Source organism: Streptomyces sp. NPDC058470 (assembly GCF_042721055.1).
Classification (GTDB): domain Bacteria; phylum Actinomycetota; class Actinomycetes; order Streptomycetales; family Streptomycetaceae; genus Streptomyces.
Window position 1 is genome coordinate 1 of the sequence record NZ_JBHXMF010000004.1, and the last position, 56,905, is coordinate 56,905.

The 56,905-nt window shown below is 68.9% G+C and carries 54 protein-coding genes, 1 tRNA gene, 1 other RNA gene and 1 pseudogene (1 of these 57 cut by a window edge); 48 read left to right on the forward strand and 9 right to left on the reverse strand.

Annotation, left to right across the window (positions count from 1 at the left end; all coding sequences use genetic code 11):
- The first annotated feature begins 126 nt into the window (after positions 1-126).
- Complete coding sequence (gene prfB, locus ACFWP7_RS03705; RefSeq protein WP_384375442.1) at positions 127-1,233, forward strand: peptide chain release factor 2; 1,107 nt, start codon at positions 127-129, stop codon at positions 1,231-1,233.
- A gap of 305 nt (positions 1,234-1,538) precedes the next feature.
- Positions 1,539-2,177: a hypothetical protein gene (locus tag ACFWP7_RS03710; RefSeq protein WP_384375445.1), complete on the forward strand. Its 639-nt coding sequence runs from the start codon at positions 1,539-1,541 to the stop codon at positions 2,175-2,177.
- Between the two features lie 162 nt (positions 2,178-2,339).
- Here ACFWP7_RS03710 and ACFWP7_RS03715 read toward each other — a convergent pair whose 3' ends face one another.
- Positions 2,340-2,531 carry a hypothetical protein gene (locus ACFWP7_RS03715; RefSeq protein WP_384375448.1) on the reverse strand — a complete coding sequence of 64 codons (192 nt, stop codon included), beginning with the start codon at positions 2,529-2,531 and terminating at the stop codon, positions 2,340-2,342.
- A gap of 376 nt (positions 2,532-2,907) precedes the next feature.
- Here ACFWP7_RS03715 and ftsE point away from each other — a divergent pair, with 376 nt between their 5' ends.
- The 7 genes from ftsE to ACFWP7_RS03750 all read left to right on the forward strand — a co-directional run bounded on the left by ftsE (position 2,908) and on the right by ACFWP7_RS03750 (position 8,065).
- Positions 2,908-3,597 carry a cell division ATP-binding protein FtsE gene (gene ftsE / locus ACFWP7_RS03720; RefSeq protein WP_384375451.1) on the forward strand — a complete coding sequence of 230 codons (690 nt, stop codon included), beginning with the start codon at positions 2,908-2,910 and terminating at the stop codon, positions 3,595-3,597.
- Between the two features lie 46 nt (positions 3,598-3,643).
- Positions 3,644-4,561 (forward strand): permease-like cell division protein FtsX, encoded by a 918-nt coding sequence (ftsX, locus tag ACFWP7_RS03725; RefSeq protein ID WP_384375454.1) that lies wholly within the window; start codon positions 3,644-3,646, stop codon positions 4,559-4,561.
- A gap of 68 nt (positions 4,562-4,629) precedes the next feature.
- Complete coding sequence (locus ACFWP7_RS03730; protein WP_384375457.1) at positions 4,630-5,820, forward strand: S41 family peptidase; 1,191 nt, start codon at positions 4,630-4,632, stop codon at positions 5,818-5,820.
- 99 nt (positions 5,821-5,919) lie between these two features.
- Positions 5,920-6,468 (forward strand): SsrA-binding protein SmpB, encoded by a 549-nt coding sequence (gene smpB, locus ACFWP7_RS03735; RefSeq protein ID WP_384376085.1) that lies wholly within the window; start codon positions 5,920-5,922, stop codon positions 6,466-6,468.
- A 104-nt stretch (positions 6,469-6,572) separates the two neighbouring features.
- Positions 6,573-6,960, forward strand: a transfer-messenger RNA (tmRNA) gene (gene ssrA / locus ACFWP7_RS03740).
- A 110-nt stretch (positions 6,961-7,070) separates the two neighbouring features.
- Positions 7,071-7,547: a hypothetical protein gene (locus tag ACFWP7_RS03745; protein ID WP_384375460.1), complete on the forward strand. Its 477-nt coding sequence runs from the start codon at positions 7,071-7,073 to the stop codon at positions 7,545-7,547.
- A gap of 26 nt (positions 7,548-7,573) precedes the next feature.
- A complete protein-coding gene (locus tag ACFWP7_RS03750) occupies positions 7,574-8,065 on the forward strand; it encodes a hypothetical protein (RefSeq protein ID WP_384375463.1) in 492 nt (163 codons plus the stop codon).
- Between the two features lie 113 nt (positions 8,066-8,178).
- Here ACFWP7_RS03750 and ACFWP7_RS03755 read toward each other — a convergent pair whose 3' ends face one another.
- Complete coding sequence (locus tag ACFWP7_RS03755; RefSeq protein WP_384375466.1) at positions 8,179-9,510, reverse strand: MFS transporter; 1,332 nt, start codon at positions 9,508-9,510, stop codon at positions 8,179-8,181.
- 83 nt (positions 9,511-9,593) lie between these two features.
- Between ACFWP7_RS03755 and ACFWP7_RS03760 the strand changes: the two genes are divergently transcribed.
- From ACFWP7_RS03760 to ACFWP7_RS03805, 10 genes are all read left to right on the forward strand, one after another.
- Positions 9,594-10,574: a LysR family transcriptional regulator gene (locus ACFWP7_RS03760; protein ID WP_384375469.1), complete on the forward strand. Its 981-nt coding sequence runs from the start codon at positions 9,594-9,596 to the stop codon at positions 10,572-10,574.
- 630 nt (positions 10,575-11,204) lie between these two features.
- Positions 11,205-11,915: a hypothetical protein gene (locus tag ACFWP7_RS03765; RefSeq protein WP_384375472.1), complete on the forward strand. Its 711-nt coding sequence runs from the start codon at positions 11,205-11,207 to the stop codon at positions 11,913-11,915.
- Entirely contained in the window at positions 11,915-14,137 is a 2,223-nt protein-coding gene (locus ACFWP7_RS03770; RefSeq protein ID WP_384375475.1) for a glycosyltransferase, read from the forward strand. Before ACFWP7_RS03765 ends, ACFWP7_RS03770 begins: the two co-directional genes overlap by 1 nt.
- Positions 14,134-15,411, forward strand: a complete 1,278-nt coding sequence (locus ACFWP7_RS03775) for an acyltransferase (protein WP_384375478.1) — start codon at positions 14,134-14,136, stop codon at positions 15,409-15,411. Before ACFWP7_RS03770 ends, ACFWP7_RS03775 begins: the two co-directional genes overlap by 4 nt.
- A gap of 367 nt (positions 15,412-15,778) precedes the next feature.
- Positions 15,779-16,435, forward strand: coding sequence for a hypothetical protein (locus tag ACFWP7_RS03780; protein WP_384375481.1), 657 nt, complete (start codon positions 15,779-15,781; stop codon positions 16,433-16,435).
- 47 nt (positions 16,436-16,482) lie between these two features.
- On the forward strand, positions 16,483-17,472 hold the full coding sequence (locus ACFWP7_RS03785; RefSeq protein WP_384376088.1) for a hypothetical protein: 990 nt from the start codon (positions 16,483-16,485) through the stop codon (positions 17,470-17,472).
- A gap of 95 nt (positions 17,473-17,567) precedes the next feature.
- Positions 17,568-17,840, forward strand: a complete 273-nt coding sequence (locus ACFWP7_RS03790) for a hypothetical protein (protein ID WP_384375483.1) — start codon at positions 17,568-17,570, stop codon at positions 17,838-17,840.
- Positions 17,837-19,189: a hypothetical protein gene (locus tag ACFWP7_RS03795; protein WP_384375486.1), complete on the forward strand. Its 1,353-nt coding sequence runs from the start codon at positions 17,837-17,839 to the stop codon at positions 19,187-19,189. Before ACFWP7_RS03790 ends, ACFWP7_RS03795 begins: the two co-directional genes overlap by 4 nt.
- A 99-nt stretch (positions 19,190-19,288) precedes the next feature.
- Positions 19,289-19,876: a hypothetical protein gene (locus ACFWP7_RS03800; protein ID WP_384375489.1), complete on the forward strand. Its 588-nt coding sequence runs from the start codon at positions 19,289-19,291 to the stop codon at positions 19,874-19,876.
- A gap of 24 nt (positions 19,877-19,900) precedes the next feature.
- Positions 19,901-20,593, forward strand: coding sequence for a hypothetical protein (locus ACFWP7_RS03805; protein ID WP_384375492.1), 693 nt, complete (start codon positions 19,901-19,903; stop codon positions 20,591-20,593).
- A gap of 439 nt (positions 20,594-21,032) precedes the next feature.
- On the opposite strand, the gene ACFWP7_RS03810 is transcribed toward ACFWP7_RS03805, so the two are convergent.
- On the reverse strand, positions 21,033-21,227 hold the full coding sequence (locus ACFWP7_RS03810; protein ID WP_384375495.1) for a DUF397 domain-containing protein: 195 nt from the start codon (positions 21,225-21,227) through the stop codon (positions 21,033-21,035).
- A 10-nt stretch (positions 21,228-21,237) separates the two neighbouring features.
- Positions 21,238-22,089: a helix-turn-helix domain-containing protein gene (locus ACFWP7_RS03815; RefSeq protein ID WP_384375498.1), complete on the reverse strand. Its 852-nt coding sequence runs from the start codon at positions 22,087-22,089 to the stop codon at positions 21,238-21,240.
- A gap of 229 nt (positions 22,090-22,318) precedes the next feature.
- On the opposite strand from ACFWP7_RS03815, the gene ACFWP7_RS03820 reads away from it, so the two are divergent.
- The 3 genes and pseudogenes from ACFWP7_RS03820 (at position 22,319) to ACFWP7_RS03830 (ending at position 24,186) form a co-directional block, all read left to right on the forward strand.
- Positions 22,319-22,798 (forward strand): ATP-binding protein, encoded by a 480-nt coding sequence (locus tag ACFWP7_RS03820; RefSeq protein WP_384375501.1) that lies wholly within the window; start codon positions 22,319-22,321, stop codon positions 22,796-22,798.
- Positions 22,799-22,906: 108 nt separating this feature from the next.
- Positions 22,907-23,260: pseudogene (locus ACFWP7_RS03825) on the forward strand (phosphotransferase); the annotation flags it as partial.
- Positions 23,261-23,643: 383 nt separating this feature from the next.
- Positions 23,644-24,186 (forward strand): DUF2231 domain-containing protein, encoded by a 543-nt coding sequence (locus ACFWP7_RS03830; RefSeq protein ID WP_384375504.1) that lies wholly within the window; start codon positions 23,644-23,646, stop codon positions 24,184-24,186.
- A 116-nt stretch (positions 24,187-24,302) separates the two neighbouring features.
- Here the strand turns inward: ACFWP7_RS03830 and ACFWP7_RS03835 are convergent, their stop codons facing one another.
- On the reverse strand, positions 24,303-24,653 hold the full coding sequence (locus tag ACFWP7_RS03835) for a hypothetical protein (RefSeq protein WP_384375507.1): 351 nt from the start codon (positions 24,651-24,653) through the stop codon (positions 24,303-24,305).
- Positions 24,654-24,788: 135 nt separating this feature from the next.
- On the opposite strand from ACFWP7_RS03835, the gene ACFWP7_RS03840 reads away from it, so the two are divergent.
- Both ACFWP7_RS03840 and ACFWP7_RS03845 read left to right on the forward strand, forming a co-directional pair.
- Complete coding sequence (locus tag ACFWP7_RS03840; protein WP_384375510.1) at positions 24,789-26,204, forward strand: nitrate/nitrite transporter; 1,416 nt, start codon at positions 24,789-24,791, stop codon at positions 26,202-26,204.
- Between the two features lie 139 nt (positions 26,205-26,343).
- Entirely contained in the window at positions 26,344-27,540 is a 1,197-nt protein-coding gene (locus ACFWP7_RS03845) for a uroporphyrinogen-III synthase (protein ID WP_384375512.1), read from the forward strand.
- Here the strand turns inward: ACFWP7_RS03845 and ACFWP7_RS03850 are convergent.
- Positions 27,492-28,043, reverse strand: a complete 552-nt coding sequence (locus ACFWP7_RS03850) for a DUF1772 domain-containing protein (RefSeq protein ID WP_384375515.1) — start codon at positions 28,041-28,043, stop codon at positions 27,492-27,494. The genes ACFWP7_RS03845 and ACFWP7_RS03850 overlap by 49 nt on opposite strands.
- Positions 28,044-28,346: 303 nt before the next feature.
- On the opposite strand from ACFWP7_RS03850, the gene ACFWP7_RS03855 reads away from it, so the two are divergent.
- The 6 genes from ACFWP7_RS03855 to ACFWP7_RS03880 all read left to right on the forward strand — a co-directional run bounded on the left by ACFWP7_RS03855 (position 28,347) and on the right by ACFWP7_RS03880 (position 35,743).
- Positions 28,347-28,934, forward strand: coding sequence for a CGNR zinc finger domain-containing protein (locus ACFWP7_RS03855; protein ID WP_384375518.1), 588 nt, complete (start codon positions 28,347-28,349; stop codon positions 28,932-28,934).
- A gap of 246 nt (positions 28,935-29,180) precedes the next feature.
- Positions 29,181-29,756, forward strand: coding sequence for a sigma-70 family RNA polymerase sigma factor (locus tag ACFWP7_RS03860; RefSeq protein ID WP_266460930.1), 576 nt, complete (start codon positions 29,181-29,183; stop codon positions 29,754-29,756).
- Positions 29,753-30,574 carry a zf-HC2 domain-containing protein gene (locus tag ACFWP7_RS03865; protein ID WP_384375521.1) on the forward strand — a complete coding sequence of 274 codons (822 nt, stop codon included), beginning with the start codon at positions 29,753-29,755 and terminating at the stop codon, positions 30,572-30,574. The genes ACFWP7_RS03860 and ACFWP7_RS03865 overlap by 4 nt, the downstream gene beginning before the upstream one ends.
- Before the next feature lie 148 nt (positions 30,575-30,722).
- A complete protein-coding gene (locus tag ACFWP7_RS03870; protein ID WP_384375524.1) occupies positions 30,723-33,209 on the forward strand; it encodes a HelD family protein in 2,487 nt (828 codons plus the stop codon).
- Positions 33,210-33,674: 465 nt separating this feature from the next.
- Positions 33,675-35,108: an NAD-dependent malic enzyme gene (locus ACFWP7_RS03875; protein WP_384375527.1), complete on the forward strand. Its 1,434-nt coding sequence runs from the start codon at positions 33,675-33,677 to the stop codon at positions 35,106-35,108.
- Between the two features lie 353 nt (positions 35,109-35,461).
- Positions 35,462-35,743 (forward strand): HU family DNA-binding protein, encoded by a 282-nt coding sequence (locus tag ACFWP7_RS03880; RefSeq protein WP_007382399.1) that lies wholly within the window; start codon positions 35,462-35,464, stop codon positions 35,741-35,743.
- A 108-nt stretch (positions 35,744-35,851) separates the two neighbouring features.
- On the opposite strand, the gene murA is transcribed toward ACFWP7_RS03880, so the two are convergent.
- Positions 35,852-37,198 carry a UDP-N-acetylglucosamine 1-carboxyvinyltransferase gene (gene murA, locus ACFWP7_RS03885; RefSeq protein ID WP_365430333.1) on the reverse strand — a complete coding sequence of 449 codons (1,347 nt, stop codon included), beginning with the start codon at positions 37,196-37,198 and terminating at the stop codon, positions 35,852-35,854.
- Positions 37,199-37,480: 282 nt separating this feature from the next.
- Here murA and ACFWP7_RS03890 point away from each other — a divergent pair, with 282 nt between their 5' ends.
- The 14 genes from ACFWP7_RS03890 (at position 37,481) to ACFWP7_RS03955 (ending at position 52,576) form a co-directional block, all read left to right on the forward strand.
- A complete protein-coding gene (locus ACFWP7_RS03890; protein WP_384375530.1) occupies positions 37,481-38,053 on the forward strand; it encodes a YqgE/AlgH family protein in 573 nt (190 codons plus the stop codon).
- A 29-nt stretch (positions 38,054-38,082) separates the two neighbouring features.
- On the forward strand, positions 38,083-38,382 hold the full coding sequence (locus ACFWP7_RS03895) for a DUF3039 domain-containing protein (RefSeq protein WP_384375533.1): 300 nt from the start codon (positions 38,083-38,085) through the stop codon (positions 38,380-38,382).
- A gap of 101 nt (positions 38,383-38,483) precedes the next feature.
- Positions 38,484-39,368 (forward strand): tetratricopeptide repeat protein, encoded by an 885-nt coding sequence (locus ACFWP7_RS03900; RefSeq protein ID WP_384375536.1) that lies wholly within the window; start codon positions 38,484-38,486, stop codon positions 39,366-39,368.
- A 143-nt stretch (positions 39,369-39,511) separates the two neighbouring features.
- Positions 39,512-40,807: an extracellular solute-binding protein gene (locus tag ACFWP7_RS03905; RefSeq protein ID WP_384375538.1), complete on the forward strand. Its 1,296-nt coding sequence runs from the start codon at positions 39,512-39,514 to the stop codon at positions 40,805-40,807.
- Positions 40,808-40,811: 4 nt separating this feature from the next.
- A complete protein-coding gene (locus ACFWP7_RS03910; protein WP_384375541.1) occupies positions 40,812-41,774 on the forward strand; it encodes a carbohydrate ABC transporter permease in 963 nt (320 codons plus the stop codon).
- Entirely contained in the window at positions 41,771-42,616 is an 846-nt protein-coding gene (locus ACFWP7_RS03915; RefSeq protein ID WP_384375544.1) for a carbohydrate ABC transporter permease, read from the forward strand. Before ACFWP7_RS03910 ends, ACFWP7_RS03915 begins: the two co-directional genes overlap by 4 nt.
- A 1-nt stretch (position 42,617) precedes the next feature.
- The gene (locus ACFWP7_RS03920) at positions 42,618-44,243 is read left to right on the forward strand and encodes a beta-N-acetylhexosaminidase (RefSeq protein WP_384375547.1); all 1,626 of its coding nucleotides are present in this window, start codon (positions 42,618-42,620) and stop codon (positions 44,241-44,243) included.
- 283 nt (positions 44,244-44,526) lie between these two features.
- Positions 44,527-45,420: an FAD binding domain-containing protein gene (locus ACFWP7_RS03925; protein WP_384375549.1), complete on the forward strand. Its 894-nt coding sequence runs from the start codon at positions 44,527-44,529 to the stop codon at positions 45,418-45,420.
- A complete protein-coding gene (locus ACFWP7_RS03930) occupies positions 45,417-46,952 on the forward strand; it encodes a 2Fe-2S iron-sulfur cluster-binding protein (RefSeq protein WP_384375552.1) in 1,536 nt (511 codons plus the stop codon). The genes ACFWP7_RS03925 and ACFWP7_RS03930 overlap by 4 nt, the downstream gene beginning before the upstream one ends.
- Positions 46,949-49,255: a xanthine dehydrogenase family protein molybdopterin-binding subunit gene (locus ACFWP7_RS03935; RefSeq protein ID WP_384375555.1), complete on the forward strand. Its 2,307-nt coding sequence runs from the start codon at positions 46,949-46,951 to the stop codon at positions 49,253-49,255. Before ACFWP7_RS03930 ends, ACFWP7_RS03935 begins: the two co-directional genes overlap by 4 nt.
- A complete protein-coding gene (locus ACFWP7_RS03940; protein WP_384375558.1) occupies positions 49,252-49,380 on the forward strand; it encodes a hypothetical protein in 129 nt (42 codons plus the stop codon). Before ACFWP7_RS03935 ends, ACFWP7_RS03940 begins: the two co-directional genes overlap by 4 nt.
- 32 nt (positions 49,381-49,412) lie before the next feature.
- On the forward strand, positions 49,413-49,940 hold the full coding sequence (locus ACFWP7_RS03945; RefSeq protein ID WP_384375560.1) for an AAA family ATPase: 528 nt from the start codon (positions 49,413-49,415) through the stop codon (positions 49,938-49,940).
- Positions 49,941-50,194: 254 nt separating this feature from the next.
- A complete protein-coding gene (locus tag ACFWP7_RS03950) occupies positions 50,195-51,373 on the forward strand; it encodes an SUKH-4 family immunity protein (RefSeq protein WP_384375563.1) in 1,179 nt (392 codons plus the stop codon).
- 417 nt (positions 51,374-51,790) lie between these two features.
- Entirely contained in the window at positions 51,791-52,576 is a 786-nt protein-coding gene (locus ACFWP7_RS03955) for an NPP1 family protein (RefSeq protein WP_384376091.1), read from the forward strand.
- 138 nt (positions 52,577-52,714) lie between these two features.
- Here the strand turns inward: ACFWP7_RS03955 and ACFWP7_RS03960 are convergent, their stop codons facing one another.
- Positions 52,715-53,668, reverse strand: a complete 954-nt coding sequence (locus ACFWP7_RS03960; protein WP_384375566.1) for a phosphotransferase family protein — start codon at positions 53,666-53,668, stop codon at positions 52,715-52,717.
- A 159-nt stretch (positions 53,669-53,827) separates the two neighbouring features.
- On the opposite strand from ACFWP7_RS03960, the gene ACFWP7_RS03965 reads away from it, so the two are divergent.
- Genes ACFWP7_RS03965 through ACFWP7_RS03975 form a run of 3 tightly spaced genes read left to right on the forward strand, consistent with a single transcriptional unit; the run spans position 53,828 to position 55,324 of the window.
- Entirely contained in the window at positions 53,828-54,169 is a 342-nt protein-coding gene (locus tag ACFWP7_RS03965; protein ID WP_384375568.1) for an ArsR/SmtB family transcription factor, read from the forward strand.
- Between the two features lie 3 nt (positions 54,170-54,172).
- Positions 54,173-54,682, forward strand: a complete 510-nt coding sequence (locus ACFWP7_RS03970) for an SRPBCC family protein (protein ID WP_384375571.1) — start codon at positions 54,173-54,175, stop codon at positions 54,680-54,682.
- 6 nt (positions 54,683-54,688) lie between these two features.
- Positions 54,689-55,324, forward strand: coding sequence for a dihydrofolate reductase family protein (locus ACFWP7_RS03975; protein WP_384375574.1), 636 nt, complete (start codon positions 54,689-54,691; stop codon positions 55,322-55,324).
- A 122-nt stretch (positions 55,325-55,446) separates the two neighbouring features.
- Here ACFWP7_RS03975 and ACFWP7_RS03980 read toward each other — a convergent pair.
- Positions 55,447-55,518, reverse strand: a tRNA-Cys gene (locus ACFWP7_RS03980).
- A 237-nt stretch (positions 55,519-55,755) separates the two neighbouring features.
- Between ACFWP7_RS03980 and ACFWP7_RS03985 the strand changes: the two genes are divergently transcribed.
- Positions 55,756-56,905 carry the 5' portion of an MFS transporter gene (locus ACFWP7_RS03985; protein ID WP_384375575.1) on the forward strand. It continues 302 nt past the right edge of the window, so the window shows 1,150 of its 1,452 coding nt (coding positions 1-1,150); the start codon lies at positions 55,756-55,758; its stop codon lies off the right edge, out of view.

Sequence of the window (56,905 nt, forward strand, 5' to 3'; positions counted from 1 at the left end):
GAAAATCTTCAGCCCGTCCGGCGTTTGAGGAGCGGGGCCTGGGGCGGAGGGGGCGAAAAATCCCTCCCCAGCCCTACCCCCGACCGAGCGGACGGCCCCGGTTGTCGTTGCCGTTACGCTGGAGGCGTGGCAGTCGTCGATGTATCCGAAGAGCTCAAGTCCCTCTCCTCGACCATGGAGTCGATCGAGGCCGTCCTGGACCTCGACAAGATGAGGGCAGATGTCGCCGTGCTCGAGGAGCAGGCGGCCGCGCCGTCCCTGTGGGACGACCCGGACGAGGCGCAGAAGATCACCAGCAAGCTGAGCCACCTCCAGGCGGAGGTCAGGAAGGCCGAGGCGCTGCGCGGGCGTATCGACGATCTGAGCGTGCTCTTCGAGATGGCCGAGGAGGAGGACGACCCGGACACCCGCGCCGAGGCGGAGTCCGAGCTCACCGCCGTCAAGAAGGCGTTGGACGAGATGGAAGTACGGACCCTGCTCTCCGGTGAGTACGACTCCCGCGAGGCCGTCGTCACCATCCGCGCCGAGGCCGGCGGCGTCGACGCCTCCGACTTCGCCGAGAAGCTGCAGCGCATGTACCTGCGCTGGGCGGAGCGCCACAACTACAAGACGGAGCTCTACGAGACCTCGTACGCGGAAGAGGCCGGCATCAAGTCGACCACCTTCGTCGTGCACGTTCCGTACGCCTACGGAACGCTCTCCGTCGAGCAGGGCACCCACCGGCTCGTCCGGATCTCCCCCTTCGACAACCAGGGGCGCCGCCAGACGTCGTTCGCCGGTGTCGAGATCCTGCCGGTCGTCGAGCAGACCGATCACCTCGAGATCGACGAGTCCGAGTTGCGTGTGGACGTGTACCGCTCGTCCGGACCGGGCGGCCAGGGCGTCAACACGACCGACTCCGCGGTCCGCCTGACCCACCTCCCCACCGGGATCGTGGTGTCCTGCCAGAACGAGCGCTCCCAGATCCAGAACAAGGCCAGCGCCATGAACGTCCTCCAGGCCAAGCTGCTCGAGCGGCGCCGCCAGGAGGAGCAGGCCAGGATGGACGCCCTCAAGGGCGACGGTGGCAACTCCTGGGGAAACCAGATGCGTTCGTACGTCCTGCACCCGTACCAGATGGTCAAGGACCTGCGCACCGAGTTCGAAGTCGGTAACCCCGAGGCCGTGTTCAACGGTGAGATCGACGGTTTCCTCGAAGCCGGAATTCGCTGGCGCAAGCAGCAGGAGAAGTAAGCGGGAGCTTTGAGACCGCTTTGTCGACAAGGCAACTGCCGTCACATCGACGGCAGTTGCCTTTTGTGTGTGGGTTGTCTGGGTTTTACATCACAGTCACATGACTCACGCCAGTCAAATGATGTTGATCCGGACATCGCGTACGCAACGACCTTGACGTTGCTTTGAAAAGTGGGGATGGTAACGCGAGGCATGCGTATCTACTGGGGCGCATGTGAACCGGGGGGCTTGAGTAAGGCCTCCTGTGACGCCATGGCCCCGTTGCGCTGCTCCACTCACGATGAGCTACTGGGGGTAGCAAGCAGATGACCAAGAAGACGCGGATTCGCGTGGCGCGGATAGCCGCAGGTGCCCTGATCGCCGCGGGCGCTTCGCTGACCGCTGCGGGCGCCGCTTCGGCTCTCGACCTCGGCCTGAGCGGGAGTGCCGGAGCGGACGGGACCGACCTCGGCGTGAGCCTCGGTCTCGACGACCCGACTCCACCGCTGCCGACCGACACCGGGCTCCCGACCGACCCGGGCCCGACCGACACCGGGCTTCCGACTGATCCGGGTACGCCGACTGATCCGGGTACGCCGACCGACCCGGGTACGCCGACTGATCCGGGTACGCCGACCGACCCGGGCACGCCGACGACGCCCGAGCCCACAGACGGGCCGACCGAGCCCACGGCGAACCCGACCGACGGGTCCGGCACCGGCACCGGCGGCAACGACGCCGACCCCGACGGCGGCAACCAGCCCGTCGAGCAGGGCGAGGGTTCCTCGTCCCTGACCGACACCGGCTCCGACACCTCGGCCCAGGGCTCGGGCGGCGAGCTCGCCGAGACCGGTGCGGCGGAGACCACCTTCCTGGTGATCGGCGCGGCCACGATGATCGCCGGCGGTATCGGCTTCCGTCTGCTGCCGCGCCTCATGGGCGGCCGCGGCGGCGCAGTCGCCTGACGCACACGCGCATGAAGGAGGGCCCGGAGCGTCATGCTCCGGGCCCTCTCATGTTCAGTCCAGTCTCACGTCAGCTCTCCGGGCTGCGGTGCCGGCGGGCGACTCCGGGCGTCCTTCGGACATGGGGCGCAGTGGCCGCCGTAACGCCGGAATTCGTGGGTCTCACACCGTCTGGTGGGCCACCAGTACCAGTGCCGCGACCAGCACGACCAGCAGTGAAATCAGTGCCATGGGGTTCAGACCGGCGAACGGACTCTCCTGCTGGAGTCGCTCCCGGTTCGCGCGGCAGACGCGGCAGCGACCCTCGCTCACAGGCCCCGCGCAGTTCGCGCACACCAGTCGGTCGTACGTCATGCGCTTGCCCTCCTTGCGCCGGCTCTCCGCTGACATAACGCTGCGGGGAACGCAACCGTTCCCCCTCCACTGTGCCAGGTTCCGTGGATTTCGGCTCGGTTCCCCTTATCCTGCCCCGACACTCCGCTGGTTAGGCCGTCGCTCTCGTCAGGGTGGCTGACGTTTTGTCCCGCGGCTGCGGGTGCGTCGTGGTTGCTCGCGCAGTTCCCCGCGCCCCTATGGGGCGCCCCCGTGACGCGGCGCTTTCATGACGGGGCGCCTTCACGACCCACACAAAAACGCACAACCCACACGCAACCACGACCGCCGACTGCGCTCGCCCACCCGGTTCGCGTATGGTCACGCACATCTACCCCCGGCGACCCGTGGTGCATCCGTGATCCGATTCGACAATGTCTCCAAGGTCTACCCCAAGCAGACCCGTCCCGCTCTCAGGGATGTCTCTCTTGAGGTCGAGCGCGGCGAGTTCGTGTTCCTCGTGGGGTCCTCCGGCTCCGGAAAGTCCACCTTCCTGCGGCTGATCCTCCGCGAGGAGCGGACCAGCCACGGCCAGGTGCACGTCCTGGGCAAAGACCTCGCGCGCCTCTCCAACTGGAAGGTGCCGCAGATGCGCCGCCAGCTGGGAACCGTGTTCCAGGACTTCCGGCTGCTGCCGAACAAGACGGTCGCCGAGAACGTCGCCTTCGCGCAGGAGGTCATCGGCAAGTCACGCGGTGAGATCCGCAAGTCCGTGCCCCAGGTGCTCGACCTCGTCGGCCTCGGCGGCAAGGAGGAGCGGATGCCCGGTGAGCTGTCCGGTGGTGAACAGCAGCGCGTCGCGATCGCGAGGGCGTTCGTGAACCGGCCCAAGCTGCTCATCGCCGACGAGCCGACCGGAAACCTCGACCCGCAGACCTCCGTCGGCATCATGAAGCTGCTCGACCGCATCAACCGGACGGGCACGACCGTGCTGATGGCGACACACGACCAGAACATCGTGGACCAGATGCGCAAGCGCGTCATCGAGCTGGAGGGGGGCCGTCTCGTCCGCGACCAGGCGCGCGGCGTCTACGGCTACCAGCACTGACCGCGACACTCCCGCACCTGTCCATGGAAAGGCCTGAGTAGACGCCATGCGCGCCCAGTTCGTCTTGTCGGAGATCGGAGTCGGTCTCCGCCGAAACCTGACCATGACCTTCGCGGTCGTCGTGTCGGTCGCCCTCTCGCTCGCCCTGTTCGGCGGCTCGCTCCTGATGAGCGACCAGGTGAGCACCATGAAGGGCTACTGGTACGACAAGGTCAACGTCTCGATCTTCCTCTGCAACAAGAGCGACGCGGAGTCCGACCCCAACTGCGCCAAGGGCGCGGTCACGGCCGACCAGAAGAAGGAGATCCTCGGCGACCTGGACAAGTCCACGGTCGTCGACTCGGTCACCTACGAGTCGGCGGACCAGGCCTACAAGCACTACAAGGAGCAGTTCGGCGACTCCCCGCTGGCCGCGTCCCTCACACCGGACCAGATGCAGGAGTCGTACCGGATCAAGCTGAAGGACCCGGAGAAGTACCAGGTCATCGCGACCGCCTTCGACGGGCGTGACGGCGTGCAGTCCGTGCAGGACCAGAAGGGCATCCTGGACAACCTCTTCGGGCTGCTCAACGGCATGAACTGGGCCGCACGCGCGGTCATGGCGATGATGCTCGTCGTCGCGCTGATGCTGATCGTCAACACCGTGCGCGTCTCGGCGTTCAGCCGACGGCGCGAGACCGGGATCATGCGCCTGGTCGGCGCCTCGGGCTTCTACATCCAGGCGCCGTTCATCATGGAGGCGGCCGTCGCCGGACTTATCGGCGGCACGGTCGCGTGCGGCTTCCTGGTAATCGCGCGGTACTTCATCATCGACCACGGTCTGGCGCTGTCCGAGAAGCTGAATCTGATCAACTTCATCGGCTGGGACGCCGTTCTGACGAAGCTTCCGCTGATCCTCGCGACGAGTCTGCTGATGCCGGCGCTGGCCGCGTTCTTCGCGTTGCGCAAGTACCTGAAGGTGTGACGCATGACAAGGGGGCCGTACTGCCAACCGGCGGTGCGGCCCCTTCGCGTTGTCCTAGACTCACCGGCATGTCAGGCCGTGACCTGTTCTGTGAGCCCCGCCGCATCCGCCGCGGGGCCGCCCTGACATTGCTTTTCGCCAGCGTCCTCGTCGCCGGAGCGGCCACCGGGTCCTTCCCCGACCCCGGCCGGAAATCCACTGCCACGCCCTCCGCGGCTTCTTCCGGGGACCGTTCGACGTCCACGAGCGACCAGCAGGACGTCACCGAGGCCGCCGAGGAGGCCATGGCCGCCGGGAAGTCCCCCATGGAGGCCGCCGAGCGTGCCGTCAGCCGCAGCGGCGACCGCTGGGGCGCGGTCTACTCCGAGGGCGAGTACGAGGAGTTCGAGCAAGCCCTCGACGGTCAGTACACCGGCGTCGGGCTGTGGGCCAGGCGCGAGAGCGACGGACGTATCGAAGTGACCCAGGTGCAGGCCGGCTCGCCCGCGGCCGTCGCCGGGATCCGCAAGGGCGACCTGCTGCGCAGCGTCGACGGTGCCAAGGTCGACGGCCGTCCGGTGACAGAGGTCGTCTCCTTGCTGCGCGGCGACGCGGAGGACGCAGCCGCCGGTACGGAGGTCTCGCTCGGTCTGCAGCGGGGCACGCGCGCGTGGAGCGAGACGCTGCGCCGGGCCCGGCTGTCCACGGACTCGGTGACTGTGCGCAAGCTCGCCGACGGCGTCACCGTGATCAAGGTCGACGCGTTCACCAAGGGCTCGGGCGATCTGGTGCGGACCGCCGTCGCCGCCGCGCCCCAGGGTTCCGGGATCGCCCTCGACCTGCGCGGGAACTCCGGCGGCCTGGTGACCGAGGCCGTCGCCGCCGCCTCCGCCTTCCTCGACGGTGGCCTTGTCGCCACGTACGACGTCGACGGTGCTCAGCGCGCCCTGCACGCCGATCCCGGCGGGGACACCCGTAGACCCCTGGTGGTGCTCGTCGACGGCGGCACGATGAGCGCGGCCGAGCTGCTCACCGGCGCTCTCCAGGACCGCGGCCGTGCGGTCGTCGTGGGCTCCCAGACCTTCGGCAAGGGCTCGGTCCAGATGCCCAGCCGACTGCCCGACGGCTCCGTCGCCGAGCTGACCGTGGGCCACTACCGCACCCCCTCCGGACGCGGCGTCGACGGGCAGGGCATCACTCCCGACCTGGACGTGGACGCGCAGGCGCAGGCACTGGAGCGGGCCGAGACCGTGCTCAGCGGGCTCGGGGATCCTTCGTAGGCGACGGGACGACCGGGCGGCCTGTCGAAGCCGACCGGCACGGTGCCCGGTAATCGGCTTTCCCTCCTGCCCCTCTGTAGTGCGAAAATGGCCAGCACTATGAGCAAGGGAATGTACGTACCGAAGGAGTCCCAGCCGAAGCAGGGCGGCCAGGCGGGATCCGGCAAGGTCAAGGACGGCAAGCGCAAGATCGTCGCGCAGAACAAGAAGGCACGGCACGACTACGCGATCGTCGACACCTACGAGGCCGGGCTCGTCCTGACCGGCACCGAGGTGAAGTCGCTGAGGCAGGGCCGCGCCTCGCTGACCGACGGCTTCGTCCAGATCGACGGGAACGAGGCGTGGCTGCACAACGCCCACATCCCCGAGTACAGCCAGGGCACCTGGACGAACCACACCGTGCGCCGCAAGCGCAAGCTGCTCCTGCACCGCGAGGAGATCGACAAGCTGGCGTCGAAGTCGGAGGAGACGGGTCACACGATCGTGCCCCTCGCCCTGTACTTCAAGGACGGCCGGGCGAAGGCCGAGATCGCGCTCGCCAGGGGCAAGAAGGAGTACGACAAGCGGCAGACCCTGCGCGAGAAGCAGGATCGGCGGGAGTCGGACCGCGCGATCGCGGCGGCCAAGCGGAAGCAGCGGAGCGAGTAGGCGCGCGTCGGGCGAGCGGGAATAAGGCTGGCGCCGTCGTGCGTTGTTCACGTACGATGGACCCTGCACCTCATAGCGGGTGCGCGCATTGAAAAAAACAACATGGGGATGATCGGTTTCGACAGCGGCTGTTGAAGCAGGTGAAGCGAGCCGAGGAAGCGGCAATGATCTCGTTAACCATATGTCGCAACCAATAATCGCCAATTCAAAGAGCGATTCCCAGTCCTTCGCTCTCGCTGCCTAATAACAGCGACTGAAGGACCCTAAAAGGGTGTCAGCCCGGGAGTGTTCCCGACCCGGATCCTGGCATAATCTAGGGAACTAAACCGCCGAGCCCGGTCACGGGGTTCGGTGGGAAATCAAACAGTGACTGGGCCCGTCGGAGACTTGTTCGCGAGATCGCCGGGGCCGAGAAAATCACAGCGAACTGCGCTCGGAGAAGCCCTGATTCTGCACCGTTGGACGCGGGTTCGATTCCCGCCATCTCCACTCATCCCATGTTTTGTATGAATACAGCGTTTTGTATGAATACAGTGGCAAGGCCTCGTCGCTTTCGAGCGGCGGGGCCTTTGTCATGCGGCGAGAGGCACTGAACCCGGCTCATGTTCTTCCTCTATCTCCTGCCTCGGCTGCCCCGCGAGATATCCCTCGCCGTCTTCGGGCTGGTCGTCGGCCTGTTCCTGGCCGTCCACGGCGGCATGCAGGCCTACGCCGAATCGACCGGCGTCCCCGGAACCATCCATGTCAGCGACTGCAACCACGCCGAAGGCGGCTGGGACGAGCTGTGGACGGAAGGCTGGGCGTGCGAAGGGCAGTTCGACGCCGACGACCGCACCGTCCACATCGCCGGCGTGGCCGTCGACGGCATCCTCGACTCCCGCCCGGACGCCACGCTCGCCGCCCTCGTCGACGGGCCCGGCGCCCACACCGCTGCCCAGGACGGCGCCGGCGCCTGGAAATGGCCGGCCGTCACCGGCGTGGTCATTCTCGCCTTCACCGCTTGGCGGATCCGCACGCTCACCTTGCTGTTCCGGCTCCGCCGGGCCGTACGGGCGGCCGACGTCGCCGTAGCGGCCTGATGCCCCATTTTCGAGAGGTGATCCGCATGAGCGGCCCTGCGAGACCCTTTCCTCCAGGCGACTCCGGTGGACGACCGGCACTGACGTTCCGACTGGGGGCGCTGCAGGTTGCTGCCCCCATTCTGGGCGGGCTGCTGGCCGGCACCGCGTTGGCGAACGTCCTCCTGGTGGTCACCGCCGGTGAGTACATGACGTCGGGGGAGCTGCGGTCCTGCCTTTCCGCGGTCGTGATCGCGAGCCTGGTCGTTCCGGCCCTGCCTTCTCGCTACGGAGTCGAGCTCACCCACAACTGGCTTGTCGTCCTGGGGAACAGGCGTCGCGAGATCGCGTGGCGGGACATCATCGGCCTGGAGATTCGGAAGACCGCCGGGATCCGGGCGGTCATCGTGGTGGTGGCTGACGGGCGCCGGATACTGCTCCGTGCGCCGATGTCCCTCCTGGACCGCCGCTTCGACCACAAGGCCCAGATCCTCACGGACTGGTGGGTCGCGGGCCGGGGTGGCCCCTACGGCGGGTAGCCGCCGTCCTTCTCCTGCGTGCAGAACATCGCAGCCGACTTGCTCGCCTGCGAGGCTGAATCCGGCGCAGGCACTCGAAGGCGACCTTGGTGAAAGGGCTTCGGCGCGTTCGGTCAAGCCGTGGACGCCGCGGCCGGAAGGGCGATCAGCACCGCCAGTGCCGCCGCCGCAACCGGAACCCCGTACCCCGCCGTCAGCGACACCCGCTCCACCACCCACCCCCCGACCGCCGCGCCGCACGCGATCCCGCCGAGCAGGCCGGTCACCGCGAGGGTCATGCCCTCGTTCAATCGGCCCTCGGGAGTGCGGCGTTGGACGAGGGCCATGCCGGTGACCATGGTCGGGGCGGTCGCCATGCCGGCGAGGAGGAGGGCGGGGGCGAGGACGAGGAGGGAGCCGGTCAGGGAGGCGGCGAGCAGGGGGAGGGTCAGCAGCGCTGCCATGACGGCGACGCACCTCACGTAGCGCCGTTCGGCGGGACCGGTCGGCTTACGGGCCCCGTACAGCAGCCCCGCCATGCACGAGCCCGCGGCCTGGAGAGCGAGAACCGCCCCCGCCGCCGACTGATGGCCCCGCGCGTCCGCGAACGCGAGCGTGACGACTTCCATCGAGCCGAAGACCGCGCCGGTGGCGAGGAATCCGAGGAGGAGCGGGGGCATTCCGGTTGCCCCGACAGGGGACTTGGTGTTCGTACGTCGCTGGGGTGGCGGTTCCGTCGAGCGCTGGGCGGCGAAGAGCAGGACGCCCGTCATCATCAGGACGCCCCCGACCAACGTGCCCGCCTCCGGGAACAAGGTCCCGCAGAGGAAGGCCGCGAGGACCGGACCCAGCATGAAACACAGCTCGTCCGCGGCCTGTTCGAAGGAGTTCGCGGTGTGCAGGGCTTTGTCGTCGCCCTTGTGGAGGTGGGCCCAACGGGCACGTGACATGCCGCCCGTGTTGGGGATCGTGGCCGTGGCGGCGTACGAGACGAACAGGGTCCAGTCGGGCGCCCCACGGTGCACGCACAGCGTCAGTGCGATGGTGCCAAGGAGGGCGAAGGCCGTCGCGGGCACGGCGACGCGCGCCTGACCGTGGCGGTCGACGAGACGCGCGATCCAGGGAGCGACCACCGCCGTCGCGGCCAGACCCGTCCCCGTCACGGCGCCGGCGAGCGCGTACGATCCCCGCGATCCCGCGATCATGACGACCGCGCTCACGCTGAACATGCCCATGGGGAGGCGGGCGAGGAGATTTCCGAGAGTGAAGGCGCGGGTGCCGGGAGTGCTGAAGAGGCGGCGGTACGGGCCCGGTTGGCGCCCTCGCTTGCGGCGCGGGCGGAAGTCGGTGGCGACGAGGGTGTCCGCGGTGACGGTGGGAAGGGTGCCAGCGGTGACGGTGACGTGGGTGTCGCCGGTGACGGTGAGAAGCGGCAAGGGTGCCTGCTCGGAGGGCTGTTGCGGCATGGATCAACCGTCGCGTCGGGCGGTGCCCGGGGTCCAACACCTACTCCGTGGCGATTGACGCACCTGGGTTGTAAGTTCGCGTGATGTCCGCTCAGCAACCGATCCTTGATCCCCGTCTCCTCCGCGCCTTTCTCGCCGTCGCCGAAGAGCTGCATTTCACGCGTGCCGCCTCCCGTCTCTACGTCGCCCAGCAGGCCCTGAGCCGGGACGTCCGGCGCCTGGAAAGGGAGTTGGGCGCCGATCTCTTCGTACGCACGACCCGGCAGGTGGCGCTGACGGCGGACGGTGAGCGGCTGTTGCCGTACGCGCGGCGTGTGTTGGAGGCGCAGGACGAACTGCTGTCCGCGTTCACGCGGGGGCAGGGGGAACGCCCCCTGCTCGTCGACGTCAACTCCCCGGGCCTGGTCTCCGGCCGGGTGCTCGACCGAGCCCGCGAACTCGCCCCCGGCAGCGAACTGATGGCCCGCTTCGAGAGCGGGCTCACCGGCGCGGCGGGGGAGATGCTCGCGGGTCGCCTTGACGCGTCGTTCGGGCGGTTCGCGGGGCTCGATCCGGCGCTGCGGGCCCGGCTGGAGCAGCAGCCCGTACGGTACGAGCCGATGGCCGTCGTGCTGCCCGAGGACCACCGCCTCGCCGCACTGGACGAGGTGCCGCTCGCCGCTCTCGCGGGCGAGACCGTATACGCCGGTGCGGGAAATCCGCGGACTTTGGAGTGGACCGACCTGGCCCGCCAACTGTTCGAGGGACGCGGCATCGCACTCGCGCCACCTGCTCCGGTGGCCGTCGGGGCGGAGGAGTTCCGGCGGGTCATGGCGAGGACGCGGACTCCGGTCCTCGCCGTGGTGGATTTTCCGGCCATGGCGGAAACCGTCCTTAAGCCCCTCGTGGAGCCCGTCCCCCTGTCACCGGTGTCTCTGGTGTGGTGCAAGGGGCTAGTTCATCCAGGAATTGACGCACTCCGGCGTGCGATCGTCGAACTTGCGGGCGAGGAAGGATGGCTACGGCACCCCTTGGACGTATGGATTCCGGCCACAGATGCACTCATCATGATGAGTCGCAGCTGATACCCAGCAACGTGTGTCACTGGCGTGCGCTACATTCAGTGCCCGGGCGCAGTGTGGTAATGGGGGGCGCTGGATCGGGTGGGGGCCTGATCCGGACGACAAACGAGCAAGGCCCGGAGTCGTGTGCGCACCCAGTAACTGTCCCGTGGGGGGATGCGCGTGCACGTAGAAAACTGGCGGAAAGACGCCCAACCGGTCGGACGAGATGTCGATCAGCCGAATGGTCGTGGAGCGGATCCGTCACAGCCGCAGGAGCGTGGAGTGGATCCGGCGCAGCCCCAACCGCAGTCCCAGCCGTATGGAAACGGTCCGTTGCAGTCGCGTGACGCCGACAAGTCCTCCATACCGGAGCCCGGCGGGCCGGTGGTCTGGCCGGCGGCCGGTGGCAGAACCTCGTCCTGGCCGCTGATCCAACGACAGGGGTCGAGCGGCGCGGAGCGCGGGTCGGAACCGGAACCGGAACCGGGACATGGTGGATCGGGACCGGCATCTGAGTCGGGACCGGTTTCGGAGCCGGAGTCGGCGGCGGAGCCCCGGTCGTCGGGTGCTGAGCGCGGCCCCGCTCCGGAGTACCCGCACCCCTCCTGGGAGCAGCCCGACGAACCGGGCCACACCCATGATCCCCACGAGGTGACGATCCAACTCGACGGCGCCGGACGTCAGTTGGAGGACTGGCTGGTCCAGCAGGCCAAGGGCGCCCCGGCGGCCCAGGAAGGCTCGGACGGTCCGGTCTTCGTCGACGAGTCGGGCCGGCGCAGCCGCAGATACCGCCGCCTCGGCATGCTCGTGGGCCTGGCCTGCGCCATCTACGCCGTCGTCATCGTCGTCACCCTCCTGTCGGGCAACTCGAACGCGCCCTGGATCCCGATGCCGGGCCAGCAGGAGGACCAGCCGGCGGGCCAGGTCGACGCGTCACCGTTGCCCGCCGAGACGGCCGGCCCGACCGGCACGGCCGACGTCTCGCCGGGTGCGACCGCGACGACCAGTGACGGTACGACGCCGGAGCCGGGCGTCAGCCCGACGCCGGACGCCTCGGCAAGCGCCGCGAACCCGGGCACGTCCACGGACCCGAAGCCCTCGGTGTCCGCCACGGACAAGCCGGACCCGGGCACCAGCACCACGCCGGACCCCGGTCCGACCGCAACCGCGACCGCCTCTCCCGACCCCAGTCCTCCGGTCAGCCCCACGTTCCCCACGCCGTCGGACAGCCCGGTCGTCGGCGGCGGTTCGGGAGGCGGCCCGGGAAGCGTCGCCGGCGGCTCCGTCGATCAGAACCCCGTAGCGACCATTGAGCCCGAGCCGAGCACCACCAGCTCCTCGTCCCCGGAGAGCATCCTCTGATGGCATCCCGCACCAGCCGTCATGCCTCCGCGCCCCGCGCGAGGCGACCCGAACCCAGCGCCGGGCGCCGACGCCTGCCCATGCGCTATCTGCTGCCGTCGCTCATCCTCGTCGCCCTGCTGGCGATGCTGATGCTGCGCGGTTACACACACAGCGAGATCCTCGCCGATCACCGAGTCCGCCCCCCGGTGTCCTACGACCAGGTGCCCGACAAGATCCTCAGGGGCGGCCCGGTCGTCGACACCCGAAGCGGCCGTACGGAGACTCTGAGAGTCCCGGACCACCGTCTCGTCCTCACCTTCGACGACGGCCCGGACCCGAAGTGGACGCCGAAGGTCCTCGACGCGTTGAAGAGACACCACGCGCACGCCGTCTTCTTCGTCACGGGCACCATGGCCTCGCGCTATCCCGAGCTGGTGCAGCGCATGGTGGACGAGGGGCACGAGGTCGGCCTGCACACCTTCAACCACCCCGACCTCTCCTACCAGTCCAAGAAGCGCATCGACTGGGAGCTCTCCCAGAACCAGCTGGCGCTGGCGGGCGCGGCGGGCATCCGTACGTCGCTCTTCCGGCCCCCGTACTCCTCCTTCTCTGACGCCATGGACAACAAGTCCTGGCCGGTGACGAAGTACATAGGGACCCGCGGCTACATCACCGTCCTCAACAACACCGACAGCGAGGACTGGAAGAAGCCCGGCGTCCGCAGGATCATCGAGAACGCCACGCCCAAGCGCGGCCGGGGCGCGATCGTCCTGATGCACGACTCCGGCGGCGACCGCCACCAGACCGTCCAGGCACTCGACAGGTTCCTGCCCCAACTCCAGCACCGTGGCTACGAGTTCGAGAACCTCACCGAGGCGCTCGACGCCCCCAGCGCGAGCACCAAGGTCACCGGACTCGACCTGTGGAAGGGCAAGACCTGGGTCAACCTGGTCCAGGCCTCCGAGAAGACCACCGACGCCCTCGTCGTCGGCATCGCCGTCATCGGCGTGCTGGTCTTCACCCGCTTCGGCCTGATGCTCCTGCTCTCCGTCCTGCACGCCCGCCGGGTGCGGCGCACCGGCTTCCGCTGGGGTCCGGTACCGATCACCGAGCCGGTGTCGGTGCTGGTCCCGGCGTACAACGAGGCCAAGTGCATTGAAAACACGGTGCATTCGCTGATGGCGAGCGAGCACCCCATCGAGATCATCGTCATCGACGACGGCTCAAGTGACGGTACGGCCCGCATCGTCGAGGACCTGCGCCTGCCGAACGTACGCGTCGTACGGCAGCTCAACGCGGGCAAGCCCGCCGCCCTCAACCGGGGCATCGCGAACGCCCGTTGCGAACTCATCGTGATGATGGACGGCGACACGGTCTTCGAACCGGCGACGGTACGCGAGCTGGTCCAGCCCTTCGCCGACCCGACCGTCGGCGCCGTCGCCGGAAACGCGAAGGTCGGCAACCGCGACTCCCTCATCGGCGCCTGGCAGCACATCGAGTACGTGATGGGCTTCAACCTCGACCGCCGTATGTACGACATGCTGCGCTGCATGCCGACGATCCCCGGCGCCGTCGGGGCCTTCCGCCGCTCCGCCCTGGAACGCGTCGGCGGCATGAGCGACGACACCCTCGCCGAGGACACCGACATCACCATGGCGATACACCGCGACGGCTGGCGGGTCGTCTACGCGGAGAAGGCGCGCGCGTGGACGGAGGCACCGGAGTCCGTCCAGCAGCTCTGGTCCCAGCGCTACCGCTGGTCGTACGGCACGATGCAGGCGATCTGGAAGCACCGCAGGGCGGTCATCGAACGAGGCCCGTCGGGTCGCTTCGGCCGGGTGGGCCTCCCCCTGGTGTCCCTCTTCATGGTCCTGGCCCCGCTCCTGGCCCCGCTGATCGACGTGTTCCTCCTCTACGGGCTCGTCTTCGGCCCGACGCAGAAGACGATCCTGGCCTGGCTGGGCGTCCTGGCGATCCAGGCGGTGTGCGCGGCGTACGCCTTCCGCCTCGACCGGGAACGCATGACACACCTGCTCTCCCTTCCGCTCCAGCAGATCCTCTACAGGCAGTTGATGTACGTCGTTCTCCTCCAGTCCTGGATCACCGCGCTCACCGGAGGCCGGCTGCGCTGGCAGAAGCTCCGGCGCACGGGTGTGGTGGAGGCACCGGGATCGATCCCGCGACAACCGGACCGGGCCTTGCGTGACCGGACCTCGAACGATCGGAGGCCGGTCGGATGACGGCGCAGGACTACACGGCGGGTACGACACCGGCGTTGGGGGCCGCGAGGGCGGTGGCGCCTGAGCAGGCGCCGGCCGCGAGTGGTGTTGCGGACGTGGCTCCGTCCGTGAAGAGGCCGGGCCGCGACCGCTACTTGGACATGCTGCGCACGATCGCTCTGGTCCGCGTGATCGCGTACCACCTCTTCGGCTGGGCGTGGCTGACTGTCCTCTTCCCCTCCATGGGCGTGATGTTCGCGCTGGCGGGTTCGCTGATGGCGCGCTCGCTGAGCCGCCCGGCGGGGGGTGTGATCCGCGGCCGTATTCGCCGACTGCTGCCGCCTCTCTGGGTGTTCAGCGCGGTGGTACTGGTCCTGATGTTCGCCGGCGGCTGGAACCTGTCGAAGGACCCGGACCACGCCGGCACCTGGGGCCTGGTCGAGATGATCAACTACGTCATCCCGATCGGCGCTCCACCGTTCCCCTGGAGCATCGGCTCCAAGTCCGGCCTGCTGGAGAACACTTGGGCTGTTCAGGCAGTGGGCCCGCTGTGGTACCTCCGCGCGTACCTGTGGTTCGTGATCGCCTCCCCGCTGCTGCTGTGGGCGTTCCGTCGCGCACCCTGGCCCACGCTCCTCGCCCCCCTGGCCCTCACCGCGGTGGTCGGCACCGGCGTGGTGTCAATCCCCGGCGAAACGGGCAACGCCGTCTCGGACTTCGCGGTCTTCGGCGGCTGCTGGGTCCTGGGCTTCGCCCACCATGAGGGCGTCCTGGCGAAGGTTCCCCGCTACCTCGCGATCTCCTGCTCGGCCCCGCTCATGGCCTTCGGCCTGTGGTGGGCGTCGGGCCATCTGGGCCCGGACGGCTGGGACTTGAACGACATCCCGCTGGCCCAGGCGACCTGGTCCTTCGGCTTCGTCGTCATCCTGCTCCAGTACGCCCCGTCGTGGCAGGAGTTGCCGGGCCGCCTGGCCAGGTGGGACAAACTGGTGACTCTGTCCAACAACCGCGCGGTGACGATCTACCTCTGGCACAACATGCTCATCATGGCCACGGTCCCGATCATCGACCTCGCGTACAACCTGCCTTTCATGCAGAGCGAGCGAGCGACCGGCCTGCTGGACTCCACGTACATGCTGTGGATGTTCGTCCTGGTCTGGCCCCTGATAGGCCTCGCGATCATTTCCGTGGGCTGGGTCGAGGACCTCGCGGCGAAGCGGAGTCCCAGGTTGTGGCCGAACGGCGCGAAGCGGGGGGCTTTCCCCTCCCCCTCCCGGTCTCGGCGGAAGCCTTGATGTGAGTACGTACTTGAGGACGTACTTGAGTACCTGACGCGGTTGTGGGTGGGCGGCGTGTGGTGAAGGGTGGGTCGGGCGGGGCGGGATGGGTGCCCCTGCGCCCCACCCTGCCTCGCTGACGCGACCCTAGGAGTGACACCCACGGATGACGCAGTGTCCTGGAGTTTGCGGTGGCCAACGAGGTCACCCTTCCCGCCCGCCACGGTCACTCAGTCGAAGGTTCCGGAGCTCTATTCAGCGCCGCTCTGTGCCGCTATGTCCGGAGTGTGTTCCCTCTCGGGTGTAATTCGCTCTGGTGTCGCCCTGCACGCCCCCGATACCGTATCGCTGCCCTCTCGAACCCCACCCCGCACAGGAGTCTGCCGTGAACCGCCGTCCCCGCCTGCTCGCCACGGCCGCCTTCGCTGCGGCCACGGCCCTCGTTCTGACCGGGTGCGGGGGCGGTGACGGTGACTCCGCGGACAACGACAGGATCGCTGGGGCTGATACGGGGGGTGAGACGTCGGCTTCGCCGAGCGCCTCTGCCTCGGTAGCCGCTGATCGGCCGAAGATCGAGCTGCCGTCGGATCTCACGTACACCTTCACCCCGGATCAGACCGGTGACGCCGTCAAGGACGCGGTCCTGAAGGACAATGCGGAATTCATTCGCGCACTTGATGCGGCCATCGATGCTCAGAACCCCCGGCTGCCCGCCCTGGAGTTCTATACGGAAGGCGAGGGCGCGGTGGCCGCCCAACAGTGGGTCGAGTCCTACACGGATGCCAAGTGGACGGTCACCGGGTCCGTGCGTTACTTCGACCGGCAGGTCACGGTGAGGTCCGAGGATTCTGCGTCCCTCAGCTACTGCGCGGACGAGAGCAAGGGTTTCAGCAAGGTCATCAAGACTGGTGAGGTCAAGAAGACGAAGGTCACCAAAGACAGTTACGTCGCCTACGGCGTGCAGGTGGAAAAGAACGAGAAGGGGGTCTGGGAGCTCGTGAAGATTGCCTCTACCCGAGGAGCGGACAGGTGCCAGCCGTGAGCCAGCTCTCCCGCTTCGCCGTAACCCTGCTCGTGGTGGGCTTCGCCGTGACGATCTCAGCGCCTGCGGCGGTCGCCGACCGGACCCCGCCCGGGGGTGGGTCGGTCGGCGGTGGAACAGGCCCCCGCCCGTCTGGTGACGTCGACGGTGACACCATCTCCGCCGGTGCTGGTGGCGTTGTCTTCGACCGCTCGAAAAACGGCAGCGGTAGTTCTGTCGGAGCTGTTGCTTCCACCACGTCCTGGACTCCGCCTGCCTGTTGGTACGCCCCGAAGTACACGCCGGCGCAGCTCCAGGCGTATCTGGAGCCGATCTGGGAGGCCGGTTCCACCGGCTATGAGTGGGATGCGGAGCAGCGTAAACGCTATGTCGACGGTGATCCGTACAAGGACTTCAACAAGGACAAGACAGGCGACGGCTATTTCTGGGACTCGTACGTGAACAAGGATTACCCGCCCGGCTGGGACAACTGCGAGGAGCCCATCTTCTGGGTGGACACCGGTGACCCCCCACCGGCCGACATTGAGAACGCCATCACGCCTGAGATCCTCGCCGAACTCGCATACGCCGAGATCCGTGTCCCCTCTACGAAGGTGACCCTGGCTCCTGCGGGCGCGACGAAGGTGAATTTGCCGACGTGGGCGTGGCTGGACACGGCGGAGTTCAAGCCGGTGTCGGTGACGGCGTCGGTTCCGCTGCTCGGTATCAACGCGACGACCGTCGCGGAGCCGGTGTCGCTGAAGATTGAGCCGGGGACCGCCGATGCCACGACGTATCCCGCGTCCGGGGTCTGCACGCTCAATGGTGACGACTCGATCGGTGAGGCGTACGCCGCCGGCAAGTCGGACGAGACTCCGCCGTGCGGGGTGAAGTACCTGCGTTCCTCGGGTGACGACTCGTACAAGCTCAGGGCGACCATCACCTGGAAGATCCACTGGACGGGCACAGGAGTGGCCCAGGAACAGGCGCTGCCGGACGGTGAGTTCGGGGCGGAGCAGGATGTTGTCGTGCAGGAGATCCAGTCTGTCAACCGTTGACGTCGGGGCAGCCGGGCAGCCGGGCACACCGGGAAGAGTTTGGGAGAGACGTGGCGGATCGGCTGGCCGTTGACGGTGACGAGTTAGCGCACTTCATGAAGATGCTCAGGAAGTCGACCGACTCGCTGAGGGGGCTGCGCAGGGCGCTGGAAGACGCGACCGTCACAGGCCTCGGCACCGACGACCTCGACCGCGCCTGCGAGGACTTCCAGGACGAATGGAAGTACGGAGCTGATCAGATCGGCGAGCAGACCGAAGATCTCGCCAAGATCATCGGAAAGAGCAAGGACAGCTACCGCGAGGTCGACAAGGCCCTGGAGGAAGCGCTCAAGAAGCCCGCAGGGGGCAAGGGCGGGGGTTCGAAGTGACAGATCCGTCCGGTAGCGGGGACTCGGGAGCTGCCCTCGACCCGCAGTCCCGAGCCGACCTCGGCAAACCCCAGGGACTCAAGTCCGCCCCGCATATCCCGAACCCTGACTACCCACATCTGGGCTTCAATCCGGTGCCGGGCAGCACCGAGACAGTGAGCGGACTCCACAAGAAGCTCGCCGGGTGCGCCAAGGTCCTCGAAGAGACGCACGAGCTTGTCACCAAGTTGATGGACGGCAGCTACTGGGAAGGCGATGCGGCCGTCGCCTTTCGTGAGCAGCTCGACGGCGGTCCGCTGCCGTTGAACCTGAAGAACGCCGCTCACTCCATCCGTAAGGCGGCCAAGCAACTCCACTTCTGGGACGGGGAGTTGGATGAATTCCAGCGTCGAGCGAAGCGTCTTGAGGAAGACGCGAAGGACGCGCAGGCCGCTGTGGACCGCGCGAAGGGCCACGCCAGTCAGAAGGCCGACAGCCCTGACCTGGACAAGAAGGGCGCCAAGCACGACGACGCCCAGAAGGCGCTGACGCAGGCGAACACGGCGGTGGACGACGCCGAGGACGAGCTGGAGAAAATCCGGGTCAAGGCCCGGAAGCTCGCGGAGGAGCACGAGCATCAAGCTCAGTACCGGGCAGGCAAGATCCGCGACGCGACGAAGAAGCTGGCGCCGCACGAACCGGGGTGGTTCGACTCGGCGCTCGACTGGCTGGGCGAGAACCTGCCTGACATTCTCAGCTTCCTGGCGGGCGTCGTCGCCTTGGTGGCGATCGTCTTCGCCGGGCCCCTGGGAATCGCGATGGTCGCGGCATTGCTACTCACGACCTCGGCGCTCAGTGCAGGGGCACTCGCGCTCCGGATCTCGGATCCGCAAGTTCGTGCGTCTCTGTGGGACGGCATCAGCAAGGGGGAATTCGACTCCGACTTCTGGAGTAACGCGGTCTCTGTGGGAGCTGACGCCGCCGGCGTAATTCCGGGGCTGGGAGCTGTGGCCAAGGGGGGCGTCGAGGCGGTACAAGCGGTGCGAACAGGAACCGGAGCGTTGAGTCTCGGGCAGAAGCTGGCTACCTTCGGGACCAAGACCATGGAAGAGGCACAAGCCATCTCAGGATTGGAGAATCCGCTCGTCGGATGGTTGGTACGTGGGGCCAGCGACGCCGACAAGGCTGGCAGGTGGGTCGCAGGCATCTCAGGAGGTGTCGGTTTGGGCACCGGCGGCGTCGGTCTGGGAGGCAGTCTTGTTGATGCGGATGACGACGGCATCAAAGACGGTTCCGTTGCCGGAGTCGATGGCTCGCGGCTCATCCTCGACAACGCTGGAATCCTGAATCTCGTCAACCATGTCTTCTGAATTTCTTCCCATAGAAAGAGTGCGCCAGTGAACCCTGCCGACTACCCCACGGCCTGGGACCACTCTCCCGCTAGGCGCGCTTGGGTGGGACATATGGTCATGAACGTTGTCGGCCTTATTGGTTGGATCGGCGGCTGGGCCGCGCTGCTCGGAATCTCGACCTACACGCCCAACTGGGTTGTATGGATCTTCATGCCGTACTTCGTGTACGGCCCCTACCGCGCGTATATCCAGGTGCGTTACTTTCCAGCGGCCCTTCGCATGCGGCGCATCCTGCGAACGTATCCGTGGCAGGTGCTGCGGAACGTTCCAAGTGGATTGACCAAGCATCCAGATGTAACCGGCAGGCAGTATGGGTGGTTTGAAATCCAGAACCCGGCCCATCCAGAGCAACGGCTGCCGCTCGTCTTCCCCCAGCATCTGCGCACAGAATGGTGGAGCCGCCGCATCGCTCCCCGGGCCAGGCCTGAGCTGAAGGCGCAGATCGAGGTGGTGTGGTTCGTCGGCGACCCGCGCTTCATCGGTCTAATTGCCGCGCCCACTCCGAACGGCGAGGCGCCCCGCCGCATGCATGTTCTCCAGCAGCAGATGGGCGCGGAAGACGGCCGCAGCTTCGCGGACTGGGGAGCTACTCCGGAGGACATCGAACGTGGCCGACGTGTCGGTATCCACCCTGCCCAACCCTGATCGGCGCCGGGAAGAGGCATCCTGATGACCATCCCAAGCTTCACGCTCCACGAGTCCGTGAAGGATCCCACCGCTGAAATTTGGTTCGCCGAACCGCCAGGTTTCATGGCACTGCCGATTGACGCCTTGCTGCCCTCGCCCGAATCCCCGGCTGCCGACACATTGCGCACCGCTGTGGCCCCCTTTCTGGGCGCGGCGCCGGACGACGTGCTCCGACAGCAGTTCATCGCCCAATTCGCCGAGGGGCAGCTATTGTTGGGTGCCTTGCGCGAGGTCGGCACCGTCCATTGTTCGATCGGCCTGCACCGTGACGACGTAGACGAAACCGGCAGCGGCAATGGCCAATCCTTGCTCTCCCTCTTCACACTTTCCTGGCGAGACACGGCCATAGCTCCACGCGCCGTCACTGCCGCCCGCGCTGTGACCCCGGCAGAGGGGCACTCCCACATCGAGTACCTCGAACTGCCCTGCGGCCCGGCCACGTTCAGCGAGACTGTACGCACGGCCTCCGCCGACAGCGGCTTCCCGCAGCTGCCACTCCTCCAGGTCCACGCGCACTTGCCCCACCCGGACTGCAAACGTCTGGTCGTCCTCACGCTGAGCACGACGGCTGTAGCCCGCCGAGAGCAGTACCGCGCGATCCTCCATCAGATCGCCGACGCGGTCAGTTTTGAAGACCCGTTCGCCCCCACCGAGAGGGAGGGACGTCGATCGTGACCTCCGTGCAGCTTCCCTGGGCGTCGCAACCGGCCATTGAGCCCCCGCCCACCGGCCGTGCGATCCGGCGCCGACTTGTGCGCCAGGGGGTGCTCCTCGAACTCGCGGAGCAGATGCCTGGTCGTGAAGTCAAGGTGCCGGCCGCCTGCGGATCAATGACGTGCTGCTCACGGCTGCGCCGTACAGGCGGTTTGTGAATGCGCGGCTCACCCAGTTGTGGTGCGCGGGGCACCCGCACCAGGGTGGAGTGGCTGCCGAGCCGGAAGGTGTGCGTCCGTTCCGCCTTGTCCGATACAAGGGTCTCGTATCGGAGAGGGAAGCGGGCGTTGGCTGACGGCGTCGCCCGTGATTGGTAGCTCTGTGCCGCTACGGGGCTGCCGTGTCGTCTTGTTTTCTCGGTGTCTCGGTCGCCAGCCGGTGGCCCAAAGTCTCCAATTGGTCAGGCGTGGCCCACGTCCGGGAGTGTTTTTATGCCTTGTATCAGGGCCTGGAGGCAGACAAGGGTTGTTGTCACCATGACGTCCGGTTCATCGCTCTCGCGGAGACGGATCGTTCCCGCAGGCGTCGCCGCCAGGTACACGCAGTTGGCCGCCTCGGCGCTGTACGTGGACTTCTGCCACGCGAGTTCATGCATGGAGGGCTCCTCAGAGGTCTTGGGCGATGCGCTGGATGAGGTCGAGGGACTTTGGTTCAGGGAGGGCTCGCGATTCCATGCGGTCCAGTACGGAGCGATAGCGGTTCAACTGGGCTTCTGCGTCGAGGTACTCACACCCGTGGTCGGTGTCCAGGATGACGGTGTCGAGCTGTGGAACGAGCCCGACTGCGCAGGTGATGGGTTGGCCCGACGCCGGGAAACCGGCCTCTCCGAAAGGGATCACCAGGATGGTGATGGTGGGCTGATCGCTCATTTCCAGCAGGTGGATGAGTTGGGCTCGGGTGATGTCCGGGCCACCGAAGCCCATGCGCAGCGCTGCCTCGTGCACGATGGCCGTGTACGGGGTTGGAGTTCCCTCGAAGAGGACGGCCTGACGCTTCACGCGATGTGAGACGCGGTGTTCGATCTCGTACGGCCTCAGAGGTGGAACGGCTTCTCGCATCATCGCGCGGGCGTGCTCCGTGGTCTGCAGTAGCCCGGGCATGTGGATGGTGACGGCCACGCGGAGTGCGGTGGCGTGGTGCTCCAGTTCGGCCAGGTCCAGCAGGTCGGATGGGAGCGTGTCGTGATACTCCGTCCACCAGCCGTGCTTGCGGCCGCCTGTCATCGCGGCGAGGGCGTCGACGTACTCATCGTCGGCGCAACTGTAGTTGCGCGCCAGTGTGCGTACCCGGTCGGCGCTCACTGCGTACCGTCCGGCTTCGATGTTGCTGATCCGCGCCTGGGGTCCGCCCAGGAGTGCGGCGGCCGCGGTCGACGTGAGCCCCGCGCGCTCGCGGAGCTTGCGCAGCTCGGCGCCAAGTCGCTGCTGGCGCAGGGTCACAGTTGGATTGGGCGGCATGGCGAGGTGCTTCTCTCCGTGAGGCAGGCCGTAGGCGTCACCCACACGAGTGGGATTGGTAGATCTTCGTCCAGTTTATGGAAGACCTTACATTTTCTTGGCTACGTTGTGAGTGGCAAACCACTCAACCGCCCACGCCCATAAGCCGGAAGCGCACCAACCCAGGCATTGCCGCCGCATGGCGCTGACGTTGAGCGAGCCCAAGTCCCCTTCTCTCCAGGAGGTATCCATGGTCACCGTAGCCGCGCCCGACACCTGGGTGTATGCCCTTCGCCTGCCTCATGACCCTCGCGCCGCACGGGTCGCACGTATGACCGTGCGGGCTGCGCTCCACGGGCATGGCATACGCGAAGTGCTCGACGTGGTTGAGCTGTTGACGTCAGAGTTGGTCACCAACGCCTACCAGTACGCGAAGGGGCCCGCGTCTCTGCGGCTGGCGGGGCTCGGTGGTGGGCGGGTGCGGGTGGGCGTATGGGATGCGAATCCGTACCTTCCGTCGCCCTTTGACGAGCCTCCGGGTGGTCGGCCGAGGCCCGCTCCGGCGGATGCTGTCAACGGGCGTGGGCTGCTCCTCGTACGGGCGTGGGCGGATCTGTGGGGTGGGGACGCGCTGGGGCGGGGTGCGGGGAAGCTGCTGTGGTTCGAGGTCGGCGGGTCCGGGTCCGGGTCCAGGTCCGTGGCTGGGGCTGGGCAGGCCAAGTCCGCGTGACGGGGGTTCTCGGCGAACTGCCGTAGGGGGTTCAGTCTCGCCACGGCTCAGGTTCAGATGCCTCATGGCGTTCGGGCGTCAAGGGGGCTGTTCCGCGAGCGGTCTTGGCTCTGGGACGCGGCCCTGAGCGCCCCCGCATGGGATCACCCTCCGGTCTGGTCCCACGGCGACTTCCACACCGGCAATCTGCTCACCGTCGGAGGCCGCCTCAGCGCGGTCATCGACTTCGGTGAGCTCGGTGTCGGCGACCCGGCCTGCGATCTGACCATCGCCTTCGCGCTGGTGTCGGCCGGACCCCGGGCCGCCTTCCGGGCCGCGCTCGGCGTCGACGACGCCACCTGGATCCGAGGCCGCGGCTGGGCCCTGGCCACCGGCCTGAACGCCTCCGTCTCGTACGCCGCCGTCAACCCTCGGGTCGCCGCGCGGACCACCCGTCAGATCACCGAGGCCCTGACCGGCTAGGCAAGGGTGAGAAGTGCGCGAGTTCGCAGAATTCTGGAGCCATGCGCGAGGACGGTGACGTCGAGCCGTTGCACGGGGACCCACTGACCCAGTTCTTGTCCGAGATGTCGACACCCGAAGTCTTCGAGTCGATCACCCGCGACCCACCCGCGCGAGCTCTGCGGCCGACGGCTCGACGGCTCGACGACGCGCCACGCGCAACTGCCACCAGCACCAGCCGGCCCCCGCCGTAGAGGCGACGCCTGCGTGCCGAACGCGCCGGTCCGACCTTCCGGGGAGCCGTCGGGGTACAAGTGACCGGAGAGGCAGATGCGCTTCATGCTTTCGTCTACAGCTTGTAGTCGGTTGCCGCTCCTCGACGTCTGTTCTTGAAGGAGTCTTCAGTGGGCCCCACTCTCATCAACGGGCTTCCAGCCCATGTGCTGCTCGTGCACTTCGTGGTCGTGCTCGTGCCGCTCACCGCGCTGGCGCTGGTGGCCGCCACGGTGTGGACCACGTGGATCCGCAGGCTGGGCGTGGTGCTGCCTCTCCTCGCTCTGGTCACCCTGATCAGCGTGCCGATCACGACCAATGCCGGCGAGTGGCTGGAGAAACGCATCCCCAGCGACCCTCTGGTCCGCAAGCACACGGACCTCGGGGACACCCTGCTGCCCTGGGTGGTGGCGCTGTTCGTCGTCGCCGTGGCGGTGTGGTGGTTCGGCCGCAGAGCCATGGCGCATTCCTCGGCGCACATGCGCACGCACGCGCGGGCGGGTCTGAGCGGGGCCGTTCCTCTGGGCATGCCGGTGCGCGTGGCCGCGATCGTACTGTCCGTGGTCGTTGCCGCCGGTTCTGTGGTGCAGGTCTACCGGATCGGTGACTCGGGTGCGAAGTCGACCTGGGACGGCGGGTTCTCGACCACGCCGGTCAGCGGCAAGGGCCGCTGACCCGGTACGCATGCCCCTGCGTCGGAGTTGCGTGCGGGGCGAGGCATGGCCCGTCGGCGATCTCCAGACGGGGCCTTGACCAAGCCCGGACCACGGATGGACAGCCGCCTCGATCGTCACAGCCGTGAGACGAAGCCGGCTGCGTCCTCAGGGAGGCACAGGGGTTCCACCACGGCGGCCGTCCGCGACAGCGCGCCGTACACCAGCAGGTGCGGGTAAAGGTCGGTGGCAGGGCCGGACAGGTAGTTGCCGGGCGCATCGTGCAGGTGTCGGCGGAAGGCACAGGGCACAATCGCCGGGACGATCGGCACGTTCAGCGCCGCGATCGCGCGGGGCCTGCGCTCCGAGGGCCACAGCGGGGCCCGCGGATGATCCGGTTCGTCCCCGAACAGGCCACGGACTTCCTCAATGGACCACCACAGCAGCCCGCGGGGCGTGCCAAGGACGTCCGGCAGCCCGGACCTCACCAAGCCACCCCCCACCGGAGTGAGAGCAACGTTCCCTTCCGGTCACCCACAGCCACAGCGTGGAAACGCGCCCTCCCTACCTTCGGTCTCATCCCCAAGTACGAGACCTGAGCACCGGAGAACCGTGGAGGCGTCATGACAGCCCCAACCCCAGCCCCAAGTTCCGGACCCCCGCCCGCAGCCCCCACCCCCACCCCGAGCCGGCAAGGCCGCTGGATCGACCAGTGGAACCCCGAGGACGAGACCTTCTGGAAAGAGGGCGGCGAGAAGGTCGCCCACCGCAACCTCTTCTTCTCCGTGCTGTCCGAGCACATCGGGTTCTCGATCTGGACCCTGTGGTCGGTGATGGTGCTGTTCATGGGGCCGGAGTACGGGCTGACCCCGGCGGACAAGTTCTTCATCGTGTCGATGGCGACGCTGGTCGGCGCGATCGTGCGCGTCCCCTACACCTTCGCCGTCGCCCGCTTCGGCGGCCGGAACTGGACGATCATCGCGGCGAGCATGCTGCTGGTGCCGACCGTCGCCGCGTTCGTCGTGATGGAGCCCGGCACGTCGTTCGGGACCTTCCTGGTCTGCGCGATGCTCGCTGGCGTCGGCGGCGGCAACTTCGCCTCCTCCATGACGAACATCAACTCGTTCTTCCCGCTGCGGAAGAAGGGCTGGGCCCTCGGGCTCAACGCGGGCGGCGGCAACATCGGCGTGCCGGTGGTGCAGCTCGTGGGGCTCGCGGTCATCGGGGCGAGCGGTGGGCCGAGGGTGCTGCTCGGCATCTACATCCCGCTCATCGTCGTCGCCGCCGTCCTCGGCGCGCGCTACATGGACAACATCTCGTCCGTGAAGAACGACACCGGCGCCGCCAAGGAGGCGGTGAAGGACGCCCACACCTGGATCATGTCCTTCCTCTACATCGGGACATTCGGGTCCTTCATCGGATACAGCTTCGCGTTCGGTCTGGTGCTCCAGACACAGTTCGGGCGTACGCCGCTGGAGTCCGCGTACGTCACCTTCATCGGGCCGCTGCTCGGCTCGCTGATCCGTCCAGTCGGCGGCTGGCTCGCCGACCGCTACGGCGGCGCGAAGATCACCCTGTGGAACTTCGTCGGGATGGCCGCCGCGACCGCGGTCATCATCGTCGCCTCCATGCAGGAGTCGCTGGCGCTGTTCACCACCGCGTTCATCGTGCTGTTCGTGCTGACGGGCCTCGGCAACGGGTCGACGTACAAGATGATCCCCGGCATCTTCCAGGCCAAGGCCGTGGCCAAGGGGCTGAGCGGAGAGGAAGCGGCCGCCTACGGGCGTCGGCTCTCCGGCGCCGCCATGGGGCTCATCGGCGCGGTGGGCGCGCTTGGCGGGCTCGGCATCAACCTCGCCTTCCGGCAGTCCTTCCTGAGCGTCGGTTCCGGCACCGGTGCCTTCGTGGGCTTCCTCGCCTTCTACGCGCTCTGCTTCGCGGTCACCTGGGCCGTATACCTTCGCCGTCCGGCGGCCGCCGCGGAGGCTTCCGTACCGGCCAAGGAGGAGAAGCTCCAGCTCAGCTATGCCGAGGTGTGACGTAACACCGGCGACATGCGGCTGAACCGGGCCTGTCACGGGGCGTTGACAGGCTCGGTTCAGCCGTAAGGCGAGCCAGTTACGGCCAGCCCTGAGTGCACGACGACTCGAGTGCAAGACGAGAGCCGGGACGACAGTCATGTACGACGAACAACAGCGACCAGGACCAGAAGCTCCCTCGCACAGCCCCCTTGCAGAACGGGAAGCCCCGTCGCACGGCCCCCTCGCCGGGTTCACCGTGGGCGTGACGGCCGCCCGCCGGGCCGACGAGCTCGGGACGCTGCTCCAGCGGCGTGGCGCCTCGGTCGTACATGCGCCCGCCCTGCGTATCGTGCAGCTCGCCGACGACAGTGAACTGCTCACCGCCACCAAGGAGTTGATCGACCAGGCACCGGACGTGGTGGTCGCCACGACCGCCATCGGGTTCCGGGGCTGGGTCGAGGCCGCCGACGGCTGGGGGATGGGGGAGGACCTGCTCGCGCGGCTGCGCGGTGTCGAACTGCTGGCCCGCGGCCCCAAGGTCAAGGGCGCGATACGGGCCCAGGGCCTGACCGAGCACTGGTCCCCCTCCTCCGAATCCATGGCCGAAGTGCTCGACCGGCTGCTGGAGGAGGGCGTCGAGGGCCGCCGTATCGCCATCCAGCTGCACGGCGAGCCCCTGCCCGGGTTCGTCGAGTCGCTGCGGGCCGCCGGAGCCGATGTCGTTGTCGTCCCCGTGTACCGGTGGATGCCGCCCGAGGACATCGCACCCCTCGACCGGCTCATCGACGTGGCCATCACCCGCGGCCTGGACGCGGTCACCTTCACCAGCGCGCCCGCCGCGGCGTCCCTGCTGTCCCGGGCGGAGATCCGCGGCCTGCTGCCCGAACTGCTCGCCGTCCTCCACCACGACGTACTGACCGTCTGCGTCGGCCCGGTCACCGCGCTGCCGCTGCAGGCCCACGGCATCGACACGGTCCAGCCCGAACGCTTCCGGCTCGGCCCCCTCGTACAGGTGCTGTGCAAGGAACTCCCCGGCCGGGCCCGTACGCTGCCCATCGCCGGTCACCGGGTCGAGATCCGCGGGCACGCCGTGGTGGTCGACGGCACGCTGCGGCCCGTACCGCCCGCCGGCATGTCACTGCTGCGCGCCCTGACGCGGCGGCCCGGCTGGGTGGTGGCCCGGGCCGAGCTGCTGCGCGCGCTGCCGGGCGCCGGACGGGACGAGCACGCCGTCGAGACGGCGATGGCCCGGCTGCGTACGGCACTCGGCGCGCCCAAGCTCATCCAGACGGTCGTCAAGCGCGGCTACCGGCTCGCACTCGACCCGGCCGCGGACTCCAAGTACGACGTGTGAGGCCCTCGGTACAGCAGCAGGGCACGCGCCAGGCAGGCCAGCGCGAGCGTCGACAGCAGCGCTCGTACGACGTTCCACGCCACCCACGGGTCCTCGAACTCCTCACGTACGGCGGCCGGATCGGCGATCCTCGCGGGGTCGCCGGCGTCCATGATCTGGTTGTTGAGCGGGATGTTCACGGTGACGGTGAGGAGGAAGGCGAGCGCGACCGCGGCGAAGCCCGCGAACACCCACCAGCGGTACGGCGACCTGCGCGACTGCCAGGCGGCGACCGCCGCGAGGAGCGGTGCGCCCAGGAAGCTCAGGAAGAACACCGGGTTCTGGATCTGGTCGTTGATGTTCTGCATGACCTCGATGAAGACGCGGTCGTCGCTGCGGGAGAGCGACGGCATGATGGTGCAGGCGAAAATGTAGAAGACCCCGGCGAACAGGCCCATCGCGACCGTGGCCGCAACCAGTACACCTCCGGCGCCGTTGCGCCGCCCCGTGCTGTTGTCTGTCATGCCCTTCAGTCAACCGGCGCCACGGCACGCGCGACATGGCCGAGCCGCGCGGTCCCATAAGCGGACGTCCAGGGCGCAGACGGTACAAGGTCTTCCGGCCGGGGGTGCGGACATGCACTGTGGGGGTATCTACTCCCCGTACCTACTCGCCATATCAACTCCCCAAGGCAGTCGCAGTCCCCAAGACCGTCCCAGTCCCCAAGACGGTCGCAGTCTCCAATTGCAGTAGCCAGTACCCAGTAACCAGTCCCCAAGGCACTCTCCAAAGGCTCATGGCGGTAACCCCTAGGCGGTGACAGGCACATGGCATCGGGCATGGCCACGGCCTCGTACGAACTGCGGTTCGACTCCGGGCGGATCTGCCTGGACCTCCTGGCGACCACCCACCCCGAGGAACGGCTCGACTCGGTGGACCGGCTGCGCGCCTGGATCGCCCGCTCCGGGCTGGTCCCCGCGGGCACGCCGCTGGTGGGCGCCGACTCCTCGTGGCTCGTCGGCTTCCGTGAACTGCGCGGGCACGTGGACCGTTTGGTGCGCGGCGAACTCGCCACCCGGCCCGCCGACGTGGCCCTGGCCCGCGTCAACGCGGTCGCGCTCGGCACCCCGCCCGCGCCCTCGGCCATGCGCGCGGACGACGGTTCGCTGCGCCCCCGGCTGCACGCGCCGCCCGGTCACGCCGAGTTGCTCTCCCTGGTCGCCAGGGACGCCCTCGAACTCCTCACGGACCCGGCGGCGAGAGCGAGTTTGCGCCAGTGCGAGGGCGACAACTGCCCGATCGTCTATCTCGACACCTCACGCGGCCGGCGCAGACGGTGGTGCTCCAGCGAGGTCTGCGGCAACCGGGAGCGCGTGGCCCGGCACCGTCGGCGGGCGGCACTCGCCCGCGCGTGAACCCTCCTGAACCTTCACGATGGCCGGTCCGAACCTTCACCATGGCCGGTCCGACCTTCACGATGGTCGGCAAAAACGAACGCCGGGAGTGTTCAGGGAAGAGCAGGGAGTAATGGGGAGACTTTCTTCACACCCGGCTCAGAAAATATGTGTGACCCCTTTGAGCACGCGCGTGCCCATATCCGTACCCCGGTGTGAGCGATCGACGGGGAGACCCCGGTCGAATCGGTGACACCGGAGGTAGGCGTGCGCAAGGATTCCGCCGTGGCTGATGAACGCCCCCCAAGGGCACGACATCGCGCGTCTCAGTCCTCGGAGCCTGACGAGGAACTGATGCGCGCGCTCTATCGAGAACACGCGGGACCCCTGCTTGCCTATGTGCTGCGGCTGGTCGCAGGCGACCGGCAGCGCGCCGAGGACGTCGTACAGGAAACACTCATCCGTGCCTGGAAGAATGCCGGGCAGCTCAATCGGGCAACCGGTTCGGTACGACCCTGGCTGGTGACGGTGGCACGGCGCATCGTCATCGACGGACACCGCAGTCGGCAGGCCCGGCCGCAGGAGGTGGACCCGTCACCGCTGGAGGTCATCCCCGCGGAGGACGAGATCGACAAGGCGTTGTGGCTGATGACACTGTCGGACGCGCTGGACGACCTGACCCCTGCTCACAGGGAAGTCCTGGTCGAAACATACTTTAAGGGGCGTACGGTCAATGAGGCGGCCGAGACCCTCGGCATCCCCAGCGGCACCGTGCGATCCCGGGTTTTCTACGCCCTTCGGTCGATGAAGCTGGCGCTGGAGGAGCGGGGGGTGACGGCATGAGTACATACGGGGGATACGGAACGGGTGGTCCGGGAGCCATGCAGGGTGCACGGGGAGAGCAGAACCCCGGTGACATTCACGAGACCGTCGGCGCATACGCCCTCGGCATCCTCGACGACGCCGAGGCGACCGTCTTCGAAGTCCATCTCGCGAGCTGCGAGTGGTGCGCCCAGCAGCTCGACGAGCTCGCCGGGATGGAACCGATGCTCGCCGCACTCGCGGATCTGCCCGCCTCGCAGGGCAGCCCGGCGATCGGTGAGTCGCTCGCCGCACGCCCGAGCTCGCAGCTCGCGGTACGGCTGGTCGACGAGGTGTCCGAGCGGCGTGCCCTGAAGCGTCGGCGGAGTTTCTACATGGTGGCGGCCGCGGCCGCGCTGATCATCGCCGGCCCACTGACCGTGTTCGCGGTCAACGGCGGCGGCGACGGCACCACGACACCCGAGGCGGCGGCCACCAGCCCCGCCAAGGAAGCCTTCGACGGCCTGACCGACAAGGTCACGGCCACGGACCCGAGCACCAAGGTCACCGCCGTGGTCGCCATGGAGTCCAAGCCCTATGGCACCTATGCCGTCCTGGAGCTCAAGAACGTCGCGGGCCCGGAGAAGTGCTCCCTGATCGCGGTCGGGAAGAACGGCGAACGCGAGACGGTCACCTCCTGGTCGGTCCCGGAGTGGGGTTACGGCCTCCCCGGTGCCAAGACGGAACAGGCCAAGTCCCCGCTCTACGTGAACGGCGGCGCGGCCTTCACCCCGAACGAGATCGACCACTTCGAGGTCATGACCTTCGACGGGAAGCAGCTCGTGGAAGTGGACGCCTAACTCGTAGAACTCGTGGAAACGGTCCATAAATGCTCATGGAAGCGGACGCATAAAGGGACGCGTGAGCGAACCTGGAGCGCGCGCGTAGCCCTAAGGGCCCCCCTTCGCGTACGGTTGACGGCTGCCCAGCACGTCAGAAGGGGGCCCGGTGGCCGCTCAGGCTCAGCAGGAAACCGCGCTCGGTTCGGTCCACGATTCCGCACGGCAGGACTCCCTCAGGGACGACTCCGTTCGGGACCGTGAGATCAGCGTCGAACAGGAACATCTCGACCGGGTATACCGGCGCCTCGAGGAGAAGATCCACGAGGCGGAGTTCCTCATGAACGACGCCGCCAAGCGCGGTCAGGTCGGGACACCGGGGGCGCTCGCCGAGCGCGACGCCCAGGTGTTCCGGGCGGGAATTCACCTCAACCGCCTGAACAACGAGTTCGAAGACTTCCTCTTCGGCCGGATCGACCTACTCCTGGGGAAGGACGGCACAAAGGGTCCGGACGGCGCGTACACGGCGGTGGAACCCGCCGAGGGCGCCGTGCGTGACGACGAGACCGGTCGTCAGTACGCAGACATCGCGGAGACGCTGCACATCGGCCGTATCGGTGTCCTGGACACGGACTACGCGCCGCTGGTCATCGACTGGCGGGCGCCCGCAGCGGCCCCGTTCTACCGTTCGACCCCGGTGGAGCCGGGTCGGGTGGTGCGGCGCCGGGTCATCCGCTCCAAGGGCCGCAGGGTCCTCGGCGTCGAGGACGACCTCATGCGCCCGGAGCTCAAGGCCACTCTCGACGGCCAGGAACTCCCGGTGATCGGCGACGGCGCCCTGATGGCCGCCCTCGGCCAGGCCCGCAGTCACACCATGCGGGACATCGTGTCGTCCATCCAGGCCGAGCAGGACCTGGTGATCCGCGCGCCCGCCGCCTCGGTGACGTATGTCGAGGGCGGCCCGGGCACCGGCAAGACCGCAGTGGCCCTGCACAGGGCGGCCTACCTCCTGTACCAGGACCGCCGCCGTTACGCGGGCGGCATCCTGATCGTCTCTCCGACCCCTCTGCTGGTCGCCTACACCGAGGGCGTCCTGCCCTCCCTCGGTGAGGAGGGCCAGGTCGCCATCCGCGCCATCGGCTCCCTCGTCGACGGCGCGGAGGCCACCCTGTACGACTCCCCGGCGGTGGCCCGTGCCAAGGGCTCGTACCGGATGCTCAAGGTGCTGCGGAAGGCGGCGCAGGGGGCGCTGGAGGCGCCGTCGGGGTCCTCCGGACGGTCGTCCCGTGCTGGCCGGTCAGCCGCGGACGCCCCGGACCAGCAGCTCTCCTTCGGCGACGGAGACGGTGACGGCTTCGACGACGACGGGGACGGGGGCGGGGACGACGCAAGGCGGCAGGCCCGTACCGGCCCCCTCACGCGCCTCCGTGTCGTCGCCTTCGGGCGCCGTCTGGAGCTGGAGGCCCCCGAGCTGGACCGGATCCGCAACAACGCGCTGAGCGGTACGGCGCCGGTGAACCTGTTGCGTCCGCGGGCCCGCAAGCTGCTGCTCGACGCGCTGTGGGCGCGCTCGGGGGCCGGTTCGCGGCACTCGGACCCGGAGCTGGCGGCCGAGCTGCGCTCGTCGTTCGACGAGGACATCACGTCCGAGGACAGCTTCATCGAGTTCCTGGACGTGTGGTGGCCGGAGCTGACCCCGCGGGGCGTGCTGGCCGCCATGGCCGACGAGCGCCGACTGGGACGCTGGGCGCGGCGGATCCTCAACCCCGGTGAGGTGCGGCGGGTGGCCCGCTCCCTCAAGCGGGACGGGCTCTCCGTGCACGACGTGGCCATGCTCGACGAGCTGACCGCCATCCTCGGCAGTCCCGCCCGCCCCAGGAAGCGGCGCGACCTGGACCCGCTGGACCAGCTCACCGGCCTCGAGGAGCTCATGCCCACGCGTGAGGAGACGCAGTGGGAGCGCGCCGAGCGGCTGGCGCAGGAGCGGACCGAGTACGCGCACGTCATCGTCGACGAGGCGCAGGACCTCACGCCCATGCAGTGGCGGATGGTCGGGCGGCGCGGCAGGCACGCCACCTGGACCGTGGTGGGCGATCCCGCCCAGTCCTCGTGGTCCGACCCGGAGGAGGCCGCCGAGGCCCGTGACGAGGCCCTGGGCAGCCGCCCCCGGCGCCGTTTCACCCTCAGCGTCAACTACCGCAACCCGGCCGAGATCGCCGAACTGGCCGCCAAGATCCTGGCCCTCGCCATGCCGGGCGCACAGTCCCCGTCCGCCGTACGGTCCACCGGCGTGGAGCCCCGCTTCGCCGTCGTACGGGACTCACTCGCGCAGACCGTACGAGCGGAGGCCGCCGGCCTCCTGGACCGTGTCGACGGCACCGTGGGCGTCGTCGTGGCCATGAACCGGCGCGAGGAGGCCGCCCGCTGGCTCAAGGGGCTCGGCGACCGTGTGGTGGCGCTGGGCAGCCTGGAGGCGAAGGGCCTGGAGTACGACGCGACGGTCGTCGTCTCGCCCGCGGAGATCGCCGACGAGTCACCGGCTGGCCTGCGCGTGCTGTACGTCGCCCTGACGCGGGCGACCCAGCAGCTCACCATCGTCTCGGCGGACCGGGACGAGCCGGACGGGAACGGGGTGCCCGACCTGCTGCGGGACTGAGGGCACCGGCAACGCGGAGAGGCCCCCGTCACCTTGCGGTGACGGGGGCCTCCCGTTCGTTCAGCGACACCGACCCGCCATGCTCGCCTCGCGGCAAGAGGTCGCTCGTAGCGACGAAGGTTGGGCCCGGGGGCTTGGATCGGGCCGGTGTCACGTCCAAGGTAACAAACGATCCCCGCAAGGCAATTCCCGTCCCGAAAGTTCATTTCCGCGGCGCCGGGTTCCGGTAGGGATTCCAACGGGTTCCAACGGGTTCCAACGGGTTCCGGCCGTGATCGCCTCTCCTGTCGCCGCCGTCACTATCGTATGGTGGAATAAGTTTTCCGAAAGTCTCGACCGTCCGCGAACAAAACGTTCGCAACCCGGGGCGGTTGGCACGTACTCAGGGGTAGGTGCGACGATCGGAAGGCATACCGCGAGACAGCGCGACCCAGCAGTACACGGTGAAAGCAGAGGAAGTCGGCCATGGCAACGGCGCCCAGCGTCTCCTACTCGATTACGGTCCGTCTGGAGGTGCCCGCGAGCGGAACCGCGGTCTCCCAGATCACCACGGCCGTAGAGTCCCACGGAGGCTCGGTGACCGGCCTCGACGTGACCGCCTCCGGTCACGAGAGGCTCCGGATCGACGTCACGATCGCGGCGACCTCCACGGCGCACGCCGACGAGATCGTCAAGCAGCTGCGTGGCATCGACGACGTGACGCTCGGCAAGGTGTCCGACCGTACGTTCCTCATGCACCTCGGCGGCAAGATCGAGATGCAGTCCAAGCACCCGATCCGCAACCGCGACGACCTCTCGATGATCTACACGCCGGGCGTGGCCCGCGTCTGCATGGCGATCGCCGAGAACCCCGAGGACGCCCGACGGCTGACCATCAAGCGCAACTCCGTTGCGGTCGTGACGGACGGATCCGCCGTGCTCGGGCTCGGCAACATCGGCCCGATGGCCGCCCTCCCGGTGATGGAGGGCAAGGCGGCGCTCTTCAAGCGCTTCGCCGGCATCGACGCCTGGCCGATCTGCCTGGACACCCAGGACACCGACGCGATCGTCGAGATCGTGAAGGCCATCGCCCCCGGCTTCGCGGGGATCAACCTGGAAGACATCTCGGCGCCCCGCTGCTTCGAGATCGAGGCGCGGCTGCGCGAGGCCCTCGACATCCCCGTCTTCCACGACGACCAGCACGGCACCGCGATCGTCGTCCTCGCCGCCCTGACGAACGCCCTGCGGGTCGCGAGCAAGGCGATCGGCGACATCCGCGTCGTCATGTCCGGTGCGGGCGCGGCCGGTACGGCCATCCTCAAGCTGCTGCTCGCCGCGGGCGTCAAGAACGCCGTCGTCGCCGACATCCACGGTGTCGTGCACGCGGACCGTGCGGACCTCGTGGACGCCGCCGCCGATTCGCCGCTGCGATGGATCGCCGACAACACCAACCCCGAGGGCCTCAGGGGTACGTTGAAGGAGGCCGTGCGCGGCGCCGACGTGTTCATCGGCGTCTCGGCCCCGAACGTGCTCGACGGCGACGACGTGGCCGCGATGGCCGACCAGGCCATCGTGTTCGCGCTTGCGAACCCCGACCCCGAGGTCGACCCGGCGATCGCCCGCCAGACGGCGGCAGTTGTCGCCACCGGCCGCTCGGACTTCCCCAACCAGATCAACAACGTCCTGGTCTTCCCGGGCGTCTTCCGTGGCCTCCTGGACGCCCAGTCGCGTACCGTCAACACGGAGATGATGCTGGCTGCCGCCACCGCCCTGGCGGACGTGGTCACCGAGGGCGAGCTCAACCCGAACTACATCATCCCGAGCGTCTTCAACGACAAGGTCGCGGGCGCGGTCGCCGGAGCGGTGCGGGACGCCGCGAAGGCGGCCGGGGTGACCGAGTCGGGCAGCGCACCCGCGTAAGCAGGGCCCCGCGGCAGCTGTGACGACCGCCACGACCGCCACAGCTCCGGCGCGTCGTGGAAGGCGGGACCTGCGGCCGCCTTTAGGGTGGCGGCCAGGCTCACGCCTCGTTCACGCCTTGCGCAGGCCTTTCCGTGTGACCCCCAAGGGTGTTCCTGTGACTCCCCGGGGGTGCCGGATTGGCTTTCCCGCCGCAGGTGGGGGCAGGATGCGTCTTCGGGCGCGAGGGTCTGGCGACGGACCCGGGTCCGGGGACCGACCGAGGACCCTGGCAGCATCGGCTTCACTGTGCCCGGTATGCGGCTCCGCCGCGTGGCACGCCTCAACAGCAAGAAGAACACGGGAGTAACGACATGAACCGCAGTGAGCTGGTGGCCGCGCTGGCCGACCGCGCCGAGGTGACTCGCAAGGACGCCGACGCCGTTCTGGCCGCCTTCGCCGAGACCGTCGGTGAGATCGTCGCCAAGGGCGACGAGAAGGTCACCATCCCCGGCTTCCTGACCTTCGAGCGCACCCACCGTGCCGCTCGCACCGCGCGCAACCCGCAGACCGGCGACCCCATCCAGATCCCGGCCGGCTACAGCGTGAAGGTCTCCGCTGGCAGCAAGCTCAAGGAAGCCGCCAAGGGCAAGTAAGGCCTGCGCCGCCCGCGTCAGGGGCGGAGCACGGCAGAGCAGTACGCCAATGGGGCGGCCCCCTTTCACCGGGTGGCCGCCCCATCGTCGTACCCACGACTGCTTCTGTTACCCGAGAGCCTTGCCCGGCAGCTCGACCTTCGCGCCGAGTTCCACCAGCTTCTCCATGAAGTTCTCGTAGCCGCGGTTGATCAGGTCGATGCCGTGCACGCGTGAGGTGCCCTGGGCCGCCAGTGCCGCGATGAGGTACGAGAAGCCGCCGCGGAGGTCGGGGATGACCAGGTCGGCGCCCTGGAGCCGGGTGGGGCCCGAAACGACGGCGGAGTGCAGGAAGTTGCGCTGGCCGAAGCGGCAGTGCGAGCCGCCGAGGCACTCGCGGTAGAGCTGGATGTGTGCGCCCATCTGGTTGAGCGCGGAGGTGAAGCCGAGACGGGACTCGTACACCGTCTCGTGGACGATCGAGAGGCCGGTCGCCTGGGTGAGGGCGACGACGAGCGGCTGCTGCCAGTCGGTCTGGAAACCGGGGTGGACGTCCGTCTCCAGGGCGATCGACTTGAGCTGGCCGCCGGGGTGCCAGAAGCGGATGCCCTCGTCGTCGATCTCGAAGGCGCCGCCGACCTTGCGGTAGGTGTTCAGGAACGTCATCATCGAGCGCTGCTGGGCGCCCCGGACGTAGATGTTGCCTTCGGTCGCCAGCGCCGCGGACGCCCAGGAGGCGGCCTCCAGACGGTCCGGCAGGGCCGCGTGGGTGTAGCCGCCGAGCGAGTCGACACCGGTGATGCGGATCGTCCGGTCAGTGTCCATGGCGATGATCGCGCCCATCTTCTGCAGTACGCAGATGAGGTCCTCGATCTCGGGCTCCACGGCCGCGTTGGCCAGTTCGGTGACGCCCTCCGCCAACACCGCCGTCAGCAGGACCTGTTCGGTCGCGCCCACCGACGGGTACGGCAGCTGGATCTTCGTGCCGCGCAGCCGCTGGGGGGCCTCCAGGTACTGGCCGTCCGCCCGCTTCTCGATCTTCGCGCCGAACTGCCGCAGCACCTCGAAGTGGAAGTCGATGGGCCGGCCGCCGATGTCACAGCCGCCCAGGCCCGGGATGAAGGCATGGCCCAGGCGGTGCAGCAGCGGACCGCAGAACAGGATCGGGATCCGGGACGAACCCGCGTGCGCGTCGATGTCCGCGACGTTCGCGCTCTCGACGTGCGACGGGTCGAGCACCAGCTCGCCCGGCTCCTCTCCCGGACGGACCGTCACCCCGTGCAACTGGAGCAGTCCGCGTACGACTCGCACGTCTCTGATGTCGGGGACATTGCGCAGTCGGCTCGGCGCGCTGCCCAGCAGGGCGGCCACCATGGCCTTCGGTACGAGGTTCTTCGCACCGCGGACCCGGATCTCGCCCTCGAGCGGGGTTCCGCCGTGGACAAGCAGTACGTCGTCAGAGCCGTTGACGGTCATGTATCTCGCGATCCGATGAGTTGGGCAGGAGTGATTCGTCGGCAGGCAAGTCGTTGCAGGAGCCGGAGAGTAAGGGTAATGGCCGCCTACCCCCCTTCTGTAAGCCCAAGGGCCTCTCAGCTCCGTCATAGCTTTGCCACAACACGAACCGTTCCTAATCGGGCACACGGGGTCACCGGTAACGGCGTGCGCGGGGGGCGCTTCTCTGCGCCCTGAGCTGCATTCACACAGGTACTCGCATTGGCTCCCCGCTCACGGGGAAGATGCGGGATCATGTCTCGCATGACCGAGGTGTCCTCGCTCACAGGGCGGCTGCTCGTGGCTACGCCGGCCCTGGCGGATCCGAACTTCGACCGCGCGGTGGTGCTGCTCCTCGACCACGACGAGAAGGGCTCGCTCGGTGTCGTCCTCAACCGCCCGACCCCCGTGGAGGTCGGCGACATCCTGGAGGGCTGGGCGGACCTGGCCGGCGAACCCGGCGTCGTCTTCCAGGGCGGCCCCGTCTCGTTGGACTCGGCGCTCGGTGTCGCGGTCATCCCCGGCGGTGCGTCCGGCGAGCGCATCCCGCTCGGCTGGCGCCGTGTGCACGGCGCGATCGGCCTCGTCGACCTGGAGGCACCGCCGGAACTCCTCGCCGCCGCCCTCGGTTCGCTCCGTATCTTCGCCGGGTACGCGGGCTGGGGCCCGGGTCAGCTGGAGGCGGAACTGACCGAGGGCGCCTGGTACGTCGTCGAGTCCGAGCCCGGAGACGTCTCCTCCCCGTCCCCCGAACGGCTCTGGCGCGAGGTCCTGCGCCGCCAGCGCAACGAACTGGCGATGGTGGCGACGTACCCGGACGACCCTTCCCTCAACTGACGCCCGTGACCTTCAGTACCCTTGGCGTTATGAGCACTCTTGAGCCTGAGACCCAGCCCCAGCGAGGCACGGGGACGGGGACCCTCGTGGAGCCGGCACCGCAGGTGTCGCACGGCGACGGGGACCACGAGCGCTTCGCCCACTATGTCCAGAAGGACAAGATCATGGCGAGCGCCCTGGAAGGTACGCCCGTCGTGGCCCTCTGCGGCAAGGTGTGGGTGCCGGGCCGCGACCCGAAGAAGTACCCCGTGTGTCCCATGTGCAAGGAGATCTACGAGTCCATGGGCGCCGGCGGGGGAGACAAGGGCAAGGACGGCGACAAGAAGTAACGCCGCCGGGTTCTTCGGCACAGTAGGCCGCGTAGGTGGATCTGGCATGGCCGCGGCATCCCGGTGTGGGGTGCCGCGGTTTTGGCGTACCCGGGGTGGGCGTGGAGTTGTTGCTGAGGGCGCGGGAACTGGCGAGGGCACGGAAGTTCCGCGAGAGCCGGGCGCGGGTGGATCGGGCGGAGCCGCGGAGCGCGCGGGAGCTGAGCCTCGCGGCCTCGGTGCTGGTCGAACTCCGCGATCCGCAGGCGGCGTTGCCGCTCGCGGATCGGGTGGTGGAGCCGGCGCCGGACGACTGGCGGGGGCATCTGGCGGTCGCCGACGTCACCTGTCAGCTGCGGTGGTGGGATCAGTCGGTCGCCGCTGCCCGTACGGAGGTGGCGGTGGCGCCGGAGGAGGCGCAGGCGCACCGCGTGCTGTCCGCCGCCGCGAACCGGATCGTGGGCGGCGGCCGCGAGGCCGGGCGGGAAGCGAGGCGCGCGAAGGAACTGGGGGGCCGCGGGGCGACGCGGATGCCCGGGCGACGTAGCCCGTGGTGGTTCGTGGTGTTCCTGGCGCCGCTCGCGGGTCCTGCCGTGCTCCCGACGGTGGGCGCCTGGCCGGACACCGTGGACGAACTGATGCTGCTGTCGCATGTGTTGCTTCCCGTGTTGCTTCTGTTGCTCATCGTCGTGCCCAGCCGGGCCGGCCTCACCTGGCCCGAGCGGATCGCGGAGATACGGGCCGTGAACGAGGAGCGGTACGGCGGCGGGGGCCACGGTGCGCGCACCCGGGCCGGGCTGGTGGCTCTGCTCTGGGGCTCCGCCCCGGCCGGCGCCGCCGCACTGCTCGCGGTACCCGCTGCCGACGGGAACCCGCTCTCCGCGCTCTTCCTTCAGGCGCAGGCCGTGCCGGAGCAGGTGGTCGTTGGGCTGGCGCAGGCCGTGCCGGAGATGAAGGTCGTTGGGCTGGGGCCCGTCGAGCGGGAGATCGAGGCCTTCGGCGGCTGACCGTTGCACGGAGTGCGTCACGTGGTCACGAAGTGGTTGAGACCTCTTGTGGGCATGTTCATGTACTCCATAGCCTCCAGGGTGTTGTGCAGAGCGAAACAGTCATTGCGTATGTTGCAACGCACCCCACCGGAGGATGCTCAATGAAGCTCTCTGTCCGAACAGCCGTCGCCGTCACCACCCTTGTGGTTCTCGCCGCCTGCGCCCCCCAGACCTCCGACGACTCCACCTCCGAGAAGGACGAGAAGACCGGCACGCTGCGGGTCTGGCTCTTCCAGGAGGTCAACAACGCGCCCAAGCAGAAGGTCGTCGACGCGGCCGTCGACACCTTCGAGAAGGCCCACGAGGGTGCCGACGTACAGATCGAGTACATCCCCGTGGAGACCCGCGCCCAGCGCATCAAGGCCGCGTTCAACGACCCTGCGAGCGCCCCGGACCTCATCGAGTACGGCAACACGGACACCGCCGGTTATGTGAAGGACGGCGGACTCGCCGACGTCACCGAGGAGTTCGCCGACTGGAGCGATTCCAAGGACACCGACCCCACGGCCAAGCAGTCCGTGACGGTGGACGGGAAGATCTACGGCGCCCCGTACTTCGTCGGCGTCCGCGCCCTCTACTACCGCACCGACATCTTCGAGGAACTCGGTCTCGAAGTCCCGAAGACACAGGCCGAGTTGATCTCCACGGCCAAGGACATCCGCGCCGCGAAGCCGGACCTGTACGGCCTCGCGGTCGGCGGCGCCTACACGTACGGCGCGATGCCGTTCATCTGGTCCAACGGCGGGGAGATCGCGAACGGCAAGGGCGGCTCGTACGCCTCCGCCATCGACAGCGCCGCGTCCCGGAAGGGCATCGAGACCTACACCTCCCTCTTCGGTGACGACAACTGTCCGGCCGCCAAGTGTGCGGGCATGGGCGGCAACGACACGGTGACGGCCTTCGCTTCGGGCAAGGCGGGCATGGCCATCGGCGGTGACTTCAGTCACGCGGCGATCGAGGCGGGAGCGGTCAAGGGCAAGTACGCCGTCGTGCCGCTGCCCGGCCTGGAGTCGGGCGAGATAGCCCCGGCGTTCGCGGGTGGCAACAACCTCGGCGTGCTGAAGAGCACCTCGCACCGCACGCTCGCCGTCGACCTGATGGAGGAGCTGGCTTCGAAGAAGACCCAGGGCGAGCTGTTCGACGCCATGGGCTTCCTGCCGACGTACACCGATGTGCGGGCCGACGTCGCCAAGAGAGAGCCGTTCGTGAAGCCCTTCGTGCAGACGCTCGCCGCGGGCGCCAAGTTCGTGCCGGCCTCGCCCGCCTGGGCGCAGATCGACGCCTCGCTCGTCCTGCCGACGATGTTCCAGGAGATCGTCAGCGGCAAGAAGGACGTGGCGGCGGCCTCGAAGGACGCGGCGACGAAGATGGACGACGCGTTCAGCTCCGTGGGCTGAGCGGATGACAACGCACGACGCGCTCGCCGAGCGCGGCACAGTGACCAAGGCGCGCCCTGCCCGACCGCGCCGCACCACCCGACCCGGGCGCCGAGGCCCCCGCTGGACCCCCTGGCTCTACCTCGCCCCCGCCCTCGTCGTCCTCGGCGGCCTGCTGGTCTACCCGATCTACCAACTCGGCCTGATCTCGCTCCTGGAGTACACCCAGGCCCAGGTCAGCGGCGGCGAACCGACCACCTTCGAGGGCTTCGGCAACTACGCGACGCTCTTCGCCGACGAACAGTTCTGGCAGGTGCTGGTCACCACGGTCGTGTTCGCGGCAGCCTGCGTGGTCTCCACGCTGGCCGTCGGCTGCGCGCTCGCGGTGCTCCTCACGCGGGTACGCGCCGTGCCCAGGCTCGCGCTGATGGTGGCCGCGCTCGGGGCCTGGGCGACCCCGGCCGTCACCGGCTCCACGGTCTGGCTGCTGCTCTTCGACCCCGACTTCGGGCCCGTCAACCGGCTGCTGGGGCTCGGCGACCACTCATGGACGTACGGCCGCTTCAGCGCCTTCGCGCTGGTACTCCTCGAAGTGGTCTGGTGCTCCTTCCCGTTCGTAATGGTGACGGTGTACGCCGGCATCCGCTCCGTACCGTCCGAGGTCCTGGAGGCGGCGGCCCTGGACGGTGCCTCGCAGTGGCGGATCTGGCGCTCGGTGCTCGCGCCGATGCTCCGGCCGATCCTGGTGGTCGTCACCATCCAGTCGGTCATCTGGGACTTCAAGCTCTTCACGCAGATCTACGTGATGACGAACGGCGGCGGCATCGCCGGACAGAACCTCGTGCTGAACGTGTACGCGTACCAGAAGGCGTTCGCCGCCTCGCAGTACAGCCTCGGCTCGGCGATCGGCGTGGTGATGCTGCTGATTCTGCTGGGGGTCACGCTGGTGTATCTGTGGCTGCTGCGCAGGCAGGGGGAGGAACTGTGAACCTCATGGGTGGCTTCGTACGACGTCCGTGGCGACTCGCCGCCGAGGTGTCCGCGCTGCTGATCGCGGTCGTGGTCGCCTTCCCTCTGTACTGGATGGTGCTCAGCGCCTTCAAGCCGGCCGGGGAGATCGAGTCCTCCGATCCCAGGCCGTGGACTCTGGCGCCTTCGCTGGATTCCTTCCGGCGGGTCTTCGGACAGCAGGAATTCGGCCGGTACTTCCTCAACAGCCTTGTCGTGGCGTGCACGGTGGTCGTCGTCTCGGCACTGATCGCGTTTCTCGCGGCGACGGCGGTGACACGATTCCGCTTCCGTTTCCGCACCACTCTGCTGATCATGTTCCTGGTCGCGCAGATGGTGCCCGTGGAGGCACTGACGATCCCTCTCTTCTTCCTGATGAGGGACTTCGGCCAGCTGAACACGCTGGGTTCGCTGATCCTGCCGCACATCGCCTTCTCGCTGCCGTTCGCGATCTGGATGCTGAGGGGTTTTGTGAAGGCTGTTCCGGAGGCGCTGGAAGAGGCCGCGTACATCGACGGGGCGAGCCGTGCGCGATTCCTCTGGCAGATCCTTTTCCCGCTGGTCTTCCCGGGGTTGGTGGCCACCAGCGTGTTTTCCTTCATCTCGGCCTGGAACGACTTCCTGTTCGCCAAGTCCTTCATCATCAGCGACACGGCACAGTCCACCCTGCCGATGGCACTCCTCGTCTTCTCCAACCCCGACCAGCCGGACTGGGGCGGCGTGATGGCGGCGTCCACGGTGATGACGATTCCGGTGCTGATCTTCTTCGTACTCGTACAGCGACGGCTGGTCTCCGGGCTGGGCGGAGCGGTAAAGGACTGACGTGACCGAACTGATTCCCGCACCCCGCAGCCTCGTCGCCGGTTCCGGCGAGGTGCGGCTGACGGCGCACTCCCAGCTCTACGCCGGCACCGCGTTGGAGGGTGTCGGCCAGTGGCTGCGCAACGCCCTCCGGCAGGCCACCGGCCTGCCGCTGCGCGAGGGGCGGGAGCTCGACGACACCGACGGCGACGGCATCGGACTCCAGCTCGACCCCGAACTCGGCCCCGAGGAGTACCGCCTCGTCAGCGACCCGACCGGCGTTCTCATCGAGGGTGGCGGTGCGGCCGGCGTCTTCTGGGGCGCCCAGACGCTGCAGCAGCTCCTGGGCCCGGACGCGTACCGAAAGGCCCCGCTCAGCCTCGACCGCACCTGGGCCGTGCCGCACGTCACGATCGAAGACGGACCCCGATTCGGCTGGCGCGGCCTCATGCTCGACGTCGCCCGGCACTTCATGCCCAAGGACGGAGTGCTGCGCTATCTCGACCTGCTGGCCGCCCACAAACTCAATGTCTTCCACTTCCACCTCACCGACGACCAAGGCTGGCGTGTCCAGATCAGGCGCTACCCGAAGCTGACGGAGGCCGGGTCCTGGCGGGCGCGCACGAAATTCGGCCATCGGGCCTCGCCGCTGTGGGATGAGAAGCCGCACGGAGGCTTCTACACGCAGGAAGACATCCGCGAGATCGTGGCGTACGCGGCCGAGCGGCATATCACCGTCGTCCCCGAAATCGACATCCCGGGGCACAGTCAGGCGGCCATCGCCGCGTATCCGGAACTCGGCAACACCGACGTCATCGACACGACCTCCCTCTCCGTCTGGGACACCTGGGGCGTCTCCAAAAACGTACTCGCCCCCACTGACAACGTCCTGCGCTTCTACGAGGGGGTCTTCGAGGAACTCCTCGACCTGTTCCCCTCGGAGTTCATTCACGTCGGCGGTGACGAGTGCGCCAAGGACCAGTGGAAGGAATCACAGACGGCGCAGGTGCGTATCAAGGAGTTGGAGCTCGCGGACGAGGCCGAGTTGCAGTCCTGGTTCATCCGGCACTTCGACAACTGGCTCTCCGCGCGCGGGCGTCGGCTGATCGGCTGGGACGAGATCCTGGAGGGCGGCCTTGCCGAAGGCGCCGCCGTTTCGTCCTGGCGCGGCTATGCGGGCGGCGTCACCGCCGCTCGCGCGGGCCACGACGTCGTGATGTGCCCCGAACAGCATGTGTACCTGGACCACCGTCAGGCCCCGGGCGAGGACGAGCCGGTGCCCATCGGCTACGTGCGCACCCTGGAGGACATCTACCGCTTCGAGCCCCTGCCGGCGCAGCTCACCGAGGAGGAGGCGCGGCATGTGATCGGCACCCAGGCCAATGTGTGGACCGAGGTGATGGAGGATCAGGCCCGCGTGGACTACCAGACGTTCCCGAGGCTGGCTGCTTTCGCCGAGGTCGCCTGGAGCGTCCTGCCCCCCTCCGTGGAACGGGACTTCGCGGACTTCGAGCGGCGGATGGCCGTCCACTACGGGCGCCTTGACGCCCTGGGAGTCGGGTATCGCCCGCCCACGGGGCCCCTGCCGTGGCAGCGGCGGCCGGGCGTCCTCGGACGCCCGATCGAGGGGCGGCCCCCGAACGTGTGAGGTGCCCCCGGAGGCGTACCGCGTCTCCGGGGTGTTCCCGCGCAACAGTGGCCCCACGGGGAACAAGGCGCCCAAGAGTCACCGAAGAGTGGCATTTCGTGCTCACCGGTGATGCCGTGCGAAAACGGACCATCTCCCTGGTGAGGGGGGCGAATGCCTCCTAGTGGACCCCCGCGTCGGGGACCGGCGAAGATGTGCCAGAGTTGCCACGTCCGCCCTGTCAGCACGTACCGTACGGCAGCACAGGTGGGACCAGGTGGGGCAGCGGGAAGGGGTAGCCGGTTTGACCACGCACGCACCGCAGGCGGCGCAGGCCGTGACGCTGCCCGGCTCGTTGGACGAGGCGGTCGCGGCCCTGGCCGCCATGCCCGCCGCCGTTCCCGTGGCGGGCGGCACCGACCTCATGGCCTCGATCAACTCCGGACAGCTGCGGCCCGCCGCACTCGTCGGCCTCGGCAGGATCAGCGAGATCCGCGGCTGGCAGTACCTGGACGGCCACGCGCTGCTCGGCGCCGGCCTCACCCACGCGCGCATGGGCCGCCCCGACTTCGCGGCCCTCATCCCCGCGCTCGCCGCCTCGGCGCGCGCCGCGGGCCCGCCGCAGATCCGCAACGCGGGCACCCTGGGCGGCAACATCGCCTCGGCGTCCCCCACCGGGGACGCGCTGCCGGTACTGGCCGCCCTGGAAGCCGCGTTGATCATCGCGGGCCCCGGTGGAGCCCGCCGTGAGATCCCGGTCTCGCACCTGCTCGCGGGCGTGGAGATGCTCCGCGCCGGCGAGCTCATCGGCTACGTGCGCGTGCCGCTGCTGCACGCGCCCCAGGTCTTCCTGAAGGCGACCGGGCGTACCGGCCCCGGCCGCGCCATCGCGTCCGTGGCGCTGGTCCTCGACCCCGCCCGGCGCGGAGTGCGGTGCGCCGTCGGCGCCATAGCGCCGATGCCGCTGCGCCCCCTGGACGCCGAGGCCTGGGTCGCCCAGCTGATCGACTGGGACGGGGAGCGCACGCTCGTGCCGGAGGCGCTGCACGCCTTCGGGGAGTACGTCGCCGCGGCCTGCATCCCCGACCCCGTCCCCGACGAGGACGGCTCCGTACAACCGCTTCCGCCCGCCGTACTGCACCTGCGTCGCACCGTCGCCGCGCTGGCCCGACGAGCACTGGGGAGGGCACTGTCATGACCGACGACCAGTACGCGGAGGACGCCCCCCAGGGCGGCCGTTGGGATCCGCTGCCCCAGGGCGACTACGACGACGGAGCCACCGCCTTCGTCAAGCTCCCCGAAGGCGGCATCGAGGCCCTCATCGCGGAGCGGGAGCCGCTCGCGGCACGCGGGCACGGTTACGTGCCCCCGCAGATCGAGGTGCCGCCCCCGGCGCCCGCCGCGACGGACCCGGCGCAGGGGGGAGCGTGGGCCGCGCCGGCCGACGCCGTCCAGTGGCCCGATCCGAACGGCGCACCCGCCGGCGCCGGTCCCGACGGGTACGGGTACAACCCGGGGGTCACCGGGCAGTGGGACTTCGGGGACGTCGCGCGGGACGGCGCCGGGCCCGGACGAATTGATCACTCCGGCCAGGCCGGGCATCCCGGTTCGGCCGGGCCCTCCGCCAGCGACGTGACCGGACAGTGGTCGATTCCGGTGGCCACCGGGGATATCCCGGACGAATCGGGCGAGTTCACCACTTCTGCGCTGGTCGAGCAGTGGGGCGGCACGCCGCCCGCCACGCTCCCCGGCGGCGCGTCCGCCCCCTGGGCGACGGAGAGCACCGGACAGACGACGGAAGCCATCGGGCAGGCCTGGTCCGCCGAACCGCGGGAACGCGCCGCCGAGGACGCCGTACGCCCGTCGGCGCAGACGCCCGCTGAGAGCCTCGCAGGCCCGTCGGCGCAGTCTCCGGCCGGATCGGCCGCGCAGGACGCCCAGCAGGCCGCCGAGCCCGCTCACGAGGCCCCTGAGGCGCCTGACGCGGACCGGGCTCGTGAGGAGTCCGAGGCCGCCGATGCCGCGGAGGCGGCGGCGGACACCGAGACCCCCCTCACGGCCCCGCACGACGAACACCCCCTCGCCTCCTACGTCCTGCGCGTCAACGGCGCCGACCGTCCGGTGACCGACGCCTGGATCGGCGAATCGCTGCTCTACGTACTGCGCGAGCGCCTCGGTCTCGCGGGCGCCAAGGACGGCTGCTCACAGGGCGAGTGCGGCGCCTGCAACGTGCAGGTCGACGGGCGGCTCGTGGCGTCCTGCCTGGTGCCCGCCGTCACCGCCGCGAGCAGCGAGGTCCGCACCGTGGAGGGCCTGGCCGCCGACGGGCAGCCCTCCGACGTACAGCGCGCGCTCGCCAAGTGCGGCGCCGTGCAGTGCGGTTTCTGCGTGCCCGGCATGGCGATGACCGTGCACGACCTCCTCGAGGGCAACCCCGCACCGAACGAGCTCGAGACCCGCCAGGCACTCTGCGGCAACCTGTGCCGCTGCTCCGGCTACCGCGGCGTCCTGGACGCCGTACGCGAGGTCGTCGCCGAACGCGAGGCGCACTCCGCCGCCACCGCCGAATCCGCGCCGGACGCCGACGAGGCCCGCATCCCGCGCCAGGCCGGTCCGGGCGGGGGCGGCGTCAACGCCTCGGTGTACGGGGACACTTCTTCGTACAACCCCCCGTACGACCCCCAGGCTCCGCATGAGCAGCCGTACGGCCAGGACGGAGGCCAGGCGTGAGCAACGAAACCGTGACCGCGTCACCCACGGTGCCCGAGGCGGGCTCGGAGCCCCTCCCGCACGGGCTCGGCGTCTCGCTGCCGGCCGCGGAGGCCCGCGCCAAGACGGAGGGCACCTTCCCGTACGCGGCCGACCTGTGGGCCGAGGGACTGCTGTGGGCCGCCGTGCTCAGATCACCCCACCCGCACGCGCGCATCGTGTCGATCGACACCAGCCACGCGCGCGAGATGCCCGGCGTACAGGCCGTCATCACCCACGAGGACGTGCCGGGCACCCCGGTGCACGGCCGGGGCAGGGCCGACCGTCCGGTGTTCGCCTCCGAGGTCGTACGCCACCACGGGGAGCCCATCGCGGCCGTCGCCGCCGACCACCCCGACACCGCCCGGATGGCCGCCGCGGCCGTCATCGTCGAGTACGAAGTACTCGACGCGGTGACCGACCCGGAGCTGGCCTTCGAGGCCGAGGCGCTGCACCCCGACGGCAACCTGATCCGGCACATCCCGCTGCGCCACGGCGACCCCGCGGCGACCGGCGAGATCGTCGTCGAGGGCCAGTACCGCATCGGCCGCCAGGACCCGGCCCCCATCGGCGCCGAGGCCGGTCTCGCCGTACCCCGCCCCGACGGCGGCGTCGAGCTCTACGTGGCCTCCACCGACCCACACACCGACCGCGACACCGCCGCCGCCTGCTACGGCCTGGAGCCCGAGCGTGTGAAGGTCGTCGTCACCGGCGTACCCGGGGCCACCGCCGACCGCGAGGACCAGGGCGTCCAACTCCCGCTCGGTCTCCTCGCGTTGAAGACCGGCTGCCCGGTGAAGATCACCGCTACGCGTGAAGAGTCCTTCCTCGGCCACGCCCACCGGCACCCCACGCTGCTGCGCTACCGCCATCACGCGGACGCCGACGGCAAGCTGGTGAAGGTCGAGGCGCAGATCCTCCTGGACGGGGGCGCCTACGCGGACACCTCCTCGGAGTCGCTGGCCGCCGCCGTCGCCTTCGCCTGCGGCCCGTACGTCGTCCCGAACGCCTTCATCGAGGGCTGGGCCGTCCGCACCAACAACCCGCCCTCCGGCCATGTACGCGGCGAGGGCGCCATGCAGGTCTGCGCCGCCTACGAGGCGCAGATGGACAAGCTGGCGAAGCGGCTGGGCATGGACCCGGCGGAGCTGCGCCTGCGCAATGTGATGGCTACAGGGGACGTGCTTCCCACCGGCCAGACGGTGACCTGCCCGGCTCCGGTCGCCGAACTGCTCCAGGCCGTACGGGACTACCCGCTTCCCGCCCTCCCCAAGGACACCCCCGAGGACGAGTGGCTGCTCCCGGGCGGCCCCGAGGGCGCGGGCGAACCCGGCGCCGTACGCCGTGGTGTCGGCTATGGCCTCGGCATGGTGCACATGCTCGGCGCCGAGGGCACGGACGAGGTGTCGACGGCCACCGTGAAGGTCCACGACGGCGTCGCCACGGTGCTCTGCGCGGCCGTGGAGACCGGCCAGGGCTTCACCACACTGGCCCGGCAGATCGTCCAGGAGACGCTCGGCATCGACGAGGTGCACGTGGCCCCCGTCGACACCGACCAGCCCCCGGCCGGCCCGAGCTGCCGAGGCCGCCACACCTGGGTGTCGGGCGGCGCGGTGGAACGCGCGGCGAAGATGGTCCGTACGCAGCTGCTGCAGCCCCTGGCGCACAAGTTCGGGATGTCCACCGAACTGCTCCAGATCACCGACGGCAAGATCACGTCGTACGACGGAGTGCTGTCCACCACCGTCACCGAGGCGATGGACGGCAAGGAACTGTGGGCCACCGCCCAGTGCCGCCCGCATCCGACCGAGCCGCTGGACGCCGCCGGCCAGGGCGACGCCTTCGTGGGCCTCGCCTTCTGCGCGATCCGCGCGGTGGTCGACGTCGACATCGAACTCGGCTCGGTCCGTGTCGTGGAACTGGCCCTCGCCCAGGACGTGGGCCGGATCCTCAACCCCGCCCAGCTCGCGGCCCGTATCGAGGCGGGCGTCACGCAGGGCGTCGGCGCCGCGTTGACGGAAAACCTGCGCACCGCGCGCGGGCTTGTCCGCCACCCCGACCTGACCGGCTACGCCCTCCCCACCTCCCTGGACGCCCCCGACATTCGCATCGTCAAGCTCGTCGAGGAGCGCGACGTCGTCGCCCCCTTCGGTGCGAAGGCGGCCAGCGCGGTGCCGGTCGTGACCTGCCCGGCGGCGGTGGCCTCGGCGGTGCGTGCGGCTACGGGGCGGCCGGTCAACCGGCTGCCGATAAGGCCGCAGGCGGCCGTGGTGACGACGCCGTGAGCACGCCCGATCCGGAGCCGCCGCGCTACGAACCCGCGCCCGGTGTCGGGAAACTGGCGCTGTGGGTGCTGCTGTTCGTGGTGGCGGCAGTGGTGGTCGTCGTGGGTGGCGTGTACTTCGCCTGATGGGCGGTGGCCTTGCCGGACGGGGGCGTTCGATGGACGGTGTCGTCCTGATCACGGGGATCATGGCCGCGGGGAAGTCGTCCGTCGCGCAGGCTCTCGCGGAGCGGCTGCCGCGGGCGGCGCACGTACGCGGTGACATGTTCCGGCGGATGATCGTCTCCGGGCGCGAGGAGTACGAACCCGGCGCGGGCGGCGAGGCGGAGGTGCAACTCCGGCTGCGGTACGGGCTGTCGGCGGCCACCGCGGACGCGTACGCGCGGGCCGGTTTCACGGCGGTCGTGCAGGACGTCGTCCTGGGCGAGCAGTTGACGGCGTACGTCGGACTGGTCCGCACCCGCCCCCTGTACGTCGTCGTGCTGGCCCCCCGTCCGGAGGTCGTCGCGGCGCGTGAGGCGGGGCGGGCGAAGACCGGGTACGGGGCGTGGACGGTCGAGGAGCTGGACCGGGGGCTGCGTGCCGGGACCCCGCGGATCGGGCTGTGGCTGGACAACTCCGGGCTGACGGTGGCCGAGACGGTGGAGGCGATCGTGGCGGGGCGCGAGCGGGCGCGGGTGGTGTGAGCCGGGGCGGGGCGGCCCGGGTGGCGTGACCGAGGTCGAGCGAACCGGGTGATTCCGGGCGGTGGGCCTGTCGTTGCTCTCGTGCTCGCGGCCCGTACGAGGCCTGTGCGTCTCCTTTGCGTTGCCTATGCCCGCACGTCTCCGGCGTTGTCAGTGGTGCGGCGTATGGTTCTGACTCAGTTGGAACTGCCCCTGGACGACGGGGTGTTCCTTGCTCGGGGGAAGCACGATGCGTTCATATGTGCGGGGGAGCCATGAGCACGACTGACACCGATGTCGGCGGCGCGATCACACTGACCGACGACGAGCTGTATCCGTACATCACGCACGCGGGGACGCGGCACTGGCTGACGGGTCCCGGACTGCCCGGCGACGGCCCACTGGTGGGGTTCGGCACCCTGCGGGAGCACGGGCTGCGCAGGCTCGCGGATCTGGCCGGCGACGCGGAGAGGCTCGCGGGGGAGCTCCAGGACCAGCTGGTGATAGGGGCCTTACGGACCTTCGACAGGGACCTGGAGTCGATCGTCCTGGACGGGGTGACGGGTGAGGTCTCCACGACGTACCTCCACCGCAGCCCGGCGCCGATGGACCTCTCGCCGCTGGCGCCCTCCCTTGAGGCGCTGGTGCGCTTCGCGGCGGCCACGGAGGAACTGACGGCTTCCGGTGGGAACTTCGCGTCCTACGAGACACGCTTCGGCCCGAAGGCGGTGACGGAGGTGTCGGACCGGCTGGCCGCCGTCTTCGAGGGCGCGGTGGGCGAGGAGGTGCCGCCGTTCTGGCGGATGGCCGCACTGATCCGTCCGCTGGCCCGGATAGCGGGACCCGGTGAGGGACTCGTCCTGGACCTGCCGAAGCGGCTGCTGGACGAGGAGTTCGGCGCGGGCGGGATCATGCGCTTCGAGGACGTCGACTTCCCGACCGCGCTCACGCACGAGCCGACGCGCCGTTTCCTGCGCGAGACGGGCCTCCCGGAGAACGGCTCCGTCTTCCAGCTGGACACGGAGGTGCCCCTGCCGGCGCTCAGCGAGTACTACGCCGACGAGCGCCCAGGCGACTTCACCACCGACGAACTCCCCGCCACCGCCGACCACCTGATACGCCTCGGCTATCTGCTGGAGGACACCAACCTCGTGGTGGACGGCACCACCGGCACCGTGCTGGCGTGGAGCGAGCCGGACCTCATCCTCCGCCCCCTCAACGCCGACATCTCCACACTCGCGTTCACCCTCTGGCTGCTGCACCGTGAGAAGTCCCTGGACGCGGCCCACGAGCTCAGTGACGCCTACGAACAGCTCGCCGCCACCATGTCCCAGACCCTGGCCACGGTCGACCCGCTCGCCTGCGACCCGACCCCGGCCCTGCCCGGCGACGACGGTTGGCGCTACTGGCCGGAGATCTTCGAGGACCAGGCAGGCGGAACGCTGTACCGGTAAGCCGTGGTTGCCCGCCGCGAAGCCACGAAGCAGGCCCTCAAAGGTAATCCACAGGTTGTTCTCGATCGGTCGGCCTATTTGCCGGGAGTTCTACCGCTTCATGGGTAAAGCACCCCACGCCACCTCGACGGGCGAGCGGGCTGCCTGGAATAGGGCCAATGTTAAATTTCTCCGCTTCTCGGCCCTGCCGGATTCCGGGCAATATCCGGAATGCCGTTTTGAGGCATGTGCCGGTGCCCGCGCTCTTTCTTGTAACTCCGGTCGCCCTGAGCTAATTTGAACTCGCGTCACTCTGACGCGCGAAGACCACCGATCCCGATCTCGATGCAGGGAATCCTTGTGTGGTTTTTTCATCACTTTTATCGTTGAGGAGTTGGTGTGCCCAGCACGCTGCAGTCGACCATGCCCCCCGAGGGAATGGCACCTCGCTCGAAGCGCTCCGGCAGGGCGCTGAGTCGTTCCGCGATCGTCGGCGCGCTCAGCGCCCTGGCTCTGGTCGTCGCGCTGCCGACCAGTGCGCATGCCGATGTCCTGCAGCTTCTGCCGCAGAACGCCTCCGGCCTGGAGCAGACGTTCGCACCTGCCTACGACTACGACGGGGACGGCTGCTACGCCACCGCTGCCATCGGCGCCGACGGCACCCTCAACCCCGGCCTGTCGCTGGGCGGCGACGTGAACGGCCACTGTCACGACCCTGGCCAGTTGAACAACGCCAACGCGTACTCGCGCGAAAAGTGCAACAACGGCTGGTGCGCGGTCATGTACGCCAGCTACTTCGAGAAGGACCAGGCCACTCTGGGCCCCGCGGCCATCGGGCACCGGCATGACTGGGAACACGTCATCGTGTGGATCTACAACAACCAGGTCCAGTACGTCTCGGTGTCGCAGCACAGCACCTATCAGGTGCTTCCCAGTTCCTCCATACGCTTCGACGGAAACCACGCGAAAATCGTCTACCACAAGGACGGCGCGTCAACGCACGATTTCCGCTTCGCGAACACCAATGACGAACCGGCGGAAAACGCCACCGGCGGCTGGTTCTACCCGCGCCTCGTTGGCTGGGACGGCTACCCGTCCGGTTACCGCGACAAGCTCATGAACGCCAATTTCGGTGACGCCACGATTAAAATCAAGGACGGTTCGTTCAACGACAACCTGTCCTACTCGATGCCGGCCGGAATTGCGTTCAACCCGTACGCCTGACACAGCTAGCCGGTTCGCCGGCCGTGAGTCACGCGGAAGGGCGGTCCTCCCTGAGGGGGGCCGCCCTTCCGTATGTCTGGGTCTGCTTGATTTCCCACTCGGCCGAGGGGTGACTGACGAGATCAGGACCGTCTTGGCTCAGCCCAACGTGTCCATCAGGGTGGTGACATAGGCATCCAGCCGCTCTTCCACGGCTCGTGTCGTCAGCTCAGTCCGCCCTGCCTCCCGCCACGGCCGCGACACCGACTGCACCTCTTCCGAGAACGCCAGCCCGTCCCGCACCTGCCAGTACAGCCGCTCGCTCGCGGCCGCCGCCAACACCCCGCCGGCCTCCTCGTACGCCTCGGCGAACCGCAGGCCCCACGCCGGGCCGTGCAGCAGCGCGAGGCTGGTGGAGCAGTGCGCCACATCGAGATCCGCCGGACCCCAGGAGGTGGCCGCCCAGTCGACGACGCCGCTGATCCGGGCACCTTCCGACGGTGCGGGCGGCACGTCGAACAGCACGTTGCCGGGCTGGAAGTCCCGGTGCAGGTACCGCCCTTCATAGGGCGGCGCGGACTTGCGGATCACCTCGATCGCCGCGGCCCATGCCGCCGCGTCGGCGCCCCTCGGAATCACGACGGTGTCGGCGGTCGTCAACGCCACATACTTCCGGGGCCGCTCGGCAGGTCGCAACGCGTGGATCGCGACAAGTTGACGGGCCAGCAGCGGGACGCGCGTCTCCAGCCCCTCGTCGTCGAGGACGGTCCGGCCCGCCAGATGGGTCATGAGAAGCGACGGATACTCGCAATGCGCGGCGGTCGGATCAACCGCGACCAGTCCAGGAGCCGGCACGCCGGTCCCCGGGAGCAGGGTCAGGGCGCCGGCCTCCCTGCTCAGCCAGTCCTCGGCGTCCTTCACGTCGACGAAGGTCCGCAGCACCAGATCACGGGTGCCTCCGTCCCGCCTGCCGATCGTCAGCCTCCGCATCTCGGCAGTGATCCCGCCGTGCAGCGCCTCGGTTCCGACGATCCGCTCACCGACCTCCAGATGCCGGCCCACCCAGGCCAGCGCCAACGGTCGGACAGCAGTCGCCTCATCGTGGTTGGTCACGGCGTCACCCCATCACCGGACGGCGGCACGCGCGACAGGTTTGTCGGAGGCGATGGCCGTGCTGCTCAGCAGGAAGGTCCACCGGTACGAGGCGGACCGCAGCCGGCGTGCTGGTCAGGCCCTGTTGACGCATGCCGATATCGGCATATGATGTTGCCCATGGCACGAGCAGCGACGACATCGGACGTGTTCAACGCGATCGCCGAGCCGCAGCGCCGGGAGATCCTGCTACTGCTGCGGGCGGGTGAGCGACCGGTGACCGAGTTGGCCCGGGAGTTGGGGATGACCCAGCCGGGGGCGTCCAAACACCTGCGGGTGCTCAGGGAGGTCGGGCTGGTGCGGGACCGCAAGGCAGGCAAGCAGCGCCTGTACGGCCTTGACGCCCGCGGGCTGCGACCGGTCCACGAGTGGACCGGCGGGTTCGAGCGGTTCTGGAACGAGAGCTTCGACCGGCTGGACGCGTACGTCCAGGACCTCAAGCAGGAACGGAATGAGGAGTGACCGATGGCAGCGACAGGACGGGACGCGTCGGCGCAGTCAGTGACGGCCGACCGCGAGATCGTGATCTCCCGGGTCATCAGCGCCCCACGGGAGCTGGTGTTCGAGGCGTTCACCGAGGTACGGCACCTGTCGCGATGGTGGGGACCGGAGGGGTTCACCACCACCACGCGGGCGTTCGAGTTCCGCGTTGACGGGGTGTGGGACTTCGTGATGCACGGACCGGACGGGACGGACTACCAGGAGTGGATCTCCTGGACCGAGATCACCCCGCCGGAGCGGATCGCGCTGCTCCACGGTGAGTCCCGCGGCGACCCGAACGCCTTCGAGTCGATCCTCACGTTCGCGCCCGACGGCGCGGCGACCCGGATCGAGATGCGCACGGTGTTCCCCACCAAGGAGCTGCGCGACGAGGCGGTCGAGAAGTACCACGCGATCGAGGGCGGCCGGCAGACCCTGAGCAACCTGGCTGTCTACGTCACCGAGATCGTTCGCAAGGGATCGCAAGGGAGTTGAGGACCGATGGCCGGAAAGGTGTTCTTCAGCGTGACGATGTCGCTGGACGGGTTCATCGCGCCCGAGGAGCGCAAGGACGACCCGGATGCGCAACGTTGGATGGCGCGGTGGGCGGAGCTGCAGCAGTGGGCATTCCCGCAGCGGTTCTTCCGGGAGAACCTGAAGCTCGGCGAGGGCGGCGAGGAAGGGCGCGACAACGACATCGCGCGGGAGACGTTCGAGCGCACGGGCGCGAGCGTGATGGGCAAGCGTATGTACGACCTCGGCGAGCCGGCGTGGCCGGAGGAGGCGCCGTTCCACACGCCCGTCTTCGTCGTCACGCACGAGAAGCGTGACCCCTGGGAGCGGCCGGGTGGAACCACCTTCCACTTCGTCAACGACGGCATCGAGACCGCGCTCGACCAGGCCCGTGAGGCCGCCGGCGACCGGGACGTCCGCATCGCGGGCGGCGGCGCAACGATCCTGGAGTACGTGAACGCCGGCATGGTCGACGAGTTCTCGCTCACGCTCTCGCCCGTGCTGTTCGGCTCCGGAACCCGCCTGTTCGAGGGCGTGGACGCAGACCGCGTTGCCCTGGAGCCGGTCCGCGCGGAGCCGACCCGGCGGGTGACCCACCTGACCTACGCGGTTCGGGAGCGGTAGCACATCCGATCAGGCCAGTCCGAGTAGTCCAAGCGACTTGCCCAGCCCGGCTCTCCGTGGATGCGCCACCGGAGAGAGGGCGCGTCCGACCAGGTAAACGTGCTGGTCAGACCCTGTAATTGAGGCCGTGGCGGGAATCGAACCCACGTAACTCGCTTTGCAGGCGAGTCCCTAAACCACTCGGGCACACGGCCGTACTCAGGTGCGGCACGGCTCACTCGTTCCGAACCTGATGGGTTGACCGTAAGCGGGGGCGGGGGCGGGGCTCAAGGGGTGGGCGGGCGTTGCAACGGGACTGCCATGTGCCGTTCACGAACGGGTGGGCGGGAGCGTCGGACGTCTCGTGGGTGGTGGTCGTACGACGAAAGGCTCAGTCGATCACGGTCTTCGGACAGGGGTCATGGAGGGGGATGCCCCTTACGCTGACGGGCATGACCGGTCTGGACGCACGCGATGCCGCAACGGTTCCGGCGGAGGCCGATGCCTCCTCCGCCGCCGCCGACGGTGTGCTGGGCAGGGAGTATCGGGCGCTCACTGTCGGGATCGTCTCCGTCGTGCTGCTGATCGCGTTCGAGGCGACGGCGGTCGGGACGGCCATGCCGGTCGCGGCACGGGAGCTGGACGGGGTGTCCTTGTACGCCTTCGCGTTCTCGGGGTACTTCACGACGAGCCTGTTCGGGATGGTGCTCGCCGGGCAGTGGTCGGACCGGGACGGGCCGCTGGCTTCGTTGACCGCGGGGATAGCCGCCTTCGCCGCCGGGCTGTTGCTGTGCGGCACCGCGGGGGCCATGTGGCTGTTCATCCTCGGGCGGGCGGTGCAGGGGTTCGGCGGCGGACTGGTGATCGTCGCGCTGTACGTGGTCGTGGGGCGGGCCTACCCGGAGCGGCTGCGGCCGTCGATCATGGCGGCGTTCGCGGCGAGTTGGGTGATCCCGTCCGTGGTGGGGCCGCTCGCCGCGGGCGCGGTCACCGAACACCTCGGCTGGCGTTGGGTGTTCATCGGGATACCCGTCCTGGTCGTCCTGCCGCTGGCTCTCGCGCTGCCTCAGATCCGGCGGCGGACGTCGAGCCCGGAAGGACCCCGGGAGAAGAAGGGGCGTGCGCCCTTCGACCGGCGGCGTATCCGGCTCGCGCTCGGTATCTCCTGCGGTGCCGGGATCCTCCAGTACGCCGCCCAGGATCTGACCTGGTTCTCGCTCGTCCCCGCCGCGGTGGGCGCCGCGCTGCTCGGCCCCGCCGTTCTCGGGCTGCTGCCCCGCGGCACCTACCGGGCGGCGCGCGGACTGCCGTCCGTGGTGCTGCTGCGCGGGGTCGTGGCCGGCTCCTTCATCGCCGCCGAGTCCTTCGTCCCGCTCATGCTGGTCACCCAGCGGGGGCTGTCGCCGACGCTCGCCGGGTTCTCGCTCGCGGCGGGCGGCGGTACCTGGGCGCTGGGGTCCTACATCCAGTCGAGGCCGCGCGTGGAGCCGTACCGGGAGCGGCTGATGTTCCTCGGCATGGTGCTGGTCGCGGCCGCGATCGCCACCGCGCCGAGCGTCCTGATCCACGCCGTGCCCGTGTGGATCGTCGCCGTCGCCTGGG

Coding starts and splice junctions, on each gene's coding strand:
- ACFWP7_RS03710 (WP_384375445.1), top strand. CDS start 1,539: ATGACCAAGAAGACGCGGATTCGCGTGGCGCGGATAGCCGCAGGTGCC.
- ACFWP7_RS03715 (WP_384375448.1), bottom strand. CDS start 2,531: ATGACGTACGACCGACTGGTGTGCGCGAACTGCGCGGGGCCTGTGAGC.
- ftsX (WP_384375454.1), top strand. CDS start 3,644: ATGCGCGCCCAGTTCGTCTTGTCGGAGATCGGAGTCGGTCTCCGCCGA.
- ACFWP7_RS03730 (WP_384375457.1), top strand. CDS start 4,630: ATGTCAGGCCGTGACCTGTTCTGTGAGCCCCGCCGCATCCGCCGCGGG.
- smpB (WP_384376085.1), top strand. CDS start 5,920: ATGAGCAAGGGAATGTACGTACCGAAGGAGTCCCAGCCGAAGCAGGGC.
- ACFWP7_RS03745 (WP_384375460.1), top strand. CDS start 7,071: ATGTTCTTCCTCTATCTCCTGCCTCGGCTGCCCCGCGAGATATCCCTC.
- ACFWP7_RS03750 (WP_384375463.1), top strand. CDS start 7,574: ATGAGCGGCCCTGCGAGACCCTTTCCTCCAGGCGACTCCGGTGGACGA.
- ACFWP7_RS03755 (WP_384375466.1), bottom strand. CDS start 9,510: ATGCCGCAACAGCCCTCCGAGCAGGCACCCTTGCCGCTTCTCACCGTC.
- ACFWP7_RS03760 (WP_384375469.1), top strand. CDS start 9,594: ATGTCCGCTCAGCAACCGATCCTTGATCCCCGTCTCCTCCGCGCCTTT.
- ACFWP7_RS03770 (WP_384375475.1), top strand. CDS start 11,915: ATGGCATCCCGCACCAGCCGTCATGCCTCCGCGCCCCGCGCGAGGCGA.
- ACFWP7_RS03775 (WP_384375478.1), top strand. CDS start 14,134: ATGACGGCGCAGGACTACACGGCGGGTACGACACCGGCGTTGGGGGCC.
- ACFWP7_RS03790 (WP_384375483.1), top strand. CDS start 17,568: ATGAAGATGCTCAGGAAGTCGACCGACTCGCTGAGGGGGCTGCGCAGG.
- ACFWP7_RS03800 (WP_384375489.1), top strand. CDS start 19,289: ATGAACGTTGTCGGCCTTATTGGTTGGATCGGCGGCTGGGCCGCGCTG.
- ACFWP7_RS03805 (WP_384375492.1), top strand. CDS start 19,901: ATGACCATCCCAAGCTTCACGCTCCACGAGTCCGTGAAGGATCCCACC.
- ACFWP7_RS03810 (WP_384375495.1), bottom strand. CDS start 21,227: ATGCATGAACTCGCGTGGCAGAAGTCCACGTACAGCGCCGAGGCGGCC.
- ACFWP7_RS03815 (WP_384375498.1), bottom strand. CDS start 22,089: ATGCCGCCCAATCCAACTGTGACCCTGCGCCAGCAGCGACTTGGCGCC.
- ACFWP7_RS03820 (WP_384375501.1), top strand. CDS start 22,319: ATGGTCACCGTAGCCGCGCCCGACACCTGGGTGTATGCCCTTCGCCTG.
- ACFWP7_RS03840 (WP_384375510.1), top strand. CDS start 24,789: ATGACAGCCCCAACCCCAGCCCCAAGTTCCGGACCCCCGCCCGCAGCC.
- ACFWP7_RS03845 (WP_384375512.1), top strand. CDS start 26,344: ATGTACGACGAACAACAGCGACCAGGACCAGAAGCTCCCTCGCACAGC.
- ACFWP7_RS03850 (WP_384375515.1), bottom strand. CDS start 28,043: ATGACAGACAACAGCACGGGGCGGCGCAACGGCGCCGGAGGTGTACTG.
- ACFWP7_RS03855 (WP_384375518.1), top strand. CDS start 28,347: ATGGCATCGGGCATGGCCACGGCCTCGTACGAACTGCGGTTCGACTCC.
- ACFWP7_RS03865 (WP_384375521.1), top strand. CDS start 29,753: ATGAGTACATACGGGGGATACGGAACGGGTGGTCCGGGAGCCATGCAG.
- ACFWP7_RS03875 (WP_384375527.1), top strand. CDS start 33,675: ATGGCAACGGCGCCCAGCGTCTCCTACTCGATTACGGTCCGTCTGGAG.
- ACFWP7_RS03880 (WP_007382399.1), top strand. CDS start 35,462: ATGAACCGCAGTGAGCTGGTGGCCGCGCTGGCCGACCGCGCCGAGGTG.
- murA (WP_365430333.1), bottom strand. CDS start 37,198: ATGACCGTCAACGGCTCTGACGACGTACTGCTTGTCCACGGCGGAACC.
- ACFWP7_RS03890 (WP_384375530.1), top strand. CDS start 37,481: ATGACCGAGGTGTCCTCGCTCACAGGGCGGCTGCTCGTGGCTACGCCG.
- ACFWP7_RS03895 (WP_384375533.1), top strand. CDS start 38,083: ATGAGCACTCTTGAGCCTGAGACCCAGCCCCAGCGAGGCACGGGGACG.
- ACFWP7_RS03905 (WP_384375538.1), top strand. CDS start 39,512: ATGAAGCTCTCTGTCCGAACAGCCGTCGCCGTCACCACCCTTGTGGTT.
- ACFWP7_RS03910 (WP_384375541.1), top strand. CDS start 40,812: ATGACAACGCACGACGCGCTCGCCGAGCGCGGCACAGTGACCAAGGCG.
- ACFWP7_RS03930 (WP_384375552.1), top strand. CDS start 45,417: ATGACCGACGACCAGTACGCGGAGGACGCCCCCCAGGGCGGCCGTTGG.
- ACFWP7_RS03945 (WP_384375560.1), top strand. CDS start 49,413: ATGGACGGTGTCGTCCTGATCACGGGGATCATGGCCGCGGGGAAGTCG.
- ACFWP7_RS03950 (WP_384375563.1), top strand. CDS start 50,195: ATGAGCACGACTGACACCGATGTCGGCGGCGCGATCACACTGACCGAC.
- ACFWP7_RS03955 (WP_384376091.1), top strand. CDS start 51,791: ATGGCACCTCGCTCGAAGCGCTCCGGCAGGGCGCTGAGTCGTTCCGCG.
- ACFWP7_RS03965 (WP_384375568.1), top strand. CDS start 53,828: ATGGCACGAGCAGCGACGACATCGGACGTGTTCAACGCGATCGCCGAG.
- ACFWP7_RS03970 (WP_384375571.1), top strand. CDS start 54,173: ATGGCAGCGACAGGACGGGACGCGTCGGCGCAGTCAGTGACGGCCGAC.
- ACFWP7_RS03975 (WP_384375574.1), top strand. CDS start 54,689: ATGGCCGGAAAGGTGTTCTTCAGCGTGACGATGTCGCTGGACGGGTTC.